The 57,671-nt window shown below is 32.4% G+C and carries 51 protein-coding genes and 1 other annotated feature (2 of these 52 cut by a window edge); of the genes, 41 read left to right on the forward strand and 10 right to left on the reverse strand.

Translation table 11 applies throughout. The features are described 5' to 3' along the window. A protein-coding gene (locus M2475_RS00280; protein WP_277488737.1) for a peptidyl-prolyl cis-trans isomerase crosses the window boundary here: on the reverse strand, nucleotides 1-742 show its 5' portion. It extends 170 nt beyond the left edge of the window; the window shows 742 of its 912 coding nt (coding positions 1-742); it begins with the start codon at nucleotides 740-742; its stop codon lies off the left edge, out of view. Nucleotides 743-754: 12 nt separating this feature from the next. After that, nucleotides 755-1,765, reverse strand: coding sequence for a peptidylprolyl isomerase (locus M2475_RS00285; RefSeq protein WP_277488739.1), 1,011 nt, complete (start codon nucleotides 1,763-1,765; stop codon nucleotides 755-757). Between the two features lie 177 nt (nucleotides 1,766-1,942). Between M2475_RS00285 and sufC the strand changes: the two genes are divergently transcribed. From sufC to M2475_RS00325, 8 genes are all read left to right on the forward strand, one after another. After that, nucleotides 1,943-2,746, forward strand: coding sequence for a Fe-S cluster assembly ATPase SufC (gene sufC / locus M2475_RS00290; RefSeq protein ID WP_277488742.1), 804 nt, complete (start codon nucleotides 1,943-1,945; stop codon nucleotides 2,744-2,746). Beyond that, on the forward strand, nucleotides 2,746-3,540 hold the full coding sequence (locus M2475_RS00295) for a SufD family Fe-S cluster assembly protein (protein ID WP_277488744.1): 795 nt from the start codon (nucleotides 2,746-2,748) through the stop codon (nucleotides 3,538-3,540). The genes sufC and M2475_RS00295 overlap by 1 nt, the downstream gene beginning before the upstream one ends. Then, nucleotides 3,540-4,772 (forward strand): cysteine desulfurase, encoded by a 1,233-nt coding sequence (locus M2475_RS00300; RefSeq protein ID WP_277488875.1) that lies wholly within the window; start codon nucleotides 3,540-3,542, stop codon nucleotides 4,770-4,772. Before M2475_RS00295 ends, M2475_RS00300 begins: the two co-directional genes overlap by 1 nt. Before the next feature lie 11 nt (nucleotides 4,773-4,783). Then, entirely contained in the window at nucleotides 4,784-5,224 is a 441-nt protein-coding gene (sufU, locus tag M2475_RS00305; protein WP_277488746.1) for a Fe-S cluster assembly sulfur transfer protein SufU, read from the forward strand. 1 nt (nucleotide 5,225) lies between these two features. After that, nucleotides 5,226-6,626, forward strand: coding sequence for a Fe-S cluster assembly protein SufB (gene sufB, locus M2475_RS00310; protein WP_277488748.1), 1,401 nt, complete (start codon nucleotides 5,226-5,228; stop codon nucleotides 6,624-6,626). A gap of 6 nt (nucleotides 6,627-6,632) precedes the next feature. Beyond that, nucleotides 6,633-7,163 (forward strand): 5-formyltetrahydrofolate cyclo-ligase, encoded by a 531-nt coding sequence (locus tag M2475_RS00315; RefSeq protein WP_277488750.1) that lies wholly within the window; start codon nucleotides 6,633-6,635, stop codon nucleotides 7,161-7,163. 450 nt (nucleotides 7,164-7,613) lie between these two features. Next, nucleotides 7,614-8,372 (forward strand): HAD-IIA family hydrolase, encoded by a 759-nt coding sequence (locus tag M2475_RS00320; protein ID WP_277488752.1) that lies wholly within the window; start codon nucleotides 7,614-7,616, stop codon nucleotides 8,370-8,372. 223 nt (nucleotides 8,373-8,595) lie between these two features. Next, nucleotides 8,596-9,108: an NUDIX hydrolase gene (locus M2475_RS00325; protein WP_277488754.1), complete on the forward strand. Its 513-nt coding sequence runs from the start codon at nucleotides 8,596-8,598 to the stop codon at nucleotides 9,106-9,108. A gap of 16 nt (nucleotides 9,109-9,124) precedes the next feature. Here M2475_RS00325 and M2475_RS00330 read toward each other — a convergent pair whose 3' ends face one another. Further along, nucleotides 9,125-10,069 (reverse strand): TIGR01212 family radical SAM protein, encoded by a 945-nt coding sequence (locus M2475_RS00330; RefSeq protein ID WP_346780367.1) that lies wholly within the window; start codon nucleotides 10,067-10,069, stop codon nucleotides 9,125-9,127. A gap of 53 nt (nucleotides 10,070-10,122) precedes the next feature. Between M2475_RS00330 and M2475_RS00335 the strand changes: the two genes are divergently transcribed. Genes M2475_RS00335 through M2475_RS00345 form a run of 3 tightly spaced genes read left to right on the forward strand, consistent with a single transcriptional unit; the run spans nucleotide 10,123 to nucleotide 11,975 of the window. Beyond that, entirely contained in the window at nucleotides 10,123-10,818 is a 696-nt protein-coding gene (locus tag M2475_RS00335; protein WP_277488758.1) for a SprT family zinc-dependent metalloprotease, read from the forward strand. Between the two features lie 36 nt (nucleotides 10,819-10,854). Continuing rightward, nucleotides 10,855-11,412 (forward strand): chromate transporter, encoded by a 558-nt coding sequence (locus M2475_RS00340; protein WP_277488760.1) that lies wholly within the window; start codon nucleotides 10,855-10,857, stop codon nucleotides 11,410-11,412. Continuing rightward, complete coding sequence (locus M2475_RS00345; RefSeq protein ID WP_277488761.1) at nucleotides 11,409-11,975, forward strand: chromate transporter; 567 nt, start codon at nucleotides 11,409-11,411, stop codon at nucleotides 11,973-11,975. Before M2475_RS00340 ends, M2475_RS00345 begins: the two co-directional genes overlap by 4 nt. Before the next feature lie 66 nt (nucleotides 11,976-12,041). Here M2475_RS00345 and M2475_RS00350 read toward each other — a convergent pair whose 3' ends face one another. Beyond that, nucleotides 12,042-12,827 carry a PHP domain-containing protein gene (locus M2475_RS00350; RefSeq protein WP_277488763.1) on the reverse strand — a complete coding sequence of 262 codons (786 nt, stop codon included), beginning with the start codon at nucleotides 12,825-12,827 and terminating at the stop codon, nucleotides 12,042-12,044. 418 nt (nucleotides 12,828-13,245) lie between these two features. Between M2475_RS00350 and serC the strand changes: the two genes are divergently transcribed. From serC to leuC, 8 genes are all read left to right on the forward strand, one after another. Next, entirely contained in the window at nucleotides 13,246-14,322 is a 1,077-nt protein-coding gene (gene serC / locus M2475_RS00355; RefSeq protein WP_277488764.1) for a 3-phosphoserine/phosphohydroxythreonine transaminase, read from the forward strand. A gap of 2 nt (nucleotides 14,323-14,324) precedes the next feature. Further along, nucleotides 14,325-15,482 (forward strand): 3-phosphoglycerate dehydrogenase family protein, encoded by a 1,158-nt coding sequence (locus M2475_RS00360; RefSeq protein ID WP_277488766.1) that lies wholly within the window; start codon nucleotides 14,325-14,327, stop codon nucleotides 15,480-15,482. 75 nt (nucleotides 15,483-15,557) lie between these two features. Beyond that, a complete protein-coding gene (locus M2475_RS00365; RefSeq protein WP_277488768.1) occupies nucleotides 15,558-17,141 on the forward strand; it encodes a SpaA isopeptide-forming pilin-related protein in 1,584 nt (527 codons plus the stop codon). Between the two features lie 134 nt (nucleotides 17,142-17,275). Next, entirely contained in the window at nucleotides 17,276-18,118 is an 843-nt protein-coding gene (locus M2475_RS00370) for a sulfide/dihydroorotate dehydrogenase-like FAD/NAD-binding protein (protein WP_277488771.1), read from the forward strand. Between the two features lies 1 nt (nucleotide 18,119). Then, nucleotides 18,120-19,514, forward strand: a complete 1,395-nt coding sequence (gene gltA / locus M2475_RS00375; protein ID WP_277488773.1) for an NADPH-dependent glutamate synthase — start codon at nucleotides 18,120-18,122, stop codon at nucleotides 19,512-19,514. Between the two features lie 83 nt (nucleotides 19,515-19,597). Further along, nucleotides 19,598-19,795, forward strand: a binding site (T-box leader). 50 nt (nucleotides 19,796-19,845) lie between these two features. Beyond that, nucleotides 19,846-22,245: a leucine--tRNA ligase gene (gene leuS / locus M2475_RS00380; RefSeq protein WP_277488775.1), complete on the forward strand. Its 2,400-nt coding sequence runs from the start codon at nucleotides 19,846-19,848 to the stop codon at nucleotides 22,243-22,245. Between the two features lie 19 nt (nucleotides 22,246-22,264). Further along, nucleotides 22,265-23,950 (forward strand): 2-isopropylmalate synthase, encoded by a 1,686-nt coding sequence (locus M2475_RS00385; RefSeq protein ID WP_277488878.1) that lies wholly within the window; start codon nucleotides 22,265-22,267, stop codon nucleotides 23,948-23,950. A gap of 2 nt (nucleotides 23,951-23,952) precedes the next feature. Next, nucleotides 23,953-25,239: a 3-isopropylmalate dehydratase large subunit gene (gene leuC, locus M2475_RS00390; protein ID WP_277488776.1), complete on the forward strand. Its 1,287-nt coding sequence runs from the start codon at nucleotides 23,953-23,955 to the stop codon at nucleotides 25,237-25,239. A gap of 77 nt (nucleotides 25,240-25,316) precedes the next feature. Here the strand turns inward: leuC and M2475_RS00395 are convergent, their stop codons facing one another. Then, nucleotides 25,317-26,516, reverse strand: a complete 1,200-nt coding sequence (locus M2475_RS00395; protein ID WP_277488779.1) for an IS110 family transposase — start codon at nucleotides 26,514-26,516, stop codon at nucleotides 25,317-25,319. Between the two features lie 217 nt (nucleotides 26,517-26,733). On the opposite strand from M2475_RS00395, the gene leuD reads away from it, so the two are divergent. Beyond that, nucleotides 26,734-27,231: a 3-isopropylmalate dehydratase small subunit gene (gene leuD / locus M2475_RS00400; protein WP_277488781.1), complete on the forward strand. Its 498-nt coding sequence runs from the start codon at nucleotides 26,734-26,736 to the stop codon at nucleotides 27,229-27,231. Next, entirely contained in the window at nucleotides 27,224-28,297 is a 1,074-nt protein-coding gene (leuB, locus tag M2475_RS00405; protein ID WP_277488784.1) for a 3-isopropylmalate dehydrogenase, read from the forward strand. Before leuD ends, leuB begins: the two co-directional genes overlap by 8 nt. A gap of 45 nt (nucleotides 28,298-28,342) precedes the next feature. On the opposite strand, the gene M2475_RS00410 is transcribed toward leuB, so the two are convergent. Together M2475_RS00410 and M2475_RS00415 are read right to left on the reverse strand one after the other, a co-directional pair. Beyond that, a complete protein-coding gene (locus tag M2475_RS00410; RefSeq protein ID WP_277488786.1) occupies nucleotides 28,343-29,779 on the reverse strand; it encodes a serine hydrolase in 1,437 nt (478 codons plus the stop codon). Between the two features lie 18 nt (nucleotides 29,780-29,797). After that, nucleotides 29,798-30,655: a metallophosphoesterase gene (locus tag M2475_RS00415; protein WP_277488789.1), complete on the reverse strand. Its 858-nt coding sequence runs from the start codon at nucleotides 30,653-30,655 to the stop codon at nucleotides 29,798-29,800. Between the two features lie 104 nt (nucleotides 30,656-30,759). Between M2475_RS00415 and M2475_RS00420 the strand changes: the two genes are divergently transcribed. From M2475_RS00420 to rbr, 10 genes are all read left to right on the forward strand, one after another. Further along, nucleotides 30,760-31,776, forward strand: a complete 1,017-nt coding sequence (locus M2475_RS00420; RefSeq protein ID WP_277488791.1) for a M15 family metallopeptidase — start codon at nucleotides 30,760-30,762, stop codon at nucleotides 31,774-31,776. A gap of 67 nt (nucleotides 31,777-31,843) precedes the next feature. Next, nucleotides 31,844-34,432: a DNA polymerase I gene (gene polA / locus M2475_RS00425; RefSeq protein ID WP_277488793.1), complete on the forward strand. Its 2,589-nt coding sequence runs from the start codon at nucleotides 31,844-31,846 to the stop codon at nucleotides 34,430-34,432. An 8-nt stretch (nucleotides 34,433-34,440) separates the two neighbouring features. Beyond that, nucleotides 34,441-35,274 carry a DNA-formamidopyrimidine glycosylase gene (gene mutM, locus M2475_RS00430; protein WP_277488795.1) on the forward strand — a complete coding sequence of 278 codons (834 nt, stop codon included), beginning with the start codon at nucleotides 34,441-34,443 and terminating at the stop codon, nucleotides 35,272-35,274. After that, the gene (gene coaE, locus M2475_RS00435; protein WP_277488798.1) at nucleotides 35,271-35,843 is read left to right on the forward strand and encodes a dephospho-CoA kinase; all 573 of its coding nucleotides are present in this window, start codon (nucleotides 35,271-35,273) and stop codon (nucleotides 35,841-35,843) included. Before mutM ends, coaE begins: the two co-directional genes overlap by 4 nt. A 3-nt stretch (nucleotides 35,844-35,846) precedes the next feature. After that, complete coding sequence (locus tag M2475_RS00440) at nucleotides 35,847-37,022, forward strand: DnaD domain protein (protein ID WP_277488803.1); 1,176 nt, start codon at nucleotides 35,847-35,849, stop codon at nucleotides 37,020-37,022. A gap of 1 nt (nucleotide 37,023) precedes the next feature. Then, on the forward strand, nucleotides 37,024-37,962 hold the full coding sequence (locus tag M2475_RS00445; protein ID WP_277488805.1) for an ATP-binding protein: 939 nt from the start codon (nucleotides 37,024-37,026) through the stop codon (nucleotides 37,960-37,962). A gap of 55 nt (nucleotides 37,963-38,017) precedes the next feature. Next, a complete protein-coding gene (pfkA, locus tag M2475_RS00450) occupies nucleotides 38,018-38,980 on the forward strand; it encodes a 6-phosphofructokinase (protein ID WP_277488806.1) in 963 nt (320 codons plus the stop codon). Nucleotides 38,981-38,990: 10 nt separating this feature from the next. Further along, on the forward strand, nucleotides 38,991-40,403 hold the full coding sequence (pyk, locus tag M2475_RS00455; protein ID WP_277488808.1) for a pyruvate kinase: 1,413 nt from the start codon (nucleotides 38,991-38,993) through the stop codon (nucleotides 40,401-40,403). A 94-nt stretch (nucleotides 40,404-40,497) separates the two neighbouring features. Further along, on the forward strand, nucleotides 40,498-41,634 hold the full coding sequence (locus tag M2475_RS00460; protein WP_277488810.1) for an AI-2E family transporter: 1,137 nt from the start codon (nucleotides 40,498-40,500) through the stop codon (nucleotides 41,632-41,634). Between the two features lie 77 nt (nucleotides 41,635-41,711). After that, nucleotides 41,712-42,251, forward strand: coding sequence for a rubrerythrin (rbr, locus tag M2475_RS00465; RefSeq protein WP_277488812.1), 540 nt, complete (start codon nucleotides 41,712-41,714; stop codon nucleotides 42,249-42,251). Nucleotides 42,252-42,295: 44 nt separating this feature from the next. Here the strand turns inward: rbr and M2475_RS00470 are convergent, their stop codons facing one another. Continuing rightward, the gene (locus M2475_RS00470; RefSeq protein WP_277488813.1) at nucleotides 42,296-42,526 is read right to left on the reverse strand and encodes a NifU family protein; all 231 of its coding nucleotides are present in this window, start codon (nucleotides 42,524-42,526) and stop codon (nucleotides 42,296-42,298) included. 138 nt (nucleotides 42,527-42,664) lie between these two features. Between M2475_RS00470 and M2475_RS00475 the strand changes: the two genes are divergently transcribed. From M2475_RS00475 to M2475_RS00495, 5 genes are all read left to right on the forward strand, one after another. Further along, nucleotides 42,665-43,027: a CvfD/Ygs/GSP13 family RNA-binding post-transcriptional regulator gene (locus M2475_RS00475; protein WP_277488815.1), complete on the forward strand. Its 363-nt coding sequence runs from the start codon at nucleotides 42,665-42,667 to the stop codon at nucleotides 43,025-43,027. Next, entirely contained in the window at nucleotides 43,020-44,294 is a 1,275-nt protein-coding gene (locus tag M2475_RS00480; RefSeq protein ID WP_277488817.1) for a glucose-6-phosphate isomerase, read from the forward strand. The genes M2475_RS00475 and M2475_RS00480 overlap by 8 nt, the downstream gene beginning before the upstream one ends. A 3-nt stretch (nucleotides 44,295-44,297) precedes the next feature. Continuing rightward, complete coding sequence (locus tag M2475_RS00485; protein WP_277488819.1) at nucleotides 44,298-44,750, forward strand: CpXC domain-containing protein; 453 nt, start codon at nucleotides 44,298-44,300, stop codon at nucleotides 44,748-44,750. 91 nt (nucleotides 44,751-44,841) lie between these two features. After that, nucleotides 44,842-45,183 (forward strand): metalloregulator ArsR/SmtB family transcription factor, encoded by a 342-nt coding sequence (locus M2475_RS00490; protein WP_277488821.1) that lies wholly within the window; start codon nucleotides 44,842-44,844, stop codon nucleotides 45,181-45,183. Nucleotides 45,184-45,187: 4 nt separating this feature from the next. Beyond that, nucleotides 45,188-47,437, forward strand: a complete 2,250-nt coding sequence (locus M2475_RS00495; protein ID WP_277488823.1) for a heavy metal translocating P-type ATPase — start codon at nucleotides 45,188-45,190, stop codon at nucleotides 47,435-47,437. A 100-nt stretch (nucleotides 47,438-47,537) separates the two neighbouring features. On the opposite strand, the gene M2475_RS00500 is transcribed toward M2475_RS00495, so the two are convergent. Then, complete coding sequence (locus M2475_RS00500) at nucleotides 47,538-49,286, reverse strand: LCP family protein (RefSeq protein WP_277488825.1); 1,749 nt, start codon at nucleotides 49,284-49,286, stop codon at nucleotides 47,538-47,540. Between the two features lie 148 nt (nucleotides 49,287-49,434). Next, nucleotides 49,435-51,012, reverse strand: a complete 1,578-nt coding sequence (locus M2475_RS00505; protein ID WP_277488827.1) for an LCP family protein — start codon at nucleotides 51,010-51,012, stop codon at nucleotides 49,435-49,437. A gap of 96 nt (nucleotides 51,013-51,108) precedes the next feature. On the opposite strand from M2475_RS00505, the gene M2475_RS00510 reads away from it, so the two are divergent. The 5 genes in view from M2475_RS00510 to M2475_RS00530 are tightly spaced (at most 12 nt apart) and all read left to right on the forward strand, a layout consistent with a single transcriptional unit that may run on beyond the window. Further along, nucleotides 51,109-53,280, forward strand: coding sequence for a UvrD-helicase domain-containing protein (locus M2475_RS00510; protein ID WP_346780378.1), 2,172 nt, complete (start codon nucleotides 51,109-51,111; stop codon nucleotides 53,278-53,280). A gap of 12 nt (nucleotides 53,281-53,292) precedes the next feature. After that, a complete protein-coding gene (gene ligA, locus M2475_RS00515; protein ID WP_277488830.1) occupies nucleotides 53,293-55,278 on the forward strand; it encodes an NAD-dependent DNA ligase LigA in 1,986 nt (661 codons plus the stop codon). Further along, complete coding sequence (locus tag M2475_RS00520; protein WP_277488833.1) at nucleotides 55,268-56,392, forward strand: CamS family sex pheromone protein; 1,125 nt, start codon at nucleotides 55,268-55,270, stop codon at nucleotides 56,390-56,392. Before ligA ends, M2475_RS00520 begins: the two co-directional genes overlap by 11 nt. 9 nt (nucleotides 56,393-56,401) lie before the next feature. Next, nucleotides 56,402-56,695, forward strand: a complete 294-nt coding sequence (gene gatC, locus M2475_RS00525) for an Asp-tRNA(Asn)/Glu-tRNA(Gln) amidotransferase subunit GatC (RefSeq protein WP_277488836.1) — start codon at nucleotides 56,402-56,404, stop codon at nucleotides 56,693-56,695. Continuing rightward, nucleotides 56,695-57,671, forward strand: the 5' portion of a protein-coding gene (locus M2475_RS00530; RefSeq protein ID WP_277488838.1) for an amidase family protein. Its footprint extends 439 nt past the window's final position; the window shows 977 of its 1,416 coding nt (coding positions 1-977); its start codon is at nucleotides 56,695-56,697; its stop codon lies off the right edge, out of view. Before gatC ends, M2475_RS00530 begins: the two co-directional genes overlap by 1 nt.

A 57,671-nucleotide genomic window follows, 5' to 3' on the forward strand; every position in this document is an offset into this window, starting at 1 on the left:
CTGTAATTGCATCTTCTTTGAATTTGCTTGGTTTTACATTTGTAACACGAACTACATAATATGTCCCAGCATTTGTATCTTGCAATAATTTGTCAATAACCGTATTATTTTTCTTTGTGCTTTCGATATTATTCCACACAACATCAGGTAATCCACTGTGTGTAGTATATACTTTTTCACTACCATCATAAGTTGTAGTATCACCATATTCTTTTGCAATTTTAGCGAAGTCACTTTTCTTTTCTTTTGCAGCATCTAATGCTTTTTGAGCTTTATCAGCATCTGAAATTTCAATGATTTCAACTTTACGAGGTTTGAAGCGACCTGATAATTCTTTAAAATTATCTTTCACATAAACCGATGTAAGTTTTGTTACTCTAGTGTTTAGTAATACAACATCTTTATAAAATGCTTCCTCTGTATCGTATCCTGCATTTTGATATGTCTTCTTCCATTCGTCACCATATGTTTCTTTATAACTCTTTAAAGTTTCTTGAGCTTCTTTTTCAATCTCATCAGTAACAGGAACAAGCTTTTCAACTAAAATCTCATTCATTTTTTGTTCGATTGGAGTAACATTACCTTTGGCAACTAGACCATCGTAAATATCACCTTTGGTAATTTCTTCATCACCAATTTTAACTAATACTTTATCATCATTTTTCACTTGTGTAGTAGCATCGCTACATCCACCAACAAATAGTAGACATCCACAAAAAACAGCTAATAATTTTTTCTTCATTTTGGGACCCTCCTATTTCTCAACACCGATATATTTTAATAAATCGGCTTTTAAATCTTTGTCTTTAACTTCAATTTTTAATTTTTTTGCTTTTTCCCATACAATTTGTTTTTTCAAATTAGGGTAATATGTTTGAATGGCAGATACTAATGAATCGTTGTATTTGTCTTCTTTCAACATTTTCTTTTTATCTGTTGTTACAACTTTGATTAGGTGATATCCATATTCTGTTTTTACCCATTGACTTACTTCACCTGATTCTAATTTCCAGGCAGCATTTTTAAACTCTTCTACAAGGGTTCCACTCTTTAACTGAATACCAAGGCTTCCACTTTCTTTTGCAGAACCTTCATCATCAGAATATTTTTTTGCAACTTTTCCAAAGCTATCTTTTTCTAAAGCTTTTTCAATTTCTGCCATACGAGCTTTTTCTGTTTCACTTGGATTGGCAGGATCACTCATTTTCACAAGAATATGAGAAATAACTCTTGGTGAAGATTTTTCATATACTTCATCAAATAAGTCTTTATGATCATTTATATAATCACTAACTAATTTCTTAGCTTTTTCTTGATCTAAGAAATATTGTTCAAAATCATCAACTCCATCATAACCCAATTGTTTTAGCTGTGATGTAATGTATGTTTCATAATTATCACCATAGCCACTTTTGTAAGACGCCTCCATTGTTTTGAAATTATTGTTTGCTGTTTCTTCCATCTTGTCGGTAGTCTTAACACTTTGTTCAATAACATTACGTTCAATCAGCGTATATGTTAGTTGTACACCACTTGTGGCTTCATTGTCACCAGATGCATTTTCAAATAATGCTTTGTAATACTCATCTGCTGTGTAATTTTTGTTTGCTAATGTAAATATGACATCTTTTCCCTTACTACTTTTTGCAGCGATGGTGTCCTTATTTGTATCCCATGCAAAGAAGATCGCCATGCTGACAAAAATCGCCCCTACTAAGATTACAAACCAAAATTTTTTTAGAATTTCTTTTATATTGTAATTCATGATTTCCTCCTAAAAAATCTGCTTGCGTTATCTATGCGCAAGATATATTATAATGTAATTTAGTGATAAATGCTAGTCTTGGCAAAAAAACATTTAATTTCACAAATTTAGTCATAAAGATTGCATAAGATGCGTTAGTCCGTTAAAATTATAAAGATGAAAGGAATGATCGTATAAATGAGAAAACTTGTAATTAAGGATTTATATGTAAGTATAAATGATATACAAATTCTAAAGGGAGTGAATTTGGAGATAAATAACCATGAGATACATGCACTGATGGGACCAAATGGACAAGGGAAAAGTACATTGTTATCAGCTATTATGGGAGACCCAAAGTATCGAATTGATAGTGGGGAAATCTGGTATGATGACAAAGATGTTTTATCTATGAGTGTGGACGAGAGAAGTCGCGCTGGAATTTTTTTAGGGATGCAATATCCTTCAGAAATTCCAGGGGTGAATAATTCTGACTTTTTGCGTGCAGCGATGAATGCACGATTAGAAAAGCCGATTTCATTATTTAAATTTATTCGTGAAATGGAACATGCGGTAGATGATTTAGGTATGAAGAGTGATATTGCTCATCGTAATTTAAACGAAGGATTTTCTGGTGGGGAAAAGAAACGTAATGAAATCATTCAAATGAAATTATTAAAACCACAATTTGCAATGTTGGATGAGATTGATTCTGGTTTGGATGTGGATGCTTTGAAAATCGTTGCTGATGCGGTACAAGATTTATATGATACACAAGATTTATCATTATTAATTGTTTCACATTATGAACGCTTCTTAGATTTAACCAAACCTACTCATGTGCATATTTTACTGGATGGTAAAATTGTTGAGTCTGGGGACTATGAATTGGTTTCAAAAATTGATAACGAAGGGTATGAATGGCTTTATACAAAATATGGGGTTGAAAAGCCAAGTGAAAAACCTGCACTAGTATTAGAATCATGTGGAGCTAATCGCTAATGGAAAAGATTACAGAAAAGACAACAATCGAAATCCAAAAAGATGGATACTATGAATATACAGTCGAGACAATTGAAACATTGTCTTTTCATGTTTTAAAGAATGTACATGCAGAGATTAAACTTATATTAAAAGGATCTCTTGAATTACAACAGGATATTTTGTTAGAACCTTCAAGTTCATTGCATATGTTATCAATGAATGAATGTAAAGATTCTAAAATGAATCTTACATATCATTTGAAAAAAGATAGTGAATTGAAAATCGGGTATTATGAATTGAATGAAAACACTTGTGATTTAAAAGCGAAATTCTATTTAGAAGAAAATGGTGCTAGTGTGGATGTTGTAACTACATCGATTACAAGTGCAAAGAAAATCTATGATATAGGATGTATTCACATTGCTGCAAACACAAATAGTAATATGAGTAATTATGAAATCAGTAAGCAACATGCGAATTATAAAATAACTGCGTGTGGAACGATTAAGAAGGGTGCATATCAGAGCAAGTCGCATCAAACAAGTAGAATTTTAACGCTTCATGAAGATCAAAGAAGTGAAGCAATTCCAGTTCTATTAATTGATGAAAACGACGTAGAGGCATCTCATGCAAATAGTATGGGTAAGATGAATGCAGAAGATTTATATTATCTACAAAGTAGGGGAATTAGTGATGAACAAGCAAAAGAATTACTTACGATGTCTTACTTGTTACCAATTACTGACGTTTTAGATAATGAAGAAGTGAACGCAGAACTAGTAACAATGATTCGTAGTAGGATGGGTTTATAATTATGAAAATAGATGCAATACGTAAAGATTTTCCAATGTTTAAAAATAAGTCAAAGAAAGGATATGATTTGATTTATTTTGATAATGCAGCAACTACATTTAAACCTATGAAAGTTATTGAGGCTGTCAATGAATATTATACGAAATATAGTGTTAATGCACATCGAGGAGATTATGAATTAAGCTATAAAGTAGATACATTATATGAAAGTGTGCGGGATACAGTAGCATCTTTTATTAATTGTGATCGTAAGGAAGTAGTATTTGTATCCGGTACAAGTGCAGCTTTAAACCAAATAGCTTTTGGGTTTGGTCAAAACCAATTAAAACCTGGAGATGTAGTATTGAGTGATGAAGCAGAGCATGCATCAAATTATTTACCATGGCAGCATGCTTGTGAAACAACAGGGGCTACACTAGAATTTATTGAATTAGATGAACATGGATATGTAACAATTGAAACTTTTAAAAAGGCAATTCATAGTGGTGTGAAGATTGTTTCAATTGCACATGTTACCAATGTGTTAGGATGTGTATTAGATATTAAAGAAATATCTCGTATTGCACATGAACATGGAGCTATTGTTGTCGTAGATGGTGCGCAATCAACGCCCCATATGCCAGTAGATGTTCGTGACTTAGATTGTGACTTTTTCGCTTTCTCAGCACATAAATTATGTGGACCAACTGGAACAGGTGTTTTATATGGGAAATATGAATTGTTAGAAGCTATGGAACCATTGATGTTAGGTGGTGGAAGTAATGCGCGCTATGATATGTGTGGAAATTTATTGATGAAAGATCCACCTTATAAATTTGAATCAGGAACACCAGCAATTGAAGCAACTTTGGGAATGAAAGCAGCGATTGAATATATTCAAGAAATTGGTTTGGAAAAAATCCATGAATATGAAAGTGAATTACGTGCATATATGCTGAAACGGATGAAAGAACTTGATAATGTAATTATATATAATGAAGATAGTGATAGTGGAATTATTACATTTAATATTAAAAATGTATTTTCTCAAGATGCTGCCACTTATTTTAGTGATAAAGGAATCTCTTTACGAAGTGGTCAACATTGTGCTAAGTTATTGATGAATTTTTTGGATACGCCAAGTACATTACGGGCAAGTCTTTATTTTTATAACACAAAGGAAGAAATTGATTATTTTATTGATGTTTGTTCACAGATTAATCCAGATTCTTTCTTAGATGTATTTTTTTAGGAGGTATAAGTATGAATGATATGTTTAAAGATCCAATGGTTTTACGCCAAATTATCATGGATCATGATAAATATCCTAGAAATCGTGAATTGGTAAAAGATGATAATTACTTGCGTAAACATATGGCAAGTGATTCTTGTATCGATGATATAGAAGTGCAAGCACTTATTAAGGATGATAAGATTAAGGATATCCGCTTTGATGGAGTTGCCTGTACAATTGCAACAGCTTCTACGTCAATTATGAGTGAGCTATTGATTGGAAAGACATTAGTAGAAGCAAAAGAAATTATTCAAAACTACCGTGACATGATTGATGAAAAACAATATGATGAAGAATTGTTAGACGAAGCAGTAGCTTTTCAAAACGTTGGAAAGCAAGCCAATCGTATTCATTGTGCAACAATTGGATGGGATGCAATTGAATATTTAATGAAAGAGAGCGAAAAATAACATGAATGAAAAAGATATCAAGACAAACGATGATTATCAATATGGATTTCATGATGAAGATATCAGTATCTATAAAACAAATCGTGGGTTAACTCGCAAGATTGTTGAAGAGATTTCAGAAATCAAACAAGAACCAGAATGGATGCGCGAATATCGTTTGCGTGCCTATGAGCAATTTGAGAAAATGCCAATTCAATCATGGGGACCAGGTTTGGATCATTTAAATTTTAATGATTATACATATTATATTCGTCCTAGCGAAAAAACAGAAAGCAATTGGGAAGATGTCCCAGATACAATCAAAGATACATTTGATAGATTGGGAATTCCAGATGCTGAAAAAGAATTTTTGGCTGGCGTTACTACACAATATGAAAGTGAAGCTGTTTATCATAATATGTTGGAAGAAGTAGAAGAAAAAGGTGTTATTTTCTTAGATACGGATACGGCTTTGAAAAAACACCCTGAACTATTTAAAAAGTATTTTGGAACAGTGGTTCCAGCTACAGATAATAAATTTGCTGCCTTAAATAGTGCTGTTTGGAGTGGGGGGAGTTTCATTTATATTCCAAAGGGTGTAGTTTTAGATAAACCATTACAATCCTATTTTAGAATCAATTCAGAGCGTATGGGACAGTTTGAAAGAACTTTAATCATTGTTGATGAGGGGGCAGAAGTGCATTATGTTGAAGGCTGTACAGCACCAATTTATTCTAAAGAGAGTATGCATGCAGCTGTGGTAGAAATCATTGTTCATAAAAATGCGAAATGTCGTTATTCAACGGTTCAAAATTGGAGCAGTAATATTTTAAATCTTGTTACAAAACGATCTAAAGTTCTCTACAATGGATCAATGGAATGGGTTGATGGAAATATAGGGTCACAAATTTCTATGAAATATCCAGCTTGTATTTTAGCTGAAGAATACGCAAAAGCAACAACGATTTCAATTGCTGTTGCAGGAAGCAATCAAATTCAAGATACAGGAGCAAAAATGATTCATTTAGCTGCTAATACTTCAAGTAATATCATTTCTAAATCAGTGTCTAAAAAAGGTGGAGAAGTGAACTATCGTGGTTTGGTGCTTCATGGAAAAAATGCAAAAAATGCGAAAAGCAAGATAGAATGTGATACACTTATATTAGACAAGCAGAGCAAATCTGATACAATCCCAACGAACATCGTGCAAAATGATAGTTCTACAATTGAACATGAAGCAACAGTTTCTAAAATAAGTGAAGAACAATTATTTTATTTAATGAGCCGGGGATTGAAAAAAGAGGAAGCCGAAGAAATGATTGTCATGGGCTTTTTAGAGCCGTTTACACGAGAACTACCAATGGAATATGCGGTAGAATTGAATCAACTGTTGAAGATGGATATGGAAGGATCAATAGGTTAGAATAATATGAAAGATAATTTGAGAAAGGCGTGTCGTGAAAAAAGAAGTGGCTTATCTAAATTGGAACTCGCAAATTATTCAAAGGATGTTGTTGATAAGCTTATACCACTGATTGCAAAACATGAGAATATTGGTATATATTTACCAATGATGAGTGAAGTGGATGTAACAGCATTATTATCTATGGAGCGTAGTTTTTTTGCTCCTGTCGTGAAAGACAAGGAACAAATGGAATTTTATGAACTTGTTTCTTTGAATGATACACAAAAAGGAAAGTTTGGAATTTTAGAACCTTCTTCAGATTATCATATTGAACCTAAAGATTTAGAAGTAATCATTGTACCTCTTGTTGCCTTTGATGAAAATTTAAACCGCTTAGGACAAGGTAGAGGCTATTTTGATCGATATTTAAAAAGAACAAAAGCAATTAAGATTGGTGTTGGATTCGAAATACAAAAAGTTGAAAATATACCAACTGAAGAGTTTGATATCCGTCTTGATTATATTGTTAGTGAAAAGCGAGTATACCATCGCTAGAAGAAAATTAAAGTTAAAAAAATCCCAATTACTATACATGGTATAAATGGGATTTTTTTCTTTTTAAAGTATATACATATAAAAAGTCCCAATAAATTAGATAAAAGAAAGCTGATTAAAAATTTTGATTTTCCTAAATATAATATATTAAACAAATAGAGTTTTAAATCAGCGCCACCAATCATTTTCATAAAGAAGAAGAACAACATCATTATCATAAATACCAAAATGAAAAATATATCCAATTCTTTTATTAGGAATAATACACAGAAATATAAACATATAAAAAAACGGTCATATACTTGATAGGTAAAAAAATCTTGTATACTGATGATAAGTAAAATAAGGACGATAGTAATGTGGAAGATAATTTGCATATTTATAAATAAACTAGAATAACTATAATTCCTTATTTGTGATATGATATTTTATACAATAAGTGAGGTTTTTATGAAAACATATTTAATAGATTTAGATGGAACGATGTATAAAGGAAATACTATTATTGATGGAGCCCTTGATTTTCTACAAAGAATTAGAGAGCATGGTGATCGTTATTTGTTTCTTACAAATAACGCAACAAGAACAGGGAAACAAAATGTAGAGCATATGGAAAAATTAGGTTTTTATGGATTGAATCCTGAGGATTTTTTCACTTCTAGCATGGCTGCAGCTCGCTATATAGCAAAAAAATCATCTAAAAGAAATGCTTTTTTTGTTGGAAAAGACGGACTTAGAGAAGCACTATTAGATAGTGGTTTTACTATTACAGATAAAGATGTTGATTTTGTGTTTGTTGGATTGGATAAAGATGGAAGTTATCAAACATATTCTTATGCATTGAAATTTTTGTTGAATGGTGCAAAACTAGTCGGGACCAATAGTGATCGTCTTTTGGCTAAAGATGATGGGTTTAACATTGGAAATGGAAGCATTGTAGCTATGTTTGAATATGCTACAGGGCAGGAAAGTGAAAAAATCGGAAAACCATATCAACCTATTTTAGATGAAGTGTTAGAATATGCTTCGATTACCAAAGAAGAAGCTATTTTAGTTGGTGATAATTTAGAAACAGAAATTAAGTTAGGTGTTGATTTCGGAGTGAAAACAATATTTGTAACATCAGGAGTACATGATAGGAAAGATATAGAACGATTAAAAATAATTCCGAATCAGGTTGTAAATAGCCTAAATGACATAGAAATGTAATCTTTTTCATGGAAAACCAAAGAAAATGTAAGCGCTTTATTGACTTATTTTGAAAATTTGTTATGATTTTATTAGGTAGTGATGCCTCGTAATTAATCGCCTAATCATTTTTTCTTCCCCACCCATAGAGAGATGATTAGTTTCTCCCCAGATTGATTACGAAAGATCGTTTAAGAGGCATGCGAATGTCTCTTATTTTAATTTATATGTAAAGGAGAGGTTTATGTTGATTGCTATATTGGAAGATCGGGTTTTTCGTAAAAGAACAAAAGAACCATATACAAAGCGATGGACGGTTCGCTGTTTTGCATATAATAAAGATAATGAATTGACTTTTTTGCGGATTATTGGGACAGATGCTTTAGGAAGACGAAATCATTTGGAAACGATAGGTGGGGCAGTGGAAAATGATGAAAGTCTTGAAGAAGCAATTCGTCGAGAAATCAAAGAAGAAATAGGGTATACGTGTGAAGTTGTAAAAGAAATAGGTTATATTGTCGATCATTATAATAGTTTGAATCGGGAAACCATTTCCACATATTTCATTGTGAAGTTATTGGATCATGTAGGCGGTGAAAATCGTAGTGAAGAAGAGTTGAATCTTATTCAGGGTATTGAACATTACGATGAGGAGGATGCAATGAAAACATTAGCTGAGTATCCTAAAAGAACTGTTAATGAATTGGTTCAGCGAAGAGATTTAATGGCTTTACGATATTATTTAGAAAATAAATAAACCGCATTCGCGGTTTTTATTTTGTTTCTAGTCCTTTCCCTTGATATGTGTTTCTGGCAACCATTTCTTTATCAATATCATTTAAAATAACAGTTTTCTTAAACATCCAAAAAGAATCAATTTGCGTTTCTTTATCTCCATCTCCTGTCAATCTTTGGATTATAATTCTAGGAGGAAGTTGCTCCAATTGTTTAACAACAACATCAATATAATCTTCCTTTGATAATAACGGAAAGGGTGTCTTATGATATTGTTTAGCAAGCGTGGTACCATTGCTAAGATAAAGCATGTGAATCTTTACTGCGTGAAGTGCTAAGGAACCAACTTCCTTGGCGCTTTGAATCATCATTTCTTTTGTTTCATTTGGTAATGAATTCATAAGATGAACACAGATTTTAAGTTTTGTATTTTTTAAACGTTCAATACAATTTTTAAATGTAGCATAAGAATGTCCGCGATTGATTGCGTTTGCTGTTTTATCATGAATGGTTTGTAATCCTAATTCAATCCAGATTTCTTTTTTTTCAGCTAAACTATTTAAATATGCTATTTTATCATCCTCTAAACAATCTGCTCTTGTTGCAATACAAATACCTAAAACTTCATCTTTTTCATAAAAAGGTTGGATTGTGTTTTTTAAGGTTTCTAAGGAGCAATATGTATTTGTGTAAGCTTGGAAATAGGCCAGTGCCTTTCCATCTGGCCATTTACGTTTCATTACATTCATATTGGCATGAAATTGTTTTTTTAAAGATTCGTTGGCTGCTTCTACTTGATCACCACTACCACTACTAGAGCAAAATGTACAACCACCAATACCACAGGTGCCATCCCGATTGGGACAACCAAAATTAGCGTTTAGTGGAACTTTAAATACTTTAGAATGAAATTTATTGCGTAAATAGTAATTCCATGTATGGTAGCGTTTGTTATCATTACTATAAATAAAAGGATTTTTCATATTAATATCTTATCATATTTTAGATAATATGATAATCTATAGTAGGTGGTAAAATGAGTGTAGAAAAGAGAATTATAATTGATGGTTATGTATTTACTTATAACTTACATATTAAAAAAATTAAAAATCTAATATTAAAGGTAGAACAGGATGGTTCTTTAAGTGTGAGTGCAAATCAATACATACCTCAACATAAGATAGACGCTTTTTTAAAAGAACGAATTTCTTGGATTTTAAAAAAACAAGAACAGCAAAAAAAGCAATTTGATGTTCTTTTTACTGATTGTTTTGATCAAGATTATTTTTATTTGTTTGGAAAAAAATATGATCTTATTTGTGTACAGTCAAATCAGAATAGTGTTTCTTTACAAGAAAATCAGATGTATGTATATTATAAACATGATAAGGCAGAATGTAATAAAGTAATACAAAAGTATATTCGTCATACTTGTGAACAGGTGTTTTCTAAAATAGTAAATGAATATGTTTCACGATTGATAGATTATCGTTTGGAGATGCCAACTATAAAATATCGAAAGATGAAATCACGATGGGGGAGTTGTGCTACGAGAAGTAACACAATTACGTTGAATACCAATCTGATTCATTATCCAATGAAGTTTGGAGAATATGTTGTGTTTCATGAATTAGTGCATTTCATTCAACCAAATCATTCCAAACATTTTTATCAAATTATTGCGAATTATATGCCAGATTATAAAGAACGAATAAAGCTTTCTACTATGTAGATATTGTTATTAGAGCATTATGTTTGGGGAGGAATTATGGATAAAAAAAATATTGATTGGATTTTATTTAAAGTTTTTCTTATTGCAGGAACATTTACTTTTGCTGGAGGTTTAGCGATGTTGCCTGTAATTGAAAAAGACATCGTAAAAAAATATAAATTAATGAGCCGTGAAGCTTTTTTAGATGATGCAATCATGGCACAAACGATTCCTGGGGTTGTTGCATTAAATTGTGCATGTTTTGTAGGAAAGAAGTGTAATGGTATGCGTGGAATGCTCGCAGCATCGCTGGGAAGCATTCTGCCAGCTTTTTTTCTTATGTTGATTGCTACAATCTTATATGATTATATTCCTCAAGAGGGACCACTACAAATGGCTTTTGTAGGTGTTCGTGCTGCTTCAGTAGCATTTGTATTAGCGGCAGCAATTACTTTGGGTAAACACAATTTAAAGAATATGTATGCTTGGTGCATTATGCTTTGTAGTTTTTTGCTTATTGTTCTTTTTAATATACAAGCACCTTTTGTTATTGTAGGGGCTGGAATTTTTGGCGTTTTTTATTTTTCTTTACTTAATAAAAGGAGGCCATCATGATTTTAGTCTCTATCTTTTTAGCGTTTTTAAAAATTGGCTTTTTAGGCTTTGGTGGTGGCTATGCGATGTTGACCATGATTTTAGATGAATCACTAAACTTGGGATTATCTCTTTCACAGTTTGCTGATTTAAATGCTCTAGATATGTTAATCCCTGGACCGATTGCGATAAATGCTGCTACTTATGTAGGATATTTATCAGGAGATATTACAGGTGCTATGCTCGCTACGATTGCAGTGTGTATTCCTTCCTTTGTTTTGGTATCTTTATTCCATTATTTTTCTAAATATATCCAAAAAAATAAAAAAATTCAATATTTTATGGAATCTATCAAACCATCCGCAGTAGGATTAATTGCAAGTGCTGCTTTTACTTTAGCTCTTGGTGTCATATTTGATGTACAATCCATTAACGAATTGCTTAATACTACAATTAGTACAACGATTATCTTTCCAGCTATTGTATTTATCGCATGTGCGATAGCAAATATAAAATTTGATATTAATCCAATCTTTCTTACATTATTTGCAGGAGTCATAGGTTATTTTATCTATTATATATAATAAATTATACTATTTAAAACACGTACATTGATTATAATGTACGTGTTTTGTAATAATTAAGAGGATTTATTTCATTGTCTTTTCATAAATCTCTGTAATGTATGATCCTACATGATCAGGTTGATGAGCATCACTTGCAGTAATCATTTTCACAGTGTGTTTTTTTAGTATCTGTAATAATTCATCAGACAATCCCATATCCTTGTGTTTATAGCGATAATAACAACCAGTATTATTTTCAGCCTTCATATGGTGTTCATTAAGCAGAGTAGCTAATGTTTCATAAGTGGGAGTTAAATCATATGTAGGATAGTAATTGAATAATTTAATTGTATCTGGATGTGCTAGCTGGGTAAACAAATCACTTTTGATAAGTTTAAAGATGAGTTCATAGTAGCGTTTGTAAATAACATCTACAGGTTGAACTTCCCAAAGCAACTTTTTAGAAAAATTCATGTCATATAAAATACCATCAATTGAATGAATTGCACCAACAAGGAAATCAAAGGTGTATTGACTTAACAGTTTTTTTAAAAAAGTTTCTTCTTCTGGTACATAGCAAACCTCTAAACCATAATCGATTTGAATGCCTGTATTCATTGATTTTATTTCTTCCATTAAATCAATAAACTCTTGTAGGGTATTACAAAACTTTTTATCACTGTTTAACCAACTATCTTGAACTTCAATATTTCTTAAGTTTTCATAAAGTGGCTTGAATTCAATAAATCTATGAGTGTGATCTAGAATTTGAATTTTGGTAAGCTTTTTTTTCTTTGCAGCTTCAACAAATTCTAACACATATTCTTTTGTAAGCGGCCCATATTCTAAATGCATATGTCCATCAATCATATTTATCACCTCTATTTTAGGTATTATAGCATAAGCAAAAATAGGAAAAAAGTAATATCACCATCAGAAATTTATACATCTGGAAAAAATGGTATTAAATCTGTCCGCTTTGGTGTTTACGATTTTATAGTTATTGTGTATATTATAAGTACAGGTAGAAATACCTAAGAAAGTCTCCTAAGGAGTGAGGGTGACTAAAATCCCAAACATCGCTCGTTAAAGAACTATCTTGAAAAAGGGTTAAACAAGATACAAAATAAGAAAGATAACTCAAAAGTGAGAGCTCTCAATAATACGAGGGCTCTTTTCATTTTGTTTCTTTTATTTTCATAAATGTTTCTTTTGTTTTCATTTTTTCATTGTTTGTTTTTTTAAATATGCTATAATAGTTAACAAACTTGAAAAGGAGAGATATATAATGAATAGAGTTTATAACTTTAGTGCAGGACCTTCTCAGATGAATGAAAAGGTATTAGAAAAAGCTGCAAGTGAATTATTGAATTACCATGGTACAGGACAATCTGTAATGGAGATGAGCCATCGTTCCAAAGAATTCCTTGAGGTTTTTGAGTCCTGTCGCTCGAGGTTAATAAAACTTATGAATATTCCTTCTAATTATAAAGTGTTGTTTTTGCAAGGGGGAGCTTCTTTACAATTTTCGATGATACCAATGAATTTATTAAGCAATCACAAAAAGGCTGCTGTAATAAATACTGGGGCTTGGAGTAAAAAAGCGATTAAGGAATTGAATAAGCTTGGGGAAGCGGTAGTTATAGCAAGTAGTGAAGAGGATACGTTCTCTTATATTCCAAAAGAATATGATGTCCCAAAGGATGTTGATTATTTCTATATTTGTGAAAATAATACAATTTATGGGACAAAATTTCATACATTACCAGATACTAAAGATATTCCATTAGTTGCGGATCAATCAAGTTGTATCCTAAGTGAACCAATTGATGTATCAAAGTATGGAATTATCTTTGCAGGTGCACAAAAAAATTTGGGAATGGCAGGTTTGACTTTGGTAATTGTTCGTGAAGATTTGATTAAAGAAAACGATGAATTACCTTCAATGCTTTCTTATAAAGTACAAGCAGATAACGATTCTATGTTTAATACTCCACCAACTTATGCAATTTATATGTTAGGTTTGGTTTTAGAATGGATTGAAGAAGAATTTGGAAGTTTAGAAAATTTGCAAAAAACAAACCAAAAGAAAGCATCGATGATTTATGATTTCTTAGATGCTTCTTCTATGTTTACAGGCACGGTTGCAAAAGAAGACCGCTCTTACATGAATATTCCTTTTGTATCAACTAGTAAAGAATTGGATGAAAAGTTTATTGCGGAAGCCAAAGCAGCAGGTATGGTAAATTTAAAAGGACATCGTAGTGTTGGTGGAATGCGTGCATCTATCTACAATGCAATGAATGTAGAGGGTGTAGAAAAATTAGTTGCATTTATGAAAGAATTTGAAGCGAGGAACAAATAACAATGAAAATTAAATTATATAATAAGATATCACCCAAAGGGTTGAGTAGAGTGAATCGTGACCTTTATGAAGTTGGTGAAGATATACAAGGAGAGGATGGAATTCTTGTACGTAGTGCAAAATTACATGACCTTGATTTTAATGATAATCTGAAAGCTATTGTAAGAGCTGGTGCAGGAGTAAACAATATTCCAATTGATCGTTGTAGTGAAAATGGAATTGTTGTTTTCAATACACCTGGTGCAAATGCGAACGCTGTAAAGGAATTGGTTTTTGCTGGGATGTTATTGTCTGCTAGACCAGTGTTTAATGCAATGACATGGGTAGAAACATTAACAGATACAGAGGATGTTGCAACTTTAGTTGAAAAAGAAAAAAGTAAATTTACAGGAAATGAATTACGTGGAAAAAAATTAGGAATTATTGGACTTGGTGCCATTGGAATCAAAGTCGCTAATCTTGCATTGCATTTTGGAATGGAAGTATATGGATATGATCCATACATTTCCATTGCTTCAGCATGGCAATTATCAAGAAAAGTACATTATGCAAAAACAATGGATGAACTATACGAAAAATGTGATTATTTGTCGATTCATGTTCCTTTAAGTGATAAAACAAGAAATATGGTTGATGAGGAAGCAATTTCTAAAATGAAAGAAAATGTATGTATTTTAAATTTTGCTCGTGGTGGTTTAGTAGATGAAGATGCAATATGTAAAGCACTTGATGAAAATCGTATAAAAAACTATGTATGTGATTTCCCAAACTCTAAAATTTTACACCAAAAAGGAGTTATTTGTATCCCTCATTTAGGAGCTTCTACACCTGAATCTGAAGAGAATTGTGCAATTATGGCAGTAAATCAAATTACGGATTTTTTAGAAAATGGAAATATTTTAAATTCTGTGAATTTACCAAATGTTACATTAGATCGAAGTGGTGAAGCAAGAGTTACATGTTTTCATAAAAACACACCGAATATGATTGCTCAAATTTCTCAAACAATATCAGATGGTGGTATGAACATTGAGAATTTAATTAATAAATCCAAAGGTGATTATGCTTATACAATTGTTGATGTCAATAGTAAAGAAGTTGCTTCTGTTGCTGAACAATTACAAAAAATTCCTGAAATTTTGAGAGTGACAATTTTATAAAAAGTGCGAAAAGCACTTTTTTTTGAAACCTTTTCGCCGTTTCTACCGTCTTGTTTAAGTAGGAGGTAGTTTTTGATGGATAGAATATACAAGTTATTTTACAAAGGTCTTATTTTTATATTTGCTTTGGGAATCGTAGTTGGTCATACGGATGTTGCAAAGGTCAGTGCAGAAAGCAAGTATACATTGAGTGTTGATTATTCAATCAGTAATGAATACACAACAAGCACAGCAGAAATGAATTATGATGGAGGAAGTTATCGATATATTGAAATTGTTGATAGCAATAATAATAAACACGCCTCTATTCCAGGGATTACGAAATTGAAAGATAGTAAGGGGGCGGAAGAATTAACATATTGTATTGAACCAACAAAGTTAACTGCTAATTCAAAACCATATGATCCGTTATCTACAGATGATTTTAATGTAGTTTTATCTACGGCTGATAAATTAAAACTACAAGAAATTTCTTATTTTGGATATGGTTATAATGGAGATACGTCAAATTTAGCTTATTATGCAACACAATTGGCTATTTGGGATTACCAAGGGTATACGTTCTCTGGAGTAACGAGTAATGTCATTGGCAAAATGAATGAAATTAAAAAACGTGTTAATGATTATGAAACAGCTCTTAAACCATCTTTTAAAGGTTCACAGGTCATAGTGAATGGTTATGGAAAGAGCAATGGAACACTTTTGAAAGATACAAACTTAGTTTTTAATAATTGGTTTCTTTCAAAAAGCACTGGGAATTATGTTTTTGAACGTAATGGTAATGATATATTAGTTTATGCGCAAAAGGATTCAAGTGCATTAACAGGTACCGTAACATTCCAAGATATTGATCCAATCATTGAAACAAGTCGTGGGATTGATATTATTTATAAAGATCCAACAAATGCTAATACGCAAGCATTAATGAAAATTAGTGGATTAGATTTTTCGAAGTTTGATATTTCGATTAGAATGGCAAAAGGTACAGTACAAGTTGATAAAATGGAAATTGGTGGAAGCCAAGAAGTACTTGGTGCATATTTAGAAGTAATTGAAGCAGATACAAATATAGTTGTTGATTCATGGTTGTCTGATGGTACAACACATATCATTAATAATGTAGTAGCAGGGGATTACATTTTACGTGAAAGATATGCTCCTGATGGTTATGTAACTGCACAAGATATACCTTTTTCTATCACTTATGATGGTCAAGTGCAATCACTAAAGATGGAAGATGACTTTACAAAGATTGAAATCTTTAAATACAGCAAACGAAATAATACGCTGACAACTGATTTTGTAGCTGGTGCTAAACTTGAAATTATCGATAAAGATACGCAAGAAGTTGTTCATACATTTACAACAACGAAAAAAGCGACCCGAATTGATAAGACATTAGTTGCTAATAAAACTTATATTTTAAGAGAAGTAGAAGCACCTAAAGGTTATAAAAAGGCGGACGATATTGAGTTTACTGTAAAAAACACAGGTAGTGTTCAAAAAGTTATGATGTATGATCAAATGATGATCGCAGCTAGTAAGGCTGGTGTGGCTGCAGGTGATACAACAAATGTAATGGGATATAATGTATTATTTATTGGTTCACTAGGAATAATTTTATGCACTTATTACAGAAGAAAGAAAAGTACTGACTAATCAGTACTTTTTCTTTTTCGATAATAAAAAAGGCAGGGAATGGAAAAAAACCTCTTAAACGCTTTGCATTTTGAACACTTCGTATTATAATTGTTGTTAATATGTAGATAATTGTCATATGGAAGGAGAAAAATATGTTCAATATAGTAGCAAGAGAGGAATTGAATCCAACGGTTACAAAATTGGTGGTAAATGCACCGTTGATTGCCAAGAAAGCAAAAGCAGGGCAATTTGTGATTATTCGCTCACATGAATTAGGGGAAAGAATGCCATTAACAATTGCTGATTATGATCGCGATAAGGGAACGGTAACGATTATTTTTCAAATTGTTGGGAAATCAACGAAAATTTTAAATGGTTTGAATGTAGGTGATGAAATCATGGATTTTGTAGGTCCATTAGGGGTTCCATCGCATATTGAAGGATTAAAAAAAGTGTGTGTTATCGGTGGTGGTGTTGGGTGTGCTATTGCATATCCTACAGCCAAAGCACTTTACGATAATGGTGCAGAGGTTACAGTAATCTCTGGTTTTAGAAATAAAGATTTAGTAATTTTAGAAGATGAGTTTAAAGTTGTATCTAAAAACATGTATATGATGAGTGATGATGGTAGTGCTGGAGAAAAGGGGCTGGTTACTAACAAATTAGAAGAATTGTTAGTTGCAGGGGAACAATTTGATGAAGTAATTGCAATTGGTCCACTTGTTATGATGAAATTTGTATGCCAAGTTACTAAAAAGTACGATGTTAAGACAATGGTTAGTATGAATCCAATTATGATTGATGGAACTGGGATGTGTGGATGTTGTCGATTGACTGTTGGTGGTGAAATGAAATTTGCTTGTGTTGATGGTCCTGATTTTGATGGTCATCTTGTAGATTTTGATGAGGCTATTTCTAGATCAAAACAATATATGAAGTTTGAAGCACAAGCAAGAGATGAAGACTGCAATTTATTTAATAAGGAGGTAGCTTAGTATGCCTAATATGAATCCAAAGAAAGTCTCAATGCCTGTACAAGACCCACAGGTACGTAATCATAATTTTGATGAAGTTGCACTTGGTTATACTCCTGAACAAGCAATGGAAGAAGCTGATCGGTGTCTACAATGTAAACATAAACCGTGTGTGAATGGTTGTCCGGTAAGAGTTCAGATTCCTGAATTTATCGCAAAAGTAAAAGCAGGCGATTTTGAAGAAGCTTATCAAATCATCAAAGAAACCAATGCATTACCAGCTGTTTGTGGACGCGTATGTCCACAAGAATCACAATGTGAACAAAAATGTGTTCGCGGAATAAAAGGTGAAGCAGTGGCAATTGGTAGACTTGAACGATTTGTTGCTGATTATCATATGGCACATGAAAAAGATGATATAAAAAAAGCAAAATCAAATGGACATAAAGTTGCAGTGATAGGTGCAGGCCCAGCTGGATTAACATGTGCTGGTGATTTGGCTAAAAAAGGATATGATGTTACTATTTTTGAAGCATTGCATGAAGCAGGAGGCGTTTTGGTATATGGAATACCAGAGTTTCGTTTGCCAAAGGCAATTGTGAAAAAAGAAATTGATGCACTAAAAGCTTTAGGTGTAAAAATTGAAACAGATATGGTCATTGGGAAAGTATTAGAAATTGACGAATTGTTTGACCAAGGCTATGAATCAGTATTTGTCGGAAGTGGAGCAGGACTTCCAAACTTTATGGGATTACCTGGTGAAAACCTTAATGGTGTATTTTCTGCAAATGAATTTTTAACACGTTTTAATCTTATGAAGGCTTATCAAGAAGGCGTAGATACACCAATTTTTAAAGCGAAAAAAGCGGCAATTATTGGTGGGGGAAATGTAGCGATGGATGCTGCACGATGTGCAAAGCGTATTGGTGTAGAAGAAGTATATATTGTTTATCGTAGAAGTATGAATGAACTTCCAGCTCGTGCTGAAGAAGTAGAGCATGCAGAGGAAGAAGGCATTATTTTTAAAACACTTACAAATCCTGTGAAAATCTTAGGCGATGAAAATGGATACGTGAAGGGAATGGAATGTGTGGAAATGGAACTTGGCGAACCTGATGAGAGTGGTCGAAGAAGACCAATTGTGAAAGAAGGTAGTAATTTCGTATTGGATATCGATTGTATGATAATGTCAATTGGTACATCACCAAATCCACTGATTAGACAAACAACAAAAGGATTAGATGCAAACAAATGGGGTTGTTTGGTAACGGATGAACATGGGAAAACAACCCGTGAAGGAGTTTATGCTGGTGGTGATGCAGTAACGGGGGCAGCCACGGTAATTCTAGCCATGGGTGCTGGGAAAGAAGCTGCGGAAGCAATGGATGCTTATATTCAAGGTAAAGATAAGAATTAGAAAGCTTTACTTAATGTAATAATTTTCATTAATTATGAAAATTATTACTTGCATGTTTTCATAGATTGCTTTATAATTACTTTTAATAAGCTATGAATTGGAGTAGTAATCTTGAAAAGCAGCAGAGAGAACAAGTGGTTGGTGGAAACTTGTGTGTACTAGAGATGAACTTGTCAAGGAGCTAATAGATAAGCTATTCGTAAGTCGGCGTTAACGATTAATGAAGTTGCATACAATTTTGTATGAACTAAGGTGGTACCGCGTAAATATACGTCCTTAGATATGAAAATATCTGAGGACGTTTTTAATTTATAAAGGAGAAAAGAGTAATATGGTATTTGATCACAAGAAAATTGAAAAAAAATGGCAAAACTATTGGAAGGAAAATAAGACTTTTGCATGTGATGTACATGATAAAAGTAAAGATCCTTATTATTGTTTGGATATGTTCCCATACCCAAGTGGTAATGGACTACATGTTGGACATCCAGAAGGATATACAGCAAGTGATGTGATTTGTCGAATGAAGCGAATGCAAGGATTTAATGTATTGCATCCAATGGGATGGGATGCATTTGGACTACCAGCTGAACAATACGCAATTAAAACGGGAAATTATCCTTCTGAATTTACAAAGAAAAATATTAATTATTTCCGTGAACAGATTCAATCCTTTGGGTTTTCTTATGATTGGGATCGTGAAATTTCAACAACAGATCCTGAATACTATAAATGGACACAATGGATTTTCACGAAATTATATGATATGGGATTAGCATACATTGATGAGATTCCAGTAAATTGGTGTCCTGAGTTGGGAGCTGTGCTTGCAAATGAAGAAGTCATTGATGGAAAAAGTGAAATTGGTGGCTACCCAGTAATTCGTAAGCCAATGCGTCAATGGGTATTGAGAATTACGGAATATGCAGAACGCTTATTAGAAGATTTGGATTTGGTTGATTGGCCACAATCTACTAAGGATATGCAAATTAATTGGATTGGAAAAAGTGTAGGAGCAAACGTTATTTTTAAAATCAAAAATACAGATAAAGAGTTTACAGTATTTACAACTCGTGCTGATACGTTATTTGGTGCTACTTATTGTGTTATGGCTCCAGAGCATCCATTTGTTATGGATATTGCTACAGAGGATCAAAAAGAGGCGATTCATGCCTATCAAAAGTTATGCGAAAGCAAATCTGATTTGGAAAGAACAGATTTAAATAAAGATAAGACGGGTGTGTTTACAGGTGCTTATGCAATAAATCCTGTAAATGGTAAAGAAGTTCCTATTTGGATTAGTGATTATGTGCTTTCAACTTATGGTAGTGGGGCAATTATGGCTGTTCCAGCGCATGATGAGCGAGATTATGAGTTCGCTAAAAAATTTGATTTGAATATTATTCCTGTATTGGAAGGCGGAGATATCGATAACGAAGCTTTTACAGGAGATGGATTGCATATTAATTCAGATTTCTTAAATGGTTTAGGAAAACAAGAAGCAATTGATAAAATGATTGCTTGGTTAGAAGAGCATAAGTGTGGAGAAGCAAAAACAACATATAAATTACGAGATTGGTTATTTTCTCGTCAACGTTATTGGGGAGAACCTATTCCTATCATCCATATGAGTGATGGTACAATGCGTACTGTAGATGTAGAGGACTTGCCTTTAGAGTTGCCAGCAGCAGAAGATTTCAAACCTGCAGCTTCTGGAGAGAGCCCATTAGCTAACATTAGTGATTGGGTGAATGTTGAAATTGATGGAGTAAAAGGAAAAAGGGAAACCAATACAATGCCACAATGGGCAGGATCATGTTGGTATTATATGCGCTATATTGACCCTAAAAACAATAACGAAATAGGTGAAAAAGAATTATTAGATCGTTGGTTACCAGTTGACTTATATATCGGTGGAGCAGAACATGCAGTATTGCATTTATTATATGCACGTTTCTGGCACAAGGTGTTATATGATTGTGGCGTTGTTTCTACAAAAGAACCTTTTAAGAAGTTGTTCCATCAAGGAATGATTTTAGGGGAAAATAATGAAAAGATGTCAAAATCTAGAGGAAATGTAGTAAATCCTGACGAAATCATAGCTTCACATGGAGCGGATGCATTGCGAGTTTATGAAATGTTTATGGGTCCATTAGAAGCAGCCTTACCTTGGTCTACAAATGGATTAGATGGAGCTAGAAAATGGTTAGATCGTATTTATCGTTTATTTAGTGAACATAATCAAAAATTCACAACAACAAATAATAAAAGTTTGGATAAAACATATCATGCAACAGTAAAAAAAGTTACGAATGATATTGAAACGTTAAATTTAAATACTGCGATATCACAAATGATGATTTTCATCAATGATTGTTATAAAGCAGATGAAATTTATATTGAATATGTAAAAGGTTTTGTGAAGATGTTATCTTGTTTTGCTCCTCACCTTAGTGAAGAAATCTGGACAACGTATTTAAAAGAACAAGGTTCTTTAGCTTATAAAGCATGGCCAGTGTATGAAGAGGCGATGTTAATAGATGCGGAAGTTGAAATTATTGTCCAAGTAAATGGTAAACTTCGTGCTAAGTTTATGATTGCGAATGGCAGCAGTGATGATGAAATCAAAGAAACGGCAATGAGTTTAGATGCAATCAAATCACACACTGATGGAAAAGAAGTAAGAAAAATAATTGTTATTAAAAATAAATTAGTAAATATAGTTGTATAAGACAACAGAGAAAGGAGTAATTATGAATTACCAAAAATATCAACGTGGTTATTTTATGCCACCAGAACCTAGTTTTGAATGGGTAACAAAAGAATATATAAAAGAGGCGCCAATTTGGTGTAGTGTTGACTTACGCGATGGTAATCAATCATTAATTATTCCTATGAGCTTAGAGGAAAAAGTGAAATTTTTTAAACTATTGGTGGAAATCGGGTTTAAAGAAATTGAAGTTGGATTTCCAGCTGCAAGTGAAACAGAGTATGAATTTTTGCGTACATTGATAGATCAAAATCTTATTCCTGAAGATGTTACAATACAAGTTTTAACACAAGCAAGGGAACATATTATTAAAAAGACATTTGCAGCTTTGCAAGGGTGTAAGAAAGCAGTGGTTCATGTTTATAACTCTACTTCATTAGCACAACGTGAGCAGGTGTTTAAGAAATCCAAAGAAGAGATATTAAATATTGCTGTTAAAGGGGCTACGCTATTGAAAGAGCTAGCAGCAGAAGCAGATGGAGACATACGTTTTCAATATTCACCAGAAAGTTTTACAGGAACAGAAATGGAGTATGCTCTTGATGTGTGTAATGCGGTTTTAGATATATGGAAACCAACAGCAGATAAAAAGGTTATTATTAATTTACCTGTTACAGTAGAAATGAGTATGCCTCATGTATACGCTTCACAAATTGAATATATGTGTAAGCATTTAAAATATCGTGATAATGTGGTTGTTTCTTTACATCCACACAATGATCGAGGTTGTGGTGTTGCTGATTCTGAATTAGGTTTATTAGCTGGTGCAGATCGAATTGAAGGCACATTGTTTGGTAATGGAGAGCGAACTGGAAATGTGGATATTGTGACGTTAGCCATGAATATGTATACACATGGAGTAGATCCAAAACTAGATTTTAGTGATATGAATAAAATTGTAGAAGTTTATGAGTCTGTAACACGCATGCAAGTTTATGATCGTACTCCATATGCTGGTAAGTTAGTATTTGCTGCATTTTCTGGAAGCCATCAAGATGCAATTGCGAAAGGACTCAAATATCACGAAGAAACAAATGCTGCATATTGGAGTGTACCATATTTGCCAATTGATCCAAATGATGTTGGTCGTGAATATGAAACTGATGTAATTCGAATAAATTCACAATCTGGAAAAGGTGGAATAGGGTACTTATTGGAAGAATATTATGGATTTGATTTACCACCAAGATTCCGTGAGGGATTTGGTTACTATATTAAAGATATTTCTGATAAAAAACATTCTGAATTATTGCCAAATGAAATATATGATATTTTCCAAAGAGATTTTGTGAATCTACAAAGTCCTCTTGAGCTAATTGATTATCATTTTACTCGTAATGGTGATATTACGGTAATGCTATCTATTAACTACAATGGAGTGAAAAAAGATATCACAGGTAAAGGGAACGGGCGTTTGGATGCGGTTGCTAATGCATTGCGCGATAATTTGGACCTTACATTTGATATTATTGATTATAATGAGCATTCACTTAGCGAAGGTTCTTCTTCACAAGCGTGTGCATATGTTGAAATTGTTGATTGTATAAAAGAAGAACGCTTTGGTGTTGGTATTCATGATGATATTATTGCAGCTTCCATTCAAGGATTGGTTAGTGCCTTGAATCGTGCAATTAATGAAAAAATAAAAAATAAGGGGGAAAATTAATAATGGGGATGACAATGTCACAAAAAATATTGGCTGCACATGCGGGTCTAGATAAGGTAGAAGCAGGGCAGTTGATTATGGCCAATTTAGATATGGTTTTAGGAAATGATATTACTACACCTGTGGCTATTAATGAATTTGAAAAAGCTAATTTTAAAGATGTATTTGATAAAGAAAAAATTTCTTTGGTAATGGATCATTTTACACCTAATAAAGATATCAAAGCTGCTACCCAAACAAAACAATGTCGTTGTTTTGCAAAGGCATATGATATAAAACATTATTATGATGTTGGAAATATGGGAGTAGAGCATGCTTTATTACCAGAACAAGGAATTGTAACAAGTGGGGATTTAATAATTGGTGCAGATTCACATACTTGTACATACGGAGCTTTAGGAGCTTTTTCTACAGGAGTAGGTAGTACAGATATGGCGGCTGGAATGGCCACTGGAAAAGCTTGGTTTAAAATTCCAAGTGCAATTAAATTTAATCTTCATGGAAAGTTGCGTCCTTTAGTTAGTGGAAAAGATGTTATCTTACATATTATTGGTATAATTGGTGTTGATGGTGCACTTTATAAATCAATGGAATTTGGTGGTGATGGACTAAAAAATCTATCAATGGATGATCGTCTTTGTATTGCGAATATGGCAATTGAGGCTGGGGCAAAAAATGGCATTTTTGAAGTTGATCAAACAACAATTGATTATGTGAAAGAACGTAGTGAACGTGAATTTAAAGTTTTTGAAGCAGATGCTGATGCACTATATGATGAAACTTACGATATTGATTTATCTATAATTGATTATACCGTAGCCTTTCCACATCTTCCTGAAAACGCAAAAACTACCAGTGAATGGGGCGATATAAAAATTGATCAAGTAGTAATTGGTTCATGTACAAATGGCCGTTACTCTGATATGAAAGCAGCAGCTGAATTGTTGAAAGATAAAAAAATTGCTAAGGATGTACGATGTATTGTAATCCCAGCTACACAAGAAATATATAAACAGTGTATTAAAGAAGGTTTTTTAGATATCTTTATTGATGCTGGTTGTGTTGTATCTACACCAACATGTGGGCCATGTTTAGGAGGATATATGGGTATTCTTGCAGAAGGAGAGCGTTGTGTAGCAACAACGAATCGTAATTTTGTTGGTCGCATGGGGCATCCCAAAAGTGAGGTTTATCTTGCATCTCCAGAAGTAGCAGCAGCGAGTGCTGTACTAGGGAAAATTGCAAGTCCTGAAGAGTTAAAGGAGACCAACTATGAGGTTGTCAAGTGAAAACAAGAATTCTTGAGTTCTCGTTTATTGCATGACAAAAACAACTATGGATATAGTTGAGTTCAATTATTGTGTAGTTATTCTAAGATAAAGTCTTTATCTGGATTCGAAAGGATAAAGAAAATATAGTTAACTACTTTCTTCGCACAATGACCTAAAGCGTTATAGTGTGATTTACCTTCAGAGCGTTTCTTTAGGTAATATGTATTCATTGTAGACGAATTATTTCGAATATTATTAGCAGACCAAGTAAGAGCATAACGAAGTAAGTGGTTTCCTCGCTTTGACATGCGTGTCTTGGTGGCTGTGAATTGACCGGACTGTCTAACTTTAGGGTCAAGACCAGAAAAAGCTAAAATTTTACTTGGATGATCAAATCGTGTTATATTTTCTATAGCAGATAAGATATAAGCAATCTGAATAGGACCCATACCAGGGATTAGGTTGAGTCTAGAGTTTATCACTAGCTGGTGGCTTTTGATTTCAGATTCTATCTCATCTAGCTGCAAGCTTAGAAACTCGATTTGATGAATGATATTCTTAATAACTTTAGAGAGTACATCGGAGTGATATCCAACAGAACTCTTCGCAAGATCCTTCAGTTCGCTGATATAAACTTTGGGATATGATTTGCGTTTAAAGTTAAGTGTATTATATAAAGCATCAATTCGGGTTTCTTTTATTTCTTTCGCAGTACTGTATTTACTGAGAAGGTTGTGGAACCCTTGACTCTTAATGGAAGCTTTAATTCTAGGCTTTAGTTCAGGGAAGACACGATCTAAGTATGCAGTTAGACGAACATACTCTCTAGAACGTTGTTTAACAATGTTATCCCTTTCTTTGGATAAGAATGCCAGTTCATTGATGAAGAATTCTTCTTGAAGTGGTTGATTCCTATTAATGGAAAGAAAGCTAGCAATCGTTAAGGCATCGACTTTATCATTCTTTACATCACGAATGTTTAATCCTCTAAAACGTTTCGATAGTAAAGGATTAATGAGTTCATAGGTGAAAGAATTCGAAGTCAAAAAATGAGCTAAGTTCTCGTGATAGTGTGCGGTAGATTCGAATCCGATAAACAAACTATCTTTCGAGTAATTAGATAAAAGAGAAAGCAACAGTTGAAAACCAACTGAAGTATTCTCAAAAGGAAATGGCTGTGTAACAACTTGACCAGTTTGATCAATGACACAAGCGTAGTGAATGTGTTTGGCAATATCAATGCCGACAAAATAAGTCATAAAAAGACCACCTTTCTTAGAACCTGTTCTAACCATGGTGATCTCTACCTTGTATTCTTGATCGATATTAAAGTACGCAACTTTTCCAACTATAAACAAATGAATAGAGCCATGGCAATACTCTCCTTAAAATGGACAAAAGCCATACAATGAAATTAAGAGATAGGTTCTATTTATATGATAACAAATAGAAAAAAGAAAGGAGACGTATGATACAAGAACAAGGTTCACAAGTATCATACAAGAATGTAAAATGAAAACACAAGGAAGCGTACATAAATATGGAAATAATGTAGATACAGATGTTATTATTCCAGCAAGACATTTAAATACACAAGATCACAAAGAGTTAGCAATGCATTGTATGGAAGATATTGATGCTAATTTTGTAAACAAGGTAAAACAAGGGGATATTATGGTAGCAGAAAACAACTTTGGTTGTGGTTCTAGTCGTGAACATGCTCCCATTGCTATCAAAGCAAGTGGTATTTCTTGTGTGATTGCAAAAAATTTTGCTCGGATATTTTACCGTAATGCAATCAATATAGGCTTAGCGATTATTGAATGTCCAGAAGCAGTGGATGGAATTGATGATCAAGATGAAGTTTCTATCGATTTTGATAAAGGTATTATTCAAAATATATCAAAAAACACATCCTATACATTTGCTCCATTTCCGGAATTTATTCAAAAAATAATCAATGCTAGCGGATATTTAAATGCGATTAAGGAGGGTGCTTTTAATGAATAAGAAAATTGCAGTTATTAAAGGGGATGGTATAGGCCCAGAAATCATTGAGGAAGCAATTAAGGTATTAAAAGTAATTGAAGAAAAATATAACCATTCTTTTGAATTGGAATATGTCGATGCTGGTGGAGCAGCTATTGATGCATGTGGTGAATGTTTACCACAAACAACAATTGATACTTGTTTGGCAAGTGACAGCGTTTTATTAGGTGCTGTAGGAGGGCCAAAATATGATGCACAACCGCCAGAAAATCGTCCTGAAAAAGCTCTTTTGAGGATTCGAAGTATCTTAGGACTTTATGCAAACTTACGTCCAGCAAAGTTGTTTTCACAACTTGCGGATGCTTCGCCATTGAAAAAAGGAATCGTTGATAAAGGAATTGATTTCGTGGTTGTTCGTGAATTAACAGGTGGAGTATATTTTGGTGATCATGTAAGTGAGATTGTTGATGGAGAGACAATCGCTTATGATGTAATGAAATATTCTGAATCTGAAATCAAAAGAATTGCCAAGGTTGCCTTTGATACAGCTATGTTACGTAATAAAAGAGTATGTAGTGTTGATAAAGCAAATGTTTTAGAATCATCAAAGCTATGGCGTAAAGTTGTTATAGAAGTACATAAAGAATATCCAGAAATTGAATTAACTCACATGTACGTGGATAATGCAGCAATGCAGCTTTGTAAAGATCCTTCTCAATTTGATGTAATTCTTACAGAAAATATGTTTGGTGATATTTTAAGTGATGAAGCTAGTATGATTACAGGAACAATTGGTACCATTCCTTCATCATCTTTTGGTGAAACTATGAGAGGTATGTATGAACCAATCCATGGTAGCGCGCCTGATATTGCAGGACAAGATAAAGCAAATCCAATTGGAACTATTTTATCACTTGCTATGATGTTGAAATATTCTTTTCATTTAGAAAGTGAAAGCAAAGCAATTGAAACTGCTGTTGAAAAGGTTTTATCACTTGGTTATCGAACTGGTGATATGATGGATGATAATAGTAAATTGGTGGGATGTAAACAAATGGGAACACTGATTAGTGAACAAATTAAATAAGAAAAAAGCGATGTTTGTTAAATGAACATCGCTTTTTGATAATTTCTAGCTTTCTTTTTTGAATCGAATTTTATTTGCATTTTTGGCAGGTTCTAATAAGATTTGCACTTGTTTCACTTTGTTATTGGTGACAATGAATTCGATTGGTAATAAATCATCTAATAGGGTTGTAATAAATTCATTATCATGGTAATGGTCTAACTTTAGGTTTACTCTTTTGAAATTTAATTGTAAATAATGCTCATTCATATTTACTTCCACACTTCCGTACCCAGGATTTGTATATGTTCCTATATATTCATCAAGAGGAAGGCTGGGGAATGTGTTCTTCCTTTGTTTTTGCCAAAGTTTTTTTGCAGCATTTTCTTTTTGTTGTTGCTTTTTTTGCTTTATATCTTGATAATAAGTTAACCAATCAATTTCGGGTAATTCCAATAGATAATCGTATAAACTGTAAGTCAATGCTTCTGGAGTCTTTGATAAATCTAAATTTGAAAGTACGATAATTCCAATTTGCTTTTCAGGTAAGAAACTAATCCAAGATAAAAAACCATCAATGCTGCCACTATGATGTATCATTTTCATTCCCCGATAGCTATCAATAAACCAACCTAATCCATAAGTAGACAAAGCGAATTCTTTGCGACTAGGAAGAAAATCTTTTATTACCATTTGTGGTGTGTAAAGTTCTTCTAAGTAGGCAGAATCAATGATTTTATCATTATTGTAATATCCATTATTTAATTGCATCATCAACCAATTTGCTAAATCTATCGGTGTTGAACAGATTCCACCTGAAGCTTCTAATGATGGTTTTTCTCCAATCATGAAATCATAATAAGGGATTTCTTCTATTTGATTTTCATTTGTTTGATAAGCTTTTGCTGTATTTATATTTGTAGACTTCATAGTAAAGTTTGTATTTTCCATATGTAAAGGGATTAGTATGTTTTTTTCAATAAATTGCTCCCATGGTTCGCCACTGATTGCTTCTATCAATTGTCCTGCTACTAAAAACATATAATTTGAATATTGCCATGTTTCACGAAATGAAACATTAGGCTCAAAATATTGAATGCGTTGCATTTCTTCATCTCTTGAAACAGGATTCAAATACCAAGCCATATCATGTCTTGGCAAACCACAACGATGGCATAGAAGATCGCGAACTGTTAAATTAGAGGTTGCATAATCATCAGACATTTTGAAATTTGGTAAATAGGTTTTTACTTTTTCATTCCAGTCTACTTTTCCTTGCTCCACTAAAATAGCCATTGCAGTTGCAGTAAAAGCTTTTGAACAAGATGCAATCGCATACTTTGTTGTAGGCGTTGCACGTGTTTTGTTATTAACATCCGCAAAACCAAAACTATTTTCATATAAGATTTTATCAGAATCTGTAATTACTATGGATATGCTGGGATCTAGTTGATGCTTGATTTTATTTTGAATAAATTCGTCAATTGCTTTTTTTGATTTCATAGCGAACCTCACATATTATTATTTTTTTACTAATCGATAAATTAAAATTTCTGGGGGACTGAATAGACGCATATCTACATTGGTTGTACCAATTCCATTTGAAACTTCAATGATAAGTTCATTAATTTCATACGTTCCACGTTCGTATTTTTTAGCTCCATCAATCGTACTCAATGGACCGAGAATTGGCAAAGATATCTGTCCACCATGAGAATGCCCAGCAAATGCTAAGTCAGTAGAATCATTTGGTATATCAGCATACACATCAGGAGCATGTGTGAATGCAATTGTAAAGGTTGTATTGTTTAAATTAGTATATGCTTTTTCAATATCAGGAGTTCCACCAACGATAGAATCAATTCCAACAAGATTAAACCCTTCACTAGTTCCGTTATGAATTTTGATATTTTTATTGGTTAAATCTTCATAACCTGCATTATATAAAATTTTAGAAATTAATACTTTAGTATTTTCGTTTTTTAAATCTTTTTCTCCTAAAACATAAAATTTGCCTAAAGGAGCTTCAATATCTGTTAGAATTTCAGTTACTTTACTTACGGTATCTGGATCATCCAGAAAAGCTTCTGCATTACTAAATAAATCACCACCAAATAAAATAATATCAGGAGAAGCTTCATTTATTTTTTCAACAACTGCGCGAAATCTTTTTTCATCAACAAATTCACCATATTGTATATCGCTGATATATGCTATATTAACATCATGAATTGATTTTGGGATTTTTTCTGAGGATATGCTTTTATGGTTTATTTTAATATTCTCAGGAGCAATATACATTGCATAAAAAAGAGTGCCAGCTATCACTAGGGCAATACTCAAAAAAATTACTAAAGCTTTTAAAATTTTATGCTTCATTCACTTCACCTACACTTGTTGTTATTTTATCATATACTTACACGAAAAGAAATATTCTTGTATCTCTATATCAAATTTTGATATAATGGCAAAGAGGTGGAAATATGAAATTTAAACGAGCCCTCTTGGTCATTAGTCTTTTAGCACTTTTTATAATTTGTTATAGACAAATGGACACACAATATGATCCATTTGCAAGATACAGTTATATCACTGATGAAAATGAGGATATTATACGTCAATATATTGTGGATCCAGATGATATAGAATATATTATCTCTCAAAAAATAAAACCTGAACAGTTTATGGATTTCATCACGTTGCCTGGGTTTGTGGTAAAAAACACATTATACTATGAAATGTGTTTAATAGAACGGCCAGCGGATAAACAATTTATTGTGGATTTTGTTAATTCATATCGTAAGCAATTAAATGGTCAAACATTTGATTCGCTTATTCGAAACTATACATATGCTTCCTTAAGTGAATTTTATGATAATGGTTATAACTATATTGAAAATGCAGAGTTAGTTGCAGATCCTTCTCTTTTAAGTGTAATCATTGCTGAAGATGAAACAATTTTGGATTATCGTCCTACTGACTTAGTGAGTGTGGATACAAGTGTTATTTCCTCTGCTTCATCAATTGCTGGTGAAGAGGTTATTTATTTACGGGAAGAGGTTATTGAACCACTTAAAGATATGATGGAAGCAATGAAGGAAGAAAAGAATGTAGATAATAATTTCATTTTAACAAATGGTTTTGTTAGCTATGAGATGCAGATAGAGATATATAAGCAAGCTTTAAAAAAATATGGAGATGATACTTTTTCCATGTATTCAGATTATCCAGGGAGAAGTGAATATCAGTTAGGATATATGTTGACATTAAAAATTCCTGGAGTTGATAATGTAACTCAAATTGAAGCGAGTGCACAATATAAATGGTTAAAGGATAATGCGCATAAATATGGGTTTATTATCCGCTATCCAAAAGATAAAGAAAAAGCGACAGGTAAGGTTTATCAACCGTTGACTTTACGTTATGTTGGAGAAGCCAATGCCCTTGAGGTGTATGAAAGTCAAAATACTTTTAATGAAATAGAAGCAAAAGATGAATAGCTTTTGCTTTTTATTATTTATGTAGTTTGTTTTATGGTAAAATATAAACTAATGAGGATGTGATAATATGAGTTGTGATATTTTATTGATAGATGGAAATTCAATGTTGTTTCGTGCTTACTATGCAACTTTGTATAGTGGTGCAAGAATGAGTACTAGCAATGGTATATCTACCAATGCTGTTTATGGATTTGTAAACATGATTAACAAAGCAATAAAGAAAATTGATCCAAACTATGTAATGGTTGCCTGGGATAGTGGGAAACCAACATTTCGTCATGAACAGTTTTCTGATTATAAAGGAACGAGGAAAGAATTGGATCCAGAATTAAAAGTTCAATTTCCTATTGTACGAGAGTTTTTAGATGCTTATGGAATTTTTCGTTATGAAGAAGAGGGAATTGAAGCAGATGATATTATAGGTACTTTAGCAAAGCGTTATAAAGATCATAAAGTATATATTTTATCTAGTGACAATGATTTATTACAGTTAATAGATAATACAACAGAAGTATTGTTAATGAAAAAGGGAATTTCTGAAATGCAAACAATGAATGAAGAAGCACTTTTAGAAACCAAACATGTTAAACCATGGCAAATTATAGAAATGAAGGGATTGATGGGGGATGCTTCTGATAATATTCCTGGAGTAAAAGGAGTTGGTGAAAAAACGGCACTTAAACTTCTACATGAATATGAAAGTGTTGAAGGTGTTTATGAACATATAGATGATCTTAAAGGGAAATTAAAAGAAAAACTAATAGATGGAAAAGATATGGCTTTTTTATCAAAAGATTTAGCTACGATTAAAATTGATTGTGATGTTCCTGTAAAATTAGAAGATTTTGAATATGAAGAAAATGTAGAAGCGTTAAATACGTTTTATAGTAAATATGAGATGAATTCTTTAGTTCGGGATATTGAAGTAAAGCCTAAAAAAGTATTATCACAGTTAAAACAAGTCGATAAATTACCAAAAGAATTGTTAGAAAAAGATGTTTTTATCTTTTTGGATTATGATAATGGTTTGTTTTATGACGCAACTCTCTATGGGATGGTAGTGAAAACAGATGAGGATGCATATTATATTTCAAAAGATAATATGTTGATTGATAAAGTAAGCAATGCTTTATTTACTAGTAAAGGTAAGCGTATAGGATATAATGTGAAAATGACATATCATTTATTAGATCGATATGGATTTAAATTTGATTCATTTGATTTTGATATTATGATAGCTTCATTTTTGGTGAATAATAATATTAGTAATTTTGAACAATTATTAGACGCTTATAATTTAAATTTTGGAATTAAAAAAGATGATGTTTATGGAAAAGCAGGAAAGCCAAAATTTGCTGATGAGGAAACACGCTTGCACTTTATGAATGCCCAAAGCGACGCTCTTTATCAAATATATCCAAGCATTACTAAAGAAATAGAAACAAAAGAATTAAATAAAGTTTTATATGATATTGAAATGCCTATTTCGATTATTTTATATGAGATGGAAAAGGAAGGGGTTTCTACTTCAAAAGAAGTATTGGAAGAAATTCGTTTAAAAACACTTGATAAATTAAAAGCTTTAGAACGTAAAATATTTGCTTTATCAGGAAGTGAATTTAATGTAAACTCACCAAAACAATTAGCTGAAGTGTTGTTTGATAAACTTGGACTTAAAAGTAATAAAAAACGTAGCACAGCAATTGACGTATTGGAAAAATTGCAACATGCACATCCAGTTATTCCGGAATTGATTATGTATCGAAAATATCAAAAAATTAATTCTACTTATGCTGAAGGATTGCAAAAGCATATTTTAAAAGATGGAAGAATTCATACAATCTATCATCAAAGTTTAACACAAACTGGGCGTTTATCCTCTTCAGATCCTAATTTACAAAATCTTTCTGTGAAAGATGATGATGCTAGAGAGATACGGAAGGCTTTTGTGGCAAGTGAAGGGTGTGTCTTATATGCAGCAGATTATTCGCAAATTGAATTGCGTGTATTAGCACATATGGCACAAGAGAAGCAAATGATAGATGCATTTAATACTGGTGTTGATATTCATACTAAAACAGCGATGTTAATTTTTAATGTAAACGAAGATGAAGTAACACCACTCATGCGTAGAGAAGCAAAAACGGTAAATTTTGGAATGGTTTATGGTCAAACTCAATTTGGATTAGCTAGTGAATTGAATATTGATATGAATGCTGCCAAAGATTTTATGGATGGATATTTTGAGTCTTATCCAAAAATTAAAGATTTTATGGATGAAACAATATCTTTTTGTAAGGAACATGGGTATGTTACAACAATGTTTAAGAGAAGAAGGATTATAAATGAAATACATGATAAAAATTATATGATCCGAGAGTTTGGTAAGCGTGCTGCTATGAATGCACCAATTCAAGGTACAGCAGCTGATCTTATTAAGATGGCAATGATAAAAGTAGTAACTTCTATGAAAGAAAAGAATATGAAAAGTAAACTAATACTACAAATTCATGATGAATTGGTCTTTGATGTTGTTTTAGATGAAGTAGATGCAATGGAAAAAATTGTAAAAAATGCAATGGAACATGTTTATAAACTATCAGTTCCTCTTGTTATAGATGGAAAATTTGCTGATAATTATTATGATAGTAAGTAGGTACTAATATGCCAGAATTACCTGAAGTAGAAACCGTTGTACGAACACTAGAAAAATTAGTGGGGTATACAAAGATTGTAGATATTGATGTCTACTATGATAAATTAATTGACAATCTTACTATATCTTCATTTATTGAAAGACTTAAAGGACAGTATTTTGTTGCATATAAACGAATTGGGAAATATCTAATTTTTGAATTAGAAAAAGACTATCTTATTGTTCATTTGCGCATGGAAGGAAAGTTTTTTGTCAATCAATCCGATACAGAGTATGATAAAAAACATACACATGCGATTTTCTTCCTTGAGGATGGCCGAGAATTGCATTATCATGATACTCGAAAATTTGGACGTATGTATGTATATGATAAAAAAGGCGAAATTGAATCATTACCTGCTTTTAAAAATGTTGGATATGATGCATTTGATGAACGATTAAAAGCAGAGTATTTGTATAAAGTGAGTCGGAAAAAGAAGATTACACTAAAACAGTTTTTGTTAGATCAACGTTATATTTGTGGAATTGGAAATATTTATGCAAATGAAATATGTTTTCGAACTTCATTTCACCCAGAGACAAGAGTTTGTCGCCTTTCAAAAAATGATTTTGTGAATATTTTAGATGCGACAAGAATCATTTTACATGGTGCAATTAAAGCAGGTGGTACTACAATTCGTTCCTATACATCTTCGCTAGGAGTTGATGGCCGATTTCAATTAGAACTAAAAGTTCATGGTCGTGAAGGACAAACTTGCATGAGATGTGGGGAAGTTATTGAAAAGAAAATGGTTGGAGGTAGAGGCACATATTTTTGTAAGAAATGCCAAAAAAGAAAATGATTAAAATTGGAATAACAGGAACAATTGGTTCAGGAAAAAGTTATGTAGCAAATTTACTAAATGAATATGATATTCCTGTATTAGATTTAGATAAAGTTGCTAAGGAAGTTCGTAATAATGAAGCAAAGAAAGAAATTATTGCATATTTTGGAGATGCGATCTTAACCGAAGGAAATATCAACCCCAAAAAATTAAGTAATATTATTTTTGAAAATGATAAAGCACGGAAAAAATTAGAATCTTTCATCCATCCTTTTGTGTTAGAGAAAATGAATGATTTCTTTATATCAAATAAGACTTACGAATATGTTGCAGTAGAACAAGCTATTCTTTTTGAGTTAGGATGGGAGAAATACTTTGATCAAATTTGGTTAGTAGATTGTTCAAAGAAAATTGCAATTGATCGGTTGATAAAGTTTCGCGGATATGAAAAAGCGACTGCTGAAGCTATTATGAATACACAGTTTTCAAATATAGAGAAACGAAAACTTGCAGATTATGTTATCATTAATAATGATGGGAAAGATTCTTTATATAAACAAATAGATAAGATTTTAAAAAAGGAGTAAGGTATGTTGAAGGTTGAAGATAAAGTAAGAGTTGAAATACATGGTGTGATCAATGAAGAATCACATTCTATTTTAACTATGCTTTACTATCCTTTGATTAAGGATAGGGCATATATTTTATATCAGCTTTTAATTGCTCTTTCTACAAAAAGATCAAAATTTGAAAACCATTTAATCCTCCATGAATTAAGTGGTTTTTCTATGGAAGTGATTGAGCAAGAACGAAAAACTTTAGAAAAGTATCAACTTTTAAAAACATATTATGATCCTCAAAAGAAACAATATTTATATGCGATTATTCCACCTAAAAGTGGTAGTGATTTTTTAGAACACGAAGTATTCGGTAGATTATATTTAAATCGTTTAGGAGAACAAGTTGTTAAGTTCCAAAAAATTAATTTCTTAGCAAATACAGTAGATAAAACTAGATTCAATGATATATCTGAGTGTATATCAGACGTTTTAAAAGACGATTGGAATGAAGCTTTTGAAAAAACATATTTAGAAGTGAAAAGTGAAATTCAAAATAGTAAACAGAAACAGACAATCGCTTTTAATTATGATGAACTTTTAAAAGATTTGTCAGATATTATATGGCCACGGAAAAATCGTAGCGAAAAACAATTAGAAGAAATCGGACAGATTGCAACCGTGTACGGAATTAGTCCAAAGCAAATAAAAATCTTAATAAGTCGTTCAGTGGATAAACGAAAAAATAGTAAAACATATGGGAAACTTGATATTAAAGCATTACGAGAAAAGGCTGCTTCATCAAAAGCTAAATTTGAAACAGAAGAGGTTAATATTTATAAATGGCCACCAATTCGCTTCTTACAAAATAAACAAAATGGGGTTCCCGTATCTAAACATGATGCCGAAACTATTCGTATTTTATTAGAAGAGTATCGTTTGATACCCGAAGTATGTAATGTTTTGATTGAATATGTGTTGAATACAAGTGAACAAAAGTTTATAAGAAACTATGTAGAAAGCATTGCAGCAAGCTGGGTAAGGGCAAAAATTGACACATATGAAAAAGCGCTTGTGCGAATTCATGGAACTAATATAAAAAAGAATAAGTCTACAGATTTAAAAGAGGAAAAACAAGATAATCCATTAAGCGATGAAGAAAGAGACTCTTTGATTAAACGCTTTAATTCAGTAGAGGGGGATACATAAAATGAAAAAAATTATTTTTAATGCAGAAATAAATGATGAATTATCAAAAGAAAAGAAAGCTCTTTGTAAACAATTATTACTTAATCAAAAAATTCAAAAATTTTTAAGAACATATAAACTTTCTGAATCTTTTGTTTATGAAAATACATATTTATTAAATGATTATCAAAAACGAATTTCCCTTTGTGATGATTGTGCAGGACTTGCATATTGTAAACAAGAGGTAAATGGGTATATATTATCCATTCAAATACAAAGTAATGATGTTGAAAAAATTTTGGTTCCTTGCCACTATTTACAGCAACTAGACAGTTCGATTGCACATCAAAATCAATTAATTTTTAATCATATGAGTGCAGATCAATTACAATATCGTTTTTCATTAATTGATATTGCCAATGAAACTGTTGAAAACCCTTCATATGCAAGAATTGCCACTATTTTAAAAGAGTATATTAGCAAACATGATCCGAAAAGTTTTTTTATTTGTGGAAAACCAGGTGTTGGTAAAACGTACTTGGCTTGTTGCTATATAAATGAAGTTGCCAAAAAAGGAATTAAATGTGGATTTGTTCATGTACCAACTTTAATTGCTGATTTAAAAACATTGATGTACGATAATGCTGCATTTAAAAAAGTTATTTATAATTTACGTCGTGTAGATGTTCTTATTCTTGATGATATTGGCGGGGAAAGTGCATCTACTTGGAGTCGGGATGATATCTTATTGCCACTTTTGAATGATCGAATGGAGAATCGACGAAAAACGTTATTTACTAGTAATTTTAACTTTGATGAAATTGAAGAATTTTATCGATTAAAAAGCAAGGCAATCAATGATAAAATCGGTGCAAATCGACTTGTGGAAAGAATGAAATCGCTTGCAGATGAAAAAGTCTTGAAAGGGAACAACAGAAGAGTGGAAAATAGTAGTAATTAAAGTCGAATGGTGTTATAGTATATATTGATTTTGAAATTATGGAGGTGCTTCAAGTATGGTGAAAAAAATTGGTGTGCTGACTTCTGGAGGAGATGCTCCAGGAATGAATGCTGCAATCCGTGCCGTAACCAGAGTAGCTACAAACATAGGTCTTGAAGTATATGGGATTTATGATGGATATCGTGGAATGGTTGATGGTAAAATCAAACAGTTAACAAGAGAAAGTGTATCTGATATTTTGGATCGTGGAGGAACCATTTTGGGTTCTGCTCGATTACCAGAATTCAAAGACATTGAAGTTCGTAAAAAAGCGATTGAACAACTCGATAAATTTGGCATTGAAGCGGTCGTTGTGATCGGTGGAGATGGAAGTTATCGAGGTGCACAAGCGCTTACGGATATGGGTGTTAATTGTATTGGGTTACCAGGAACGATTGACAACGATATCTCAAGTACAGATGAAACAATTGGTTTCAGTACTGCACTTAATACAATTGTAGAAGCAGTTGATAAATTGCGTGATACATCAAGTTCCCATCATCGCTGTTCGATAGTCGAAGTTATGGGGAACCGTTGTGGAGATTTAGCTTTATTTTCAGGATTATCTTCTGGGGCTGAAATTGTTATAACTTCAGAAACAGGATTTGATGAAAATGAAGTATTGGATCGTTTGCGCGAATTTGATTTAGTAAAGAAAAAGAATCATGCTTTGGTTATTATTTCTGAGAAAATCACGGATGTTGAAGTATTTGCTCGAAAAGTCTCACAACATACAGGCTTCTCGGGTAGAGCTACCATTTTAGGTCATGTACAGCGTGGAGGATCTCCTACACCTGATGACCGTGTACTTGCTTCACGTATGGGTGAAAAAGCTGTTGATCTACTAATGCAAGGTGTTGGTGGACAATGTGTTGGTATACAGCATAGTGAAATTGTTGGTGTACCAATTGAAGAAGCACTCAATATGCCTTCAAAATCACGTAAAGATTTACAAAATTTATTTGACCGATTAGTCTAAAGGGGAAAACATGAAAAGAACAAAAATTATTTGTACGATTGGGCCAGCAACAGAAAGCCCTGAAATGCTTAAAAAATTAGTAGATACAGGAATGAATATCACACGATTGAATTTCTCTCATGGTGATTATGAGGAGCATGGTAAAAGAATTGCGACTATTCATCGCATTAATGATGAAACAAATGCCAATATTGGTATTCTATTAGATACCAAAGGTCCTGAAATTCGTTTAGGAGACTTTGCTAATGGTGCAGAAACATACGAAAAAGGTGACATTGTAACGATTGTTCGCGATGAAATGTTAGGAACACATGATAAATTCTACATTCAATGTCCAGAAGTATTTGATGATGTAAGTGTTGGGGGAACGATTCTAATTGATGATGGAAAAGTTCGTTTAACTATTATTGAAAAAGGTGATGGAGAATTAACATGTCGTATTGAAAATCCTGGTGTTTTAAAAAGCCGTAAAGGTTGTAATGTACCAAATGTTAAATTAAGCATGCCGTTTATTTCACCAAAAGATGATAGTGATATCCGTTTTGGTTGTAAGATGAAAGTAGATTATATTGCTGCATCATTTACACGTAGAAAAGAAGATATCCTTGCAATTAAAAAAATTCTAAAAGAAGAAAATTGTGAAGATATTCAAATCATTGCGAAAATTGAAAACCAAGAAGGTTATGACAATTTAGATGAGATTTTAGAAGAAGCAGAAGGAATCATGGTTGCTCGTGGAGATCTAGGAGTTGATGTATCATTTGAAAAAGTTCCTATTTACCAAAAACAAATGATTGCTAGAGCAAATGCCTTTGGTAAACCAGTTGTTACAGCAACACATATGTTGGAAAGTATGCAACAAAATCCAAGACCAACAAGAGCGGAAGCAAGTGATGTTGCCAATGCTGTTTTGGATGGAACAGATGCAATTATGTTATCAGGAGAAAGTGCAGTTGGTATGTATCCAATTGAAGCTGTTCAAACGATGAATACAATTGCGCAAGGAATGGAAGAAATTCTTCCTTATCGTGAAAGATTACAACAATCAATTGATACTAGTAAGAGAACTAAAGAAGATGCAATTGGAATTGCAGTTGCAGATACTGCATTAGCGATGGATGTAGCAGCAATCGTTGTATTTACTTCAAGTGGGACTAGTGCAAGAAGAATTGCTAAATTTAGACCTGTATGTCCTGTATATGCAGCAACATTTGATGAGCGTACAAGACACAGTTTAGCAATCAACTGGGGTGTCTCTGCTGTCACAATACCTAACATTAATGAACGCGATACAGAATCAGAGTTAGCAAGAGATGTTGCGAAAAGCTTTGGTTGCAAAAAAGGTGATACGATTATCGTTGTAGCTGGATATCCACATGGAACAGGTGCAACAAACTCAATGAGAATTATTGAAGTTGAATAAAGCGCTGAAATCAGCGTTTTTTTAACTAAGTTGAGGTAGCGAATTTGGTTTATAAATGTTAGAATAGAAAGTACATAAAATATGGGGTAAGCGTATGAAACTTAATCTTAGTCAAGAAACAAAAACTAGAGTACTTACTGGAGCACTAATTGCATTAATTGCGATTGTCATATATTTTTTCTTTTTGAATTTCACAGGTATTGAAAAAGCAATCAGTAATCTTTTTAAAATTATGTTTCCTTTTATTGTTGGATTTGTAATAGCTTTTTTATTAAATCCTTTTATGATGTTTTTGGAGAATAAAGCATTTGCTAAGTTGAAACTAAAACAACAGACGAAGCGAAATATTGCTGCTACTATTTCAATCATTGTTGGAATTATAGTTGTTGGTGCCTTGATGTTTTTAATCATTTACCAAGTTAGAGAAAGCATTGAAAGCTTGTTGAGTAATTATGATGTCTATTTAAATTCTTTTGAGACCTTTGTTGAAGATGTTTTCCAAAGATTTAATTTAGATATGGATGAAGTCGCTCAAATAACCCAATCTAGTGAAGATTTTTTATCTATGATTACAGGTACTGCATCAAAATATGCACCAAAAGTATTGGGGATGGGATTTGATTTCATTGCAACCTTATTAAAAATTTTAATTGGAATTATAGCTGGTCTATATTTATTAATGGACAAAGAAAAATTTCTATATCAATGCAAAAAGCTAAACTATGCGATTTTCCCAAAAGAAATTGCAATCTATATAGCTAGATTCATGCATAAGTTGCGTAATATCTTTTATGATTTTATTGTTGGTAAAGCAATCGATTCTTTTATCATTGGAATTATATGTTATGTAGGTATGACGTTACTAGGCTTTGAATATGCTGCACTTATCAGTGTTATTGTAGCAATCACAAACATGATTCCCGTATTTGGACCTTTTATAGGTGCTGTACCAGGAGTATTTATTCTATTAATTGTTAATCCACTTCATTCGTTGTATTTCATTATTTTCATTTTTGTTTTACAACAATTTGATGGTAATTTCTTAGGTCCACTTATCTTAGGGGATAAATTAGGTATTCCTAGTTTTTGGATATTATTTTCTGTAACAGTAGGTGGAGCATTGTTTGGAATCGTTGGGATGTTTATTGGAGTTCCTTCATTTGCTGCCATATATTTCTTAGTAAAAGAATTTGTTGATTATCGTTTAGCGAAAAAGAAAATTGATTTATAACTTATTTATTCGACTTACTTGAGGATTATAGTGAGATATGGTTTAATTTAGTTAGATTGAAAGGAGATTACTATATTATGGAATTAAAAGGATCAAAGACTGAGAAAAATTTACAAACTGCTTTTGCTGGAGAATCACAAGCATCGATTAAATATACATTCTATGCTTCAAGAGCAAAAAAGGATGGATATGTTCAAATTCAAAATGTTTTTAATGAAACTGCACATAATGAACACGAACATGCGAAAATATGGTTTAAATTATTACATGGTGGTTCAGTAAAAGATACAGCATGGAATTTAAAAGATGCTGCTGCTGGAGAGAATTACGAATGGACTGATATGTATGCAACATTTGCTAAAGAAGCTGCAGCAGAAGGATTTGATGAAATAGCAGAAAAGTTTAAACAAGTTGGTGCTATTGAAAAACGTCATGAAGAAAGATATTTAACATTATTAAAAAACGTTGAAGAAAATGCAGTATTTAGCAAAATCGAAGAGCAAGTATGGATTTGTTCAAACTGTGGACATATTTACATGGGGAATGATGCTCCTGATATGTGTCCTGTATGTGATCATCCACAAGCACACTTTGAAATCTTTAATGAAAACTTCTAAAAGCGGGAAATCCGCTTTTTTATTTTTAATAAAAAAAAGGTGGATTATTCTTCCACCTTTACTTCTTTAATACCATCAACTTCATCTTGAAGCATTGCTTCAAGACCAAATTTGATTGTGTCATCTAGTGCCAAACACCCTACACAAGCACCAATCATTCTTACATATACAATACCATCTTCGTATCGTAAAAACTCTACATCTCCACCATCACGTTGAATATAAGGTCTTATCTTTTCAATGACGGCAATTATTTCATTATTTTTTTTCTCCATAGCTACCATTCAAACTCCTTAGGATATATTATATCACTATAAATAAAAAATTATATAGAAAATGACCTAGATTTGTGAAAATAATAATTATTATAATGTTATCTGTGATATAATAAAAAACATGAAGGAGGTCTGTTCTTGTATCAAAATGGAGATATTGTTGAAGGTATTATTACAGGTATTCAACCTTATGGAGCCTTTGTAAAAATAGATGATCAACATAATGGATTGCTGCATATATCGGAAATTTCAGATAGTTATATACACGATATTCATGAATATGTATCAATGAAAGAAAAAATTAAAGTTAAAATACTCGATGTTGGGACAGATGACCATCATTTTAAATTATCACTAAAAGCATTGCATAAAGATGCTGGTAGAAAACGGCGTTCACAACCTCATCGTTTATTACCTAAACAAGAGCTTGGATTTAAAACGTTAGAACTACATTTAGATAAGTGGATTAAGGAAGGAATGGATGGAGGTAACAATGATTAAATTTGAAACAAAAAATGCTTTTTTACAAGAAGATATAACTTCTTATCAAGATGAGGTTACAAAACTTCATGATGCTTTAATGAACAAAACAGGGAAAGGAAATGACTTTCTTGGTTGGGTTGATTGGTGCAACAATTATGATAAAGCAGAATTTGAAAGAGTAAAGCAAGCGGCATCATATATTAAAGAAAATTGTGATGTGTTCCTTGTGTGTGGAATCGGAGGATCTTATTTAGGAGCTCGTGCAGCGATTGAAATGATCAATGGATTATATGCTGATAAAAAGCCAGAAATTATTTTCTGTGGAAATACATTTTCGTCAACATATACAAAACAAGTTTTAGATTATATTAAAGATAAAGATGTATGCTTGAATGTTATTTCTAAATCTGGTACTACAACAGAGACGGCATTAGCATTCCGATTGTTCAAACAAGCAATTGAAGAAAAATATGGCAAGGAAGAAGCAAGTAAAAGAATTGTAGCAACGACAGATGGTGCAAAAGGTACTTTGTATGAATTAGCTAAAAAAGAAGGTTATGATATGTATGTGATCCCAGATGATATTGGTGGTCGCTTTAGTGTAATTACACCAGTAGGACTTTTACCAATTGCTGTTGCAGGTATTGATATTGATGAACTTATGAATGGGGTTACACAAGCGTATAATGACTTTAATACTGCAGATTTAACAAAAAACCCAGCATATGCTTATGCTGTTGCAAGACGTATTCTTGAAAAACAAGGAAAAAGTGCCGAAATGTTTGTTACTTATGATTTACAAACAACGATGCTTGCCGAATGGTGGAAACAATTATTTGGTGAATCAGAAGGGAAGAATGGCTGTGGACTTTTGCCTACAAGCGCGACATTCTCTACCGATTTACACTCTTTAGGACAATTTGTCCAAGATGGAAAGAAATTGTTATTTGAAACGTTAGTTTTATTTGAAAAACCAACCGAAGATATTATCTTCCCTAATGATGATGATAATTTGGATTCAATGAATTATCTTGCAGGGAAAAATGTTGATTGGGTCAATAAAATGGCAATGAAAGGTACTTTGCAAGCGCATGTGGAAACAGGAAAAGTTCCAAACTTAGAAATTATTGTACCAGATATGAGTGCTTATTCATTTGGATATCTAGTATATTTCTTCTTTAGAGCTTGTGCTATGACTGTTTATTTAATTGATCAAAATCCGTTTGATCAACCAGGAGTAGAAGTATATAAGAAAAACATGTTTAAGCTATTAGGAAAAAACTAATTTGTGAATACAAGGATTTTTGAAATAGAATGTTCCAATTGTAATCATACTTGGTTTGTAAAGACAGATACCATATTTCATGATCATATTCATAAACAGATTAAATTTGCATTTTATGATGGTTCATTTTTCAAAAGAAAGTGTAGCAATTGTGGGGAATTGATTGATTTTAAATGTCCATTGGTGTATTACTTTACAGACAAAAATATCTTAATTTGTCTTGGGTGTGAAGCCCATAATGAGCAAGCAAAAAGTTACAATGTTTCTTCAATTGGTGAATTTGTTGAGAATTTGAAAATCATTGACTATGGTTGTACAATGGAAGAAATCATAGCGTTAAAAAAGAAATTAATAAACTATGATAAATTAATATTTGATAGTTTTGCAGATAATTGTTATTTCTTTCAGACTAGAGATGGAATCATAGCGATTGAAAAAATAGTGAAAGTACGATGATAAAATCGTACTTTTTTTAGATAATTACTTGAAAAATATAGAATTAGGTATATAATGAACATATGAACAAACGTTCATATGAGGTGGTATTATGGAACATCATTGTGAAATTATTGATGAAAAAGAAGTTATGAAGTTAAAAGCGAACATGCTACATATGGATGATACAGAAGAATTGGCTGTGTTTTTCAAAATGTATGCAGATCCAACCAGACTAAAAATTTTGAATCTTTTATTTCAAAGTGAATTGTGTGTTTGTGATATTGCATACTTATTAGGTATGAGTCATTCAGCGACTTCACATCAACTTGCGGTATTAAAGCGTAATCGTATTATTAAGTCTCGTCGCGAGAAAAAGAATGTTTTTTATTCTTTGGATGATCGTCACATTGAAATGATTTATAATGCTGCATTCGAACATATAAAGGAGTGATACTATGAGTCAAAGAAATGAAACGCATATGCACGAACACAACCATGATGGATCGTGTTGCAATCACACAAGTCGTGTGGAAAAACAAGAGGTGAATGAAAATCATCACCATGACCATGATCATTCTCACTGCAGTTGTGAAAGCCAAGCAGAAGAGGATGATGTAGGCGATATACAGGCCAAATATAAATATAAGATAGTTGGTCTTGATTGTGCTAATTGTGCAATGAAAGTAGAGGATACCCTCAATAAGCAAAATTTTATTAAGGATGCAAAAATAAATTTTTCTAGCGGTTTGCTATATGTAAATCCTAGTAAGCAAGCAAATGATGATACTTTACAAGAGAAGATTGCAAAGATTGTAGATGATGTTGAACCAGGTGTTAAAATTGTTGATACAGAAAGTGATGTTGATACAAGTAATAAGGGTGAATTGATTCATCTACTAGTAGGTATTGGATTGTTTTTGATTGCTCTTTATTTTGAATCGAGGATTAACTTTTCACCAATTTTCTTATATATGATTCCATATTTATTCATTGGCTATAAAGTATTATGGAAATCTGTCCGCAATATTATGAAAGGTGAGATTTTCGATGAAAACTTTTTAATGTCTATCGCTACCATTGGAGCCTTTGTTGTTGGGTCTTATGAAGAAGCAGTGGAAGTTATGTTGTTTTATAGCATTGGTGAACTTTTACAATCTTATGCAGTTAATAAATCAAGACGTTCTATATCTGATTTAATGGATATCAAGAGTGAATATGCTAATTTGATTAAGAGTGATGGTAGTGAAGTGAAAGTGGATCCAAAATCTTTAAAAATAAATGATATGATTAGTATCAAGGCAGGAGAAAAGGTTCCTGTTGATGGTGTTATTGTGAATGGAGCATCATCTTTAGATATTTCTGCTCTTAGTGGTGAAGCTGCTTTAAAAGATGTTGGTGCCGATGATGAAATTTTAGCAGGATCCATTAATACAAATGGTCTTCTAAAAGTAAAAGTTACAAAAATCTTTGAAGATTCTACCGTGGCGAAAATATTGGAACTTGTTGAAAATGCAGCGAATAAAAAATCTCCAATTGAAAATTTTATTACTAAATTTGCTAAGATTTATACTCCAATTGTTGTATTTTTAGCATTGGCTATCGTTCTTATTCCATCCTTAATCTATGGATTTGATGAGTTCAATACATGGTTATATCGTGGATGTACATTCTTAGTTATATCTTGTCCATGTGCACTTGTTGTATCTGTACCATTAGGTGTATTTGCTGGTATTGGTAGCGCAAGTAAAATTGGTGCACTTGTGAAAGGCGGGAATTATTTAGAATTATTGAATGATGTAAATTGTATTATCTTTGATAAAACTGGAACAATTACAAAAGGGAATTTTGAAGTCAGTGATTGGAGTGGTGATTCAAACATCTTAGAGTATGCAGCATATGCTGAAAGTTATTCTAATCATCCGATTGCAAAGAGTATTGTTTCAAAATATGGTAAAAAAATTGATTTTAAACGTTTGGAAAACTATCAGGAACTTGCTGGTTTTGGAGTAAGTGTAGAATTTGATGGAAAAGCTTTAATCGCTGGTAACGAAAAACTAATGAAGCAAGAAAAAATTGAATATACTGAAACGGATGCACTTGGCACAGTTATATATATTGCATATGACGGACTTTTTGTAGGGTATATAATAATTAGTGATGAAATTAAAAAATCTAGTAGAGAGGCTTTAAATGAACTCAGAGAGCTTGGTATTACCAATACTGTTATGTTAACTGGTGATCGTGAAGCAATTGCTAATAATATTGCAAATGATGTAGGAATTCAAAGTGTTCATGCACAATTGTTACCACAAGATAAAGTTTCTATTTTAGAAAACTACTTGTCTAATAAAGATAATACTGTAGCCTTTGTTGGTGATGGCATTAATGATGCTCCATCGCTTATGCGTGCAGATATAGGTATATCTATGGGAGGTATTGGTAGTGATGTAGCAATTGAAGCAAGTGATCTTGTTCTTATGACAGATGATTTGTTACTTATTCCCAAAACGATTAAAATTAGTCGTAAGACTAAAAAAATCGTTATGCAAAACATAATATTCTCACTTGCAGTTAAATTGATTGTTTTAATTCTATCAGCAATTGGTGTTGCAAATATGAGGATGGGAGTCTTTGCAGATGTTGGTGTTACTTTGATAGCAATTATAAACTCCATGCGTGCTTTAATTGCATATAAGCATGTATAATTAACAGTAGTATTATTTAATAATTTAAAAAAACTAGACACATAAATCATGTCTAGTTTTTTGATGTAATCGCTATTTTGCTATATTGAGAAAATATTTCTTATCCTCCTGATTCAGGAGTCTCAGGTTCTGTTGGTGTTGTTTCTGGAGGGGCAGTTTCCCCTGGGTCTGGAACAGTAGGTTCTACAGGCTTTTCTTCAGGCTCTTCTTCTGGAATGTAAGGCGTTTCTGTTTCAGGGACATAATAGTCATCGTCATAATTTGTATTTTCATTCACTTGTACATTTCCACCACTATAAGTTTCAAGGTAAGTAACGCCTTCCACTTCTTCATAACTAGGTAATTGTGCTCCCAAGTCATTTAAATCAAAAGCAAATTTCTTAAACGTTGTAGGCTTTATGATCATTTGATATTTTTTATATAGAGTATCTAAGTCCGTCATACTTAATACATAACATGATAAAGGGGTATTACTTCCCATACTTGCTGTTGTAAGCATGTAAGAACCACCATGATCCATTGATGTATTACCAAATGTCCAAGGACTTAAATCATTTAATTCATTGTTTATGAAATCAGAAAGTTGATCATAAGAGATATTCGTTTTTACATATTTAGGAACAATATCTAATAATGCTGGTACTTTTGTAGCACCATCTTTTGTAAGTAGTTTATTAGCAATTCCTTTTACAACTAATTGTTGTGCTTGAGTACGTTCAATATCACCATAAGTTTTACGATGTCTAGCTAATGCTAATGATTCTTCACCATTAAGTGTTTGAAGTCCCTTATCCAACACAATTAAATCTTCAGGAGCAAAACTTCTTTTTGAATTTTGTTCTTCAAAGGCAATTGGAACATCAACTTCAATACCTCCAATAGCATCAACAATCTGAACGACAGATGTAAAGTTAACTTGTACATAGAAATCAATGTCAAAACCAATTACATCATCTAAAGAATCCATGGTATTTTCAATTCCATCATTACTCGTGTGTGTCAATTTGTCATCGCCACCACCCAAAGCTAAATTTGGAATATAAGCATCCCTAGGGAAGGAAACCATCTCTACGTGATTTGTTAAAGGATTGACAATCAAAATCATATTAACATCACTACGTAAACTTGCTTCACCATCATCTGTAGTATCAACACCACTTAAGAGAATGGTAAATGGTTCTTTGGTAAGATCTTTTGTATTTTCTGAAGTATTTGTATTTGTTACTTTTCTTTTATACGTTGCAATTGTTTTGATGCCTTCTGTGTAGCCTTCACGTTCTGCTTCAACATGTTGTAAATAAGAAGAAGTAATAATCATTGCATCGATATCATTAGCATCCATTTTTTCAGCTAAAGATAAGTAGCTTTCTTCTTTTACATAATTAATGTTATTCGCTACTTTATTCAATTGCTTTTTACCGTAATTCGCATTTTCTTTATCTAGTCCATCTTGGACACCAACTTTTTTATCTGAGAGATCACTATCTGATTCTAAATTACTATCATTTTTTGCAATTACAGTAATCGTTATATATTTATCTTGATTTGTATTTGTAATTTGTCGAATTGAAGAAACTCCTTTATGCGCATAAAATGCAGAAAATCCATATAGCCCACAAAGAATTACAATCATAAATCGACGACCCCATAATGGCTTTCCACTCATCTTTTTAAAAGAAAGTGCTAAAAAGATAAGATATATTAATAAGAAAATCGCCAAGGCAGCAATTCTCCATTTTTCTGGTAAGCTCTTAATATCCCAAATATAATAACAGCTCAATGCCATCAATAGAGTTAAGGTAATTAACAATACATAATCTGCAATTCTTGATTTTTTTAACCGTCCCATAAATTCACCTCATGCTCATAATTATATAATAAAAAGCATACACATTGCAAAAATAACATATTTTCCCACAAAATATCATTTTAAGATACTTTATAAAAGTTTAAAAAAGCAAATCGTTTTTCATTGATTTGCTTTTGTTACTATTTAATTATGGGACTAATTCCAAACCTTCTATGTCCTTGAAAGTACTATAAGGTTCATATAGATCATCTAAATCGAAGGTAAGCTCAGATAACTTCTTAGGGCTCTTTATAAGTTCATAAACGCCATTTACTTGGATAACATCATTTCTTGAAAGATAGTAAATGCTCAACGGCTCATACTCGCCACCAGCTGCTGTTATCTCACTTCCATTTCTTCCGTTTGTTAGGTTGACAGAAGATATTGTCCATCCTTTTAAATCATCTACTTGCTTGCGTACAAAAGAACTAAGTTGTTGATCTGAAAAATTCATTATTACATACTTTGGTATGATTTTTAAGACATCATCAATTTTACTAATTCCTTCTGTTGTTGTAACTTTATTTATAATTCCTTTAATTACTTCTAGCTGTGCTTCATTACGACCGATATCTTGATTTAAATAAGATTTCCGATGCCTTGCATAGGCAAGTGCCTGTCTACCATCTAATCGCTGATAACCAGCTTCAAGACGAATTAAGTCTTCTTCAGCAAAACTTCTCTCTTCATCCTGCTCTTCAATAGCGTTAAGAACATTTACATCGATACCACCCAATGTATCAACAATTTCAATAAGTGAGGAAAAAGATATTTTCGCATAGAAATCAATGTCAATTTGAAATGTTTGTTCAACTGCTTCTATTGTATTTGTAACACCATTCCAACCAGTATGAGTCAGTTTATCGTTTTTTCCATAATATGCTGGATTGGGTACAAAGGAATCTCTTGGAATGGAAATCGTTGTAATATGATTTGTATTTGGATTGATAATCATAATCATATTCATATCACTTAAAGATTCTGACAAGACATCCATTTCATCAGTAGCACTAATATATACCGTAAACACTTCTTTGGTAATATCAATGTTATTTCCTTCAACTTTGTTTTTATAAGTATAGGTAAAAGATTCAATAATGGTTGAATCTTCGTATAAACCAGCATATACACTATTTAATAGATTTTTTTGCTCACGATTAACGACTATTGCATCTACAAGACCTCTATAATAAGCATCATACATACTTTGGTAATCCTCGTATTGTATTTGTTCATAGGTATCAGAAATTCGCTTTTTAAGATCTTTTTTCACATCTTCGCAAGCTTTTTTGTCACTAGCATTTTGAAATCCAATACTTTTTCCAGATAAATCCTCAATATTTTCAACTGTATTGATTTCATTGTTCAAAACCATAATATCCATTGTTATCTTTGTTTCACTAACGTTGTTAGAGCCATCCGTGATCCCTGAAAATCCATCACTTAGATTTTTCACGAATACAGAAGCAAAAATCAAAGCTCCTGTAATTAATACCATTAATATTCTGCGTACAATTTCAATCGCTTGTTTTTTTAAAAACATGCTCAATATACATATTGCATAAATCAAAGCAAAAGCTACAAATGCTAAAATAATGTACTTGTTTGTAAATTTTTTTAATAAAAATAACAAGTATCCAGCGATAACAGGATAAGCTATTAAATATATACAATCAATAACTCGACCCCATGAAATCTTTCTTTTTAATTGTCCTTTAGTTTTCAATGTGCCCACCTCGAAATGATTATATCTTATTTTTTTATAAAAATCTCTATATTTTAAAAATTCTAATTGAAATTATAGTATAATAAGAACATTGAGGTGAATATATTGGATTTATTAAATGGACTGAACAAGCAACAATTAGAAGCTGTAAAAACAACGGATCATCATTTGCGTATCGTTGCAGGTGCTGGTAGTGGAAAAACACGAGTTATTACAACAAGAATTGCATATTTGATTGAGGAAAAGCATGTTGCTCCTTATCGAATTTTAGCTATTACTTTTACGAATAAAGCTGCAAACGAAATGAAAGTAAGAGTTGAGAACTTTCTTAACGTAACTAGATCTGGTGTCCTTATTTCTACGATCCACTCTTTGTGTGTGCGCATTTTAAGAGAAGAAATTCGACATTTTAATTATCCCCAAAATTTTGTAATTTTAGATGGTGATGATCAAAAGAGTATTTTAAGAGAAATTTATAAGAAGCATAATATTGAAGTAAAGACATTATCTTTTAATCATGCACTATCTTATATTTCAAATAATAAGTGTGCTTTTATCCGTGCGGATAAAGCCATGCAAATGGTATCTTATGAATTTGAGAAGCTAATGGCTACTGTTTATAAAGACTATGAAAAGAAATTAGAAGATATGCAAGCGCTTGATTTTGATGATTTGCTAATCTTTGTAAATCGCTTATTTAAAGAGAATAGTGAAGTACGTGATAAATGGCAAAGCCGTTTTGATTATATCCATGTAGATGAATTTCAAGATGTCGATGAAATTCAATATGGAATTATTAAAAATTTAATTGCTCCATCTGCATATTTGTGTGTAGTTGGAGACCCTGACCAAACGATTTATACATGGAGGGGGGCTAAAGTTGATATTATTATGAATTTTGAAAAAGACTTCCCAAATTGTGAAAGTATTATTTTGAATGAAAATTATCGTTCTACGAAAAGTATATTAAAAGGTGCTAATGCATTGATTAGAAATAATCAATTTCGTGTCGAAAAAGATTTATTTACTAATAATGATGAAGACTACAAAATCAATTTCTATGAGAGTCAGGATGAACGTTATGAAGCATTGTGGATTGCCAAAAAGATTGTATCCTTAAAAGAAGAAGGGGTTCCATACCATGAAATTGCAATCTTATATCGTTCAAATTATCTATCGCGCAACCTTGAGAAAGTTTTGTTAGAAGCTCACATCCCTTATCGTATTTATGGAGGTGTGAAATTCTTTGAACGAGCAGAAATAAAAGATGCTTTATCATACTTGCGTTTATTAGTGGAAAACTCAAAAAGTATGAGTGAGTTAGCGATTAAACGAATTCTTAATGTTCCTCGTCGTGGGGTTGGACCAAAAACAATGGAAACGATTGATTTGTTAGCTGATGCGAATAAAGAAGACTACTTTGATGTATTGAGTAAATATGCTGTTGCAAAAGGGAAAACGCAACGAAATATCGAAGAATTTGTTGCTTTGATTTCAAAATATCGTTCTGAAAAAAGTACATATTCAATTTCTATTATATTGAAAAAGCTTTTAGAAGAAAGTGGTTACTTAAAAGCTTTGGAAATTGCAAATGAGACAGAACGCTTAGAAAATGTTAATGAATTGATTCATGATATTGAAAATTATGAAGAAAATAATCCAGAAGGATCTTTGGACGATTATTTACAGATGATTTCTTTGTATACAGATACACAAGATGAAGAATTCAAAGATAGCATTCAATTGATGAGTGTTCATGCTGCAAAAGGTTTGGAGTTTGATTGTGTCTTTGTATATAGTGTCAGTGAAGGTATTTTCCCTAATGAAAGAAGTGTAAACGAAGGGGGAAGACATGCTTTAGAAGAAGAGAGAAGACTTGCTTATGTTGCTTTCACAAGAGCCAAAAAACAATTGTTTTTAACTAGTTCAGCTGGATATTCATATGTTACACAACGAATGAAAAGTGCATCACGCTTTATAAAAGAACTGGGAGAAGATGTTGTTAACCGTGAAGGAGAAATATTTAATCCTTATCCAAACAAACAAAGTGTTGATAAAGGGGAAAAGCAATACGATGGAACATCATCTATGAAGATGCCAACCAGCAAAAAGAAAGGTTCTATTCGCAAAGGTGATTTGATTCATCATGATGCCTTTGGTGAAGGGGTGGTTATTACTTTAAAAGATGGTGTCGCAACCATTGCCTTTGATAAAAAGTTTGGTATTAAAAAATTGGCCGCTAATCACCATATGATTACAAAGAAATGATAGGAGTGTTTTATGAACAAACGAATTAATGAACTAAGAAAAATATTACATCAGTATGGTTATGAATACTATGTACAAGATAATCCATCTGTTAGCGATCAAGAGTATGATCGCTATATGCAAGAGTTAAAGGAATTGGAGGAACAACACCCTGAAGCGTTTGATCCTAATTCACCAACACAACGAGTTGGGGGACGAGTATTAGAAGGATTTACTAAAATTGTTCATAAACGTTCTATGTTATCCTTAGGAAATGGTTATAATTATGAAGATTTGAAAGCTTTTGATGAACGAATTCGAGAAGATTTTAAAGATATTGAATATATCGTTGAATTAAAAATAGATGGCCTTGCAATGTCTTTAACATACGACAATGGACGTTTTGTACAAGGTGTTACACGTGGTGATGGGGAAACCGGAGAAGATGTAAGTGAAAACATTCGCATGATTCGCTCAATTCCTATGGAAATTCCATTTCAAGAAGAACTAGAATTACGTGGTGAAATATTTATGCCGAAAACTTCATTTGAAGAATTAAACAAAAAACGAGAACTGAATGATGAAGAATTGTTTGCCAATCCTCGTAATGCAGCAGCTGGGACCATCCGTCAATTGAATACAAAAATTGTATCAGAACGTAACTTAGATGGTTTTTGGTATCAATTAGCAGTGGATTTGGATTTTATTCATACCCATGAAGAAGCATTACTTTTTTTGAAAGACAATGGATTTAAGGTGAATCCTCTTTGGAAGAAATGTAGTAGCATTGATGAAGTATGGGCATATATTTTAGATATGAGCGAAAAACGTAATACCCTCGCATATGAAATTGATGGTATTGTTATAAAAGTAAATAATTTACAACAACAACAAGAATTAGGAAGTACTGCAAAAACACCAAAGTGGGCAATTGCATATAAATTTCCTGCTGAAGAAGTGATTACAAAATTAACCGATATTGTGTTAACTGTTGGACGTACAGGTAAGGTTACACCAAATGCTGTGTTGGAAGTTGTTCGTGTTGCGGGTACTAAAGTACAAGCAGCTCAATTGCACAATGAAGATTTTATCACTAGCAAAGATATTCGAATCAATGATATGGTTGTTGTTCGTAAAGCAGGGGATATTATCCCAGAAGTTGTTCGTTCATTACCAGAGCGACGTAATGCAGATTCTAAACCTTATGTTTTTCCTAAGGTTTGTCCTGTTTGTCATAGTGAGCTAGTTCGTTATCCTGATGAATCTGCGCATTATTGTATTAATATCGATTGCCCTGCAAGGGTTATTGAAAGTATGATTCATTTTGCATCTCGAGATGCTATGAATATTGATACCTTAGGTGATAAACGGGTTGAATTTCTACATGAACATGGTTTCTTAAACACCATTGAAGATATCTATCGATTAAAGGAACATCGCGAAGAATTGCTATCCTTAGAAGGTTTTAAAGAAACTTCAATAGATAAATTATTATCAGCCATTGAGCAAAGTAAGAAAAATCCTTTAGAGGATTTAATTTATGGGCTTGGTATAAAACATATTGGTAAAAAAGCTGCCAAAATTTTAGTCAAACAGTTTTCTATGATAGAAGCTTTGCAAAATGCAACATTAGATGAATTAATATCAATTAAAGATATTGGAGAGATTAGTGCAATTTCTGTGATTGATTTTTTTGCAGAAGAAAAAAATCAAAAGCTGATTGAGCAACTAAAAATGTTTGGTTTATGTATGAAAAGTGATAAAATAGAAAACATAGATACTTTTTTCACAGGTAAAACAGTAGTAATCACTGGAACCTTATCTTCTATGGGACGTAATGATGCGAAGGATTTATTAGAAAAATTTGGAGCTAATGTCAGTGGTAGTGTATCTAAGAAGACAGATTTGGTAATATATGGAGATGCGGCTGGATCAAAATTAGAGAAGGCGCAAAAATTAAGTATTGAGACGATGAATGAGGATACATTTATGATGGAGGTACAGAAGTATGAAAAATAAAATCATTGTATTTCTATGTATGATTATTTTATTAAGTGCCTGTGGAAGTGATAGTAGTGGTGATAGTAAAGTTAACGTTACAGAACCAATCGTTGCAGGTGACTATAAAATTTTAAGTTCTTATGCTAGTAGTAATTCACGTCAAACTCATGTGGAGTTTAATCGTGGGTGGTATGATCGTGAAACAATTGGTAAAGGGCTTATGCATTATTCAAAACAACATTTTTCACCAGATTCTTACTATTTGATGGAAGGTCAAATTTTAAAACGTGGTGACCTTCAAATAAATGTTCCTGAAGGCCCTGAAGTCGATAAAGAAGGATTGTTGGGAAGAAAAAGCAGTGAAAATGAACATGGATTAAATCCGGAATCAGATTCTTCATTTTTAATTAGCAAAACGCCTGAACAAACAATTAAAGTGGGAAGATCTACAACGCCAATTGTTGATATTTTTGAAATCGATTTCACTAAAGAAGCTAGTAGTGATCCTGAAATTGATGGTATTAGTTTAGCGATTGTCCTTTCACCTAATGTATTAGATGCACAGGATAAAGAACATGCAATCAGCGATGATGTGTTGTTTACCATTGGTGAAGAAGCTGCGATTACCTTAGTGGATTATTTACGTAAAATGCCTGAAATAGGAAATAAAACACCTATTTATATAACATTGTTTAAAGCGGAATCTTCTGATGATTCACTTCCTGGCACCTTTATTGCAGAAGCATATGCAAAAGATAGTGTTTCAATGAGTAAATTAAATGAGGAATGGATGATTTTCAGCAGTGAAAATGCTACTAAAAAAGATGCTGTTATTGCACAACAATTTGATGCTTTGAAAAATGAATTATTTATGATTGTTCCTAATGATATTGGTGTTGTAGGAAAAGGAAAGTTTGTTGATGATAAAATTGATACATTGCAGATTACGATTACATCACAAGCAAAAACATATACAGAGAGTTCAGCAATCATTCAAACTGTGAATGAATCGCTTAATAATTTTGAGAATGATGATATTGAAATTAGTGTTCGCTTTTATAATGATGGTGAAGCTTATGCGATGATAAAACGAGAAAAAGGCACAAAAGATACAACAGTAATTATGTATTAGGGGGTACTTATGGAAATGTATAGCAATGAATATTTTAAAAAGTTAGCAAATCAAATTATGTTTGATTTAAGCGATGAAGAAATTGTTAGTTTAAAAGCAGATTTTGAAATTATGCTTCAACAAATGGAACTGTTGAATAAAATTGATACAGATGGTATTACCGAAATGGTATATCCTTTTGAGGATGAAACATATTTTCTTCGTGAAGATAAAATTAATCATGTTTTGTCACAAGAGGATGCACTTGAAAATGCGCCTGAAACAAAAGATGGGCAAATTGTTGTTCCAAAGGTGGTGAAATAATGCGTATTGATGATTATAAGCAAGGTAATCTTGAAAAGGTTGTAGAAGCTGGAGAAAAAGCAAAAGCTTCTCAGGAACGCTTAAATGCGGTTGTCAGCTTTTGTGATATAGAAGAACAAATCAAAGATTATAAACATACACAAAGTGATTTATTATTTCAAACACCTGTTGCATTGAAAGATAATATAAATACCAAAGGAACCCGTACAACAGCATCAAGTCGAATACTGGATAATTACATTCCTGTTTATAATGCAACTATTGTTGATAAATTGAAAGCGGCAGGAGCTGTTTTTGTTGCGAAAACGAGCATGGATGAATTAGGAATGGGTGGAACTAATTTAAATGCATATACAGGAAAAGTAAATAATCCTTGGGATTTACAACGTATTTCAGGTGGGAGTAGTGGAGGAAGCGCTGCACTTGTAGCAGAAGGTGTTGTACCATTAGCCATTGGTAGTGATACTGGTGATAGTGTAAGAAAGCCAGCTGCATATTGTGGGGTGGTAGGTCTTAAACCTACTTATGGTAGAATTTCGCGTTATGGGATAATTCCATATGCTTCAAGTTTAGATCATGTTGGTTTATTTACTACAACAATTAAAGATGCTGCTACTGCTCTTGAGGTATTAGCAGGCCGTGATGATAACGATATGACAACTTCTTATAAACCAGTCGAAAAATATAGTTCTTTACTAAATAGTGATTTGCAAGGAAAACGTATTGGGGTCATTAAGAATGTTATGGATGCAATTGAAGATAAAACAATTCAAGAAACCTTTAAACAGTTATTAGACAAATTAGAAAGTCGTGGTGCAATTATTGAAGATGTTGTATTTGATACAGATCTAATGAATGCTTTATTACCAACTTATTATGTTATATCCAATGCTGAAGCAACTGCCAATCATTCCAATTTAGATGGGATTCGTTTTGGTGTTCGTGAAGATGGAGATGATCTTACTTCTATCATGAT

The sequence above is a fragment of the Breznakia sp. PF5-3 genome (genome assembly GCF_029504745.1).
Lineage (GTDB): Bacteria > Bacillota_I > Bacilli_A > Erysipelotrichales > Erysipelotrichaceae > Breznakia.

Coding starts and splice junctions, on each gene's coding strand:
- coaE (WP_277488798.1), top strand. CDS start 35,271: ATGATTAAAATTGGAATAACAGGAACAATTGGTTCAGGAAAAAGTTAT.
- gatC (WP_277488836.1), top strand. CDS start 56,402: ATGGAAATGTATAGCAATGAATATTTTAAAAAGTTAGCAAATCAAATT.
- M2475_RS00490 (WP_277488821.1), top strand. CDS start 44,842: ATGGAACATCATTGTGAAATTATTGATGAAAAAGAAGTTATGAAGTTA.
- leuB (WP_277488784.1), top strand. CDS start 27,224: ATGAATAAGAAAATTGCAGTTATTAAAGGGGATGGTATAGGCCCAGAA.
- leuS (WP_277488775.1), top strand. CDS start 19,846: ATGGTATTTGATCACAAGAAAATTGAAAAAAAATGGCAAAACTATTGG.
- M2475_RS00330 (WP_346780367.1), bottom strand. CDS start 10,069: ATGAAAAATCCTTTTATTTATAGTAATGATAACAAACGCTACCATACA.
- M2475_RS00370 (WP_277488771.1), top strand. CDS start 17,276: ATGTTCAATATAGTAGCAAGAGAGGAATTGAATCCAACGGTTACAAAA.
- M2475_RS00460 (WP_277488810.1), top strand. CDS start 40,498: ATGAAACTTAATCTTAGTCAAGAAACAAAAACTAGAGTACTTACTGGA.
- M2475_RS00440 (WP_277488803.1), top strand. CDS start 35,847: ATGTTGAAGGTTGAAGATAAAGTAAGAGTTGAAATACATGGTGTGATC.
- gltA (WP_277488773.1), top strand. CDS start 18,120: ATGCCTAATATGAATCCAAAGAAAGTCTCAATGCCTGTACAAGACCCA.
- serC (WP_277488764.1), top strand. CDS start 13,246: ATGAATAGAGTTTATAACTTTAGTGCAGGACCTTCTCAGATGAATGAA.
- ligA (WP_277488830.1), top strand. CDS start 53,293: ATGAACAAACGAATTAATGAACTAAGAAAAATATTACATCAGTATGGT.
- M2475_RS00295 (WP_277488744.1), top strand. CDS start 2,746: ATGGAAAAGATTACAGAAAAGACAACAATCGAAATCCAAAAAGATGGA.
- sufU (WP_277488746.1), top strand. CDS start 4,784: ATGAATGATATGTTTAAAGATCCAATGGTTTTACGCCAAATTATCATG.
- pfkA (WP_277488806.1), top strand. CDS start 38,018: ATGGTGAAAAAAATTGGTGTGCTGACTTCTGGAGGAGATGCTCCAGGA.
- M2475_RS00495 (WP_277488823.1), top strand. CDS start 45,188: ATGAGTCAAAGAAATGAAACGCATATGCACGAACACAACCATGATGGA.
- M2475_RS00315 (WP_277488750.1), top strand. CDS start 6,633: ATGAAAGATAATTTGAGAAAGGCGTGTCGTGAAAAAAGAAGTGGCTTA.
- M2475_RS00420 (WP_277488791.1), top strand. CDS start 30,760: ATGAAATTTAAACGAGCCCTCTTGGTCATTAGTCTTTTAGCACTTTTT.
- M2475_RS00365 (WP_277488768.1), top strand. CDS start 15,558: ATGGATAGAATATACAAGTTATTTTACAAAGGTCTTATTTTTATATTT.
- M2475_RS00410 (WP_277488786.1), bottom strand. CDS start 29,779: ATGAAATCAAAAAAAGCAATTGACGAATTTATTCAAAATAAAATCAAG.
- leuC (WP_277488776.1), top strand. CDS start 23,953: ATGGGGATGACAATGTCACAAAAAATATTGGCTGCACATGCGGGTCTA.
- M2475_RS00285 (WP_277488739.1), bottom strand. CDS start 1,765: ATGAATTACAATATAAAAGAAATTCTAAAAAAATTTTGGTTTGTAATC.
- rbr (WP_277488812.1), top strand. CDS start 41,712: ATGGAATTAAAAGGATCAAAGACTGAGAAAAATTTACAAACTGCTTTT.
- M2475_RS00500 (WP_277488825.1), bottom strand. CDS start 49,286: ATGGGACGGTTAAAAAAATCAAGAATTGCAGATTATGTATTGTTAATT.
- M2475_RS00325 (WP_277488754.1), top strand. CDS start 8,596: ATGTTGATTGCTATATTGGAAGATCGGGTTTTTCGTAAAAGAACAAAA.
- M2475_RS00335 (WP_277488758.1), top strand. CDS start 10,123: ATGAGTGTAGAAAAGAGAATTATAATTGATGGTTATGTATTTACTTAT.
- M2475_RS00320 (WP_277488752.1), top strand. CDS start 7,614: ATGAAAACATATTTAATAGATTTAGATGGAACGATGTATAAAGGAAAT.
- M2475_RS00395 (WP_277488779.1), bottom strand. CDS start 26,516: ATGGTTAGAACAGGTTCTAAGAAAGGTGGTCTTTTTATGACTTATTTT.
- M2475_RS00345 (WP_277488761.1), top strand. CDS start 11,409: ATGATTTTAGTCTCTATCTTTTTAGCGTTTTTAAAAATTGGCTTTTTA.
- M2475_RS00350 (WP_277488763.1), bottom strand. CDS start 12,827: ATGATTGATGGACATATGCATTTAGAATATGGGCCGCTTACAAAAGAA.
- sufC (WP_277488742.1), top strand. CDS start 1,943: ATGAGAAAACTTGTAATTAAGGATTTATATGTAAGTATAAATGATATA.
- M2475_RS00445 (WP_277488805.1), top strand. CDS start 37,024: ATGAAAAAAATTATTTTTAATGCAGAAATAAATGATGAATTATCAAAA.
- polA (WP_277488793.1), top strand. CDS start 31,844: ATGAGTTGTGATATTTTATTGATAGATGGAAATTCAATGTTGTTTCGT.
- M2475_RS00480 (WP_277488817.1), top strand. CDS start 43,020: ATGATTAAATTTGAAACAAAAAATGCTTTTTTACAAGAAGATATAACT.
- M2475_RS00360 (WP_277488766.1), top strand. CDS start 14,325: ATGAAAATTAAATTATATAATAAGATATCACCCAAAGGGTTGAGTAGA.
- pyk (WP_277488808.1), top strand. CDS start 38,991: ATGAAAAGAACAAAAATTATTTGTACGATTGGGCCAGCAACAGAAAGC.
- mutM (WP_277488795.1), top strand. CDS start 34,441: ATGCCAGAATTACCTGAAGTAGAAACCGTTGTACGAACACTAGAAAAA.
- M2475_RS00415 (WP_277488789.1), bottom strand. CDS start 30,655: ATGAAGCATAAAATTTTAAAAGCTTTAGTAATTTTTTTGAGTATTGCC.
- leuD (WP_277488781.1), top strand. CDS start 26,734: ATGAAAACACAAGGAAGCGTACATAAATATGGAAATAATGTAGATACA.
- sufB (WP_277488748.1), top strand. CDS start 5,226: ATGAATGAAAAAGATATCAAGACAAACGATGATTATCAATATGGATTT.
- M2475_RS00340 (WP_277488760.1), top strand. CDS start 10,855: ATGGATAAAAAAAATATTGATTGGATTTTATTTAAAGTTTTTCTTATT.
- M2475_RS00520 (WP_277488833.1), top strand. CDS start 55,268: ATGAAAAATAAAATCATTGTATTTCTATGTATGATTATTTTATTAAGT.
- M2475_RS00470 (WP_277488813.1), bottom strand. CDS start 42,526: ATGGAGAAAAAAAATAATGAAATAATTGCCGTCATTGAAAAGATAAGA.